The organism is Euryarchaeota archaeon (assembly GCA_016207515.1).
In the GTDB taxonomy this organism is placed as follows: Archaea; Thermoplasmatota; SW-10-69-26; order JACQPN01; family JACQPN01; genus JACQPN01.
In genome coordinates this window covers 1-57,528 of the sequence record JACQPN010000011.1, presented here as the reverse complement: position 1 = coordinate 57,528, position 57,528 = coordinate 1, and the positions used below count along the sequence as shown (strand labels likewise).

59 protein-coding genes and 1 tRNA gene (1 of these 60 only partly in view) are annotated in these 57,528 nt (G+C 60.7%); 25 read left to right on the top strand and 35 right to left on the bottom strand.

Features of this window, described 5'->3' with window-relative positions; all coding sequences use genetic code 11:
* On the bottom strand, positions 1–337 hold the start of the coding sequence (locus tag HY556_05140) for an IS6 family transposase (GenBank protein ID MBI4393171.1). 794 nt of this gene lie to the left of the window's left edge; the window shows 337 of its 1,131 coding nt (coding positions 1–337); it begins with the start codon at positions 335–337; the stop codon falls past the left edge of the window.
* Positions 338–434: 97 nt separating this feature from the next.
* Here HY556_05140 and HY556_05135 point away from each other — a divergent pair, with 97 nt between their 5' ends.
* The 3 genes from HY556_05135 (at position 435) to HY556_05125 (ending at position 2,625) form a co-directional block, all read left to right on the top strand.
* Positions 435–623 (top strand): hypothetical protein, encoded by a 189-nt coding sequence (locus HY556_05135; protein ID MBI4393170.1) that lies wholly within the window; start codon positions 435–437, stop codon positions 621–623.
* A gap of 245 nt (positions 624–868) precedes the next feature.
* A complete protein-coding gene (locus HY556_05130) occupies positions 869–1,408 on the top strand; it encodes a hypothetical protein (GenBank protein ID MBI4393169.1) in 540 nt (179 codons plus the stop codon).
* The gene (locus HY556_05125) at positions 1,408–2,625 is read left to right on the top strand and encodes a winged helix-turn-helix transcriptional regulator (protein MBI4393168.1); all 1,218 of its coding nucleotides are present in this window, start codon (positions 1,408–1,410) and stop codon (positions 2,623–2,625) included. The genes HY556_05130 and HY556_05125 overlap by 1 nt, the downstream gene beginning before the upstream one ends.
* A gap of 141 nt (positions 2,626–2,766) precedes the next feature.
* Here HY556_05125 and HY556_05120 read toward each other — a convergent pair whose 3' ends face one another.
* From HY556_05120 to HY556_05105, 4 genes are read right to left on the bottom strand one after another with little or no spacing between them, the layout of a single operon-like run.
* Positions 2,767–6,147 carry an FtsX-like permease family protein gene (locus tag HY556_05120; GenBank protein ID MBI4393167.1) on the bottom strand — a complete coding sequence of 1,127 codons (3,381 nt, stop codon included), beginning with the start codon at positions 6,145–6,147 and terminating at the stop codon, positions 2,767–2,769.
* 34 nt (positions 6,148–6,181) lie between these two features.
* Positions 6,182–6,907, bottom strand: coding sequence for an ABC transporter ATP-binding protein (locus HY556_05115; GenBank protein ID MBI4393166.1), 726 nt, complete (start codon positions 6,905–6,907; stop codon positions 6,182–6,184).
* Positions 6,876–7,655 carry a 7-cyano-7-deazaguanine synthase QueC gene (gene queC, locus HY556_05110; GenBank protein MBI4393165.1) on the bottom strand — a complete coding sequence of 260 codons (780 nt, stop codon included), beginning with the start codon at positions 7,653–7,655 and terminating at the stop codon, positions 6,876–6,878. The genes HY556_05115 and queC overlap by 32 nt, the downstream gene beginning before the upstream one ends.
* Positions 7,652–8,128: a 6-carboxytetrahydropterin synthase gene (locus tag HY556_05105; protein MBI4393164.1), complete on the bottom strand. Its 477-nt coding sequence runs from the start codon at positions 8,126–8,128 to the stop codon at positions 7,652–7,654. The genes queC and HY556_05105 overlap by 4 nt, the downstream gene beginning before the upstream one ends.
* 147 nt (positions 8,129–8,275) lie before the next feature.
* On the opposite strand from HY556_05105, the gene HY556_05100 reads away from it, so the two are divergent.
* Both HY556_05100 and HY556_05095 read left to right on the top strand, forming a co-directional pair.
* Complete coding sequence (locus HY556_05100) at positions 8,276–9,178, top strand: GTP cyclohydrolase I FolE2 (protein MBI4393163.1); 903 nt, start codon at positions 8,276–8,278, stop codon at positions 9,176–9,178.
* A gap of 1 nt (position 9,179) precedes the next feature.
* Positions 9,180–9,455 (top strand): hypothetical protein, encoded by a 276-nt coding sequence (locus HY556_05095; protein ID MBI4393162.1) that lies wholly within the window; start codon positions 9,180–9,182, stop codon positions 9,453–9,455.
* 36 nt (positions 9,456–9,491) lie between these two features.
* Here HY556_05095 and HY556_05090 read toward each other — a convergent pair whose 3' ends face one another.
* Positions 9,492–9,656: a hypothetical protein gene (locus tag HY556_05090; GenBank protein ID MBI4393161.1), complete on the bottom strand. Its 165-nt coding sequence runs from the start codon at positions 9,654–9,656 to the stop codon at positions 9,492–9,494.
* Positions 9,657–9,835: 179 nt separating this feature from the next.
* Here HY556_05090 and HY556_05085 point away from each other — a divergent pair, with 179 nt between their 5' ends.
* The gene (locus HY556_05085; GenBank protein MBI4393160.1) at positions 9,836–10,453 is read left to right on the top strand and encodes a nucleotidyltransferase domain-containing protein; all 618 of its coding nucleotides are present in this window, start codon (positions 9,836–9,838) and stop codon (positions 10,451–10,453) included.
* Positions 10,450–10,845 (top strand): hypothetical protein, encoded by a 396-nt coding sequence (locus HY556_05080; protein ID MBI4393159.1) that lies wholly within the window; start codon positions 10,450–10,452, stop codon positions 10,843–10,845. The genes HY556_05085 and HY556_05080 overlap by 4 nt, the downstream gene beginning before the upstream one ends.
* A gap of 104 nt (positions 10,846–10,949) precedes the next feature.
* Here the strand turns inward: HY556_05080 and tgtA are convergent, their stop codons facing one another.
* Positions 10,950–12,917, bottom strand: coding sequence for a tRNA guanosine(15) transglycosylase TgtA (tgtA, locus tag HY556_05075; GenBank protein MBI4393158.1), 1,968 nt, complete (start codon positions 12,915–12,917; stop codon positions 10,950–10,952).
* A gap of 126 nt (positions 12,918–13,043) precedes the next feature.
* Here tgtA and nadA point away from each other — a divergent pair, with 126 nt between their 5' ends.
* Positions 13,044–14,048, top strand: a complete 1,005-nt coding sequence (nadA, locus tag HY556_05070) for a quinolinate synthase NadA (protein ID MBI4393157.1) — start codon at positions 13,044–13,046, stop codon at positions 14,046–14,048.
* A 94-nt stretch (positions 14,049–14,142) separates the two neighbouring features.
* On the opposite strand, the gene nadX is transcribed toward nadA, so the two are convergent.
* Positions 14,143–14,916 (bottom strand): aspartate dehydrogenase, encoded by a 774-nt coding sequence (gene nadX, locus HY556_05065; protein MBI4393156.1) that lies wholly within the window; start codon positions 14,914–14,916, stop codon positions 14,143–14,145.
* A 227-nt stretch (positions 14,917–15,143) separates the two neighbouring features.
* Positions 15,144–16,169, bottom strand: coding sequence for a hypothetical protein (locus HY556_05060; GenBank protein MBI4393155.1), 1,026 nt, complete (start codon positions 16,167–16,169; stop codon positions 15,144–15,146).
* A 150-nt stretch (positions 16,170–16,319) separates the two neighbouring features.
* Here HY556_05060 and nadC point away from each other — a divergent pair, with 150 nt between their 5' ends.
* Positions 16,320–17,237 (top strand): carboxylating nicotinate-nucleotide diphosphorylase, encoded by a 918-nt coding sequence (nadC, locus tag HY556_05055; GenBank protein MBI4393154.1) that lies wholly within the window; start codon positions 16,320–16,322, stop codon positions 17,235–17,237.
* Positions 17,238–17,328: 91 nt separating this feature from the next.
* Here nadC and HY556_05050 read toward each other — a convergent pair whose 3' ends face one another.
* From HY556_05050 to HY556_05035, 4 genes are all read right to left on the bottom strand, one after another.
* Positions 17,329–17,793, bottom strand: a complete 465-nt coding sequence (locus tag HY556_05050; GenBank protein MBI4393153.1) for a hypothetical protein — start codon at positions 17,791–17,793, stop codon at positions 17,329–17,331.
* 210 nt (positions 17,794–18,003) lie between these two features.
* The gene (locus HY556_05045; protein ID MBI4393152.1) at positions 18,004–19,449 is read right to left on the bottom strand and encodes a hypothetical protein; all 1,446 of its coding nucleotides are present in this window, start codon (positions 19,447–19,449) and stop codon (positions 18,004–18,006) included.
* A 221-nt stretch (positions 19,450–19,670) separates the two neighbouring features.
* The gene (locus HY556_05040) at positions 19,671–20,288 is read right to left on the bottom strand and encodes a winged helix-turn-helix transcriptional regulator (protein ID MBI4393151.1); all 618 of its coding nucleotides are present in this window, start codon (positions 20,286–20,288) and stop codon (positions 19,671–19,673) included.
* A gap of 24 nt (positions 20,289–20,312) precedes the next feature.
* Complete coding sequence (locus HY556_05035; protein ID MBI4393150.1) at positions 20,313–20,585, bottom strand: hypothetical protein; 273 nt, start codon at positions 20,583–20,585, stop codon at positions 20,313–20,315.
* 110 nt (positions 20,586–20,695) lie between these two features.
* On the opposite strand from HY556_05035, the gene HY556_05030 reads away from it, so the two are divergent.
* Entirely contained in the window at positions 20,696–21,256 is a 561-nt protein-coding gene (locus tag HY556_05030; GenBank protein MBI4393149.1) for a phosphatase PAP2 family protein, read from the top strand.
* Here HY556_05030 and HY556_05025 read toward each other — a convergent pair.
* Both HY556_05025 and dcd read right to left on the bottom strand, forming a co-directional pair.
* Positions 21,216–21,605 (bottom strand): YkgJ family cysteine cluster protein, encoded by a 390-nt coding sequence (locus HY556_05025; GenBank protein MBI4393148.1) that lies wholly within the window; start codon positions 21,603–21,605, stop codon positions 21,216–21,218. The two genes, HY556_05030 and HY556_05025, sit on opposite strands and share 41 nt — an antisense overlap.
* A complete protein-coding gene (dcd, locus tag HY556_05020; GenBank protein MBI4393147.1) occupies positions 21,592–22,080 on the bottom strand; it encodes a dCTP deaminase in 489 nt (162 codons plus the stop codon). Before dcd ends, HY556_05025 begins: the two co-directional genes overlap by 14 nt.
* Before the next feature lie 295 nt (positions 22,081–22,375).
* Here dcd and HY556_05015 point away from each other — a divergent pair.
* A tRNA-Arg gene (locus HY556_05015) sits at positions 22,376–22,449 on the top strand.
* Positions 22,450–22,703: 254 nt separating this feature from the next.
* On the opposite strand, the gene HY556_05010 is transcribed toward HY556_05015, so the two are convergent.
* The 3 genes from HY556_05010 to HY556_05000 are packed head-to-tail and all read right to left on the bottom strand — an operon-like array spanning position 22,704 to position 24,132.
* Positions 22,704–23,276 (bottom strand): hypothetical protein, encoded by a 573-nt coding sequence (locus HY556_05010; protein ID MBI4393146.1) that lies wholly within the window; start codon positions 23,274–23,276, stop codon positions 22,704–22,706.
* Between the two features lie 32 nt (positions 23,277–23,308).
* The gene (locus HY556_05005) at positions 23,309–23,839 is read right to left on the bottom strand and encodes a hypothetical protein (GenBank protein ID MBI4393145.1); all 531 of its coding nucleotides are present in this window, start codon (positions 23,837–23,839) and stop codon (positions 23,309–23,311) included.
* Complete coding sequence (locus tag HY556_05000) at positions 23,836–24,132, bottom strand: hypothetical protein (GenBank protein ID MBI4393144.1); 297 nt, start codon at positions 24,130–24,132, stop codon at positions 23,836–23,838. The genes HY556_05005 and HY556_05000 overlap by 4 nt, the downstream gene beginning before the upstream one ends.
* A 301-nt stretch (positions 24,133–24,433) precedes the next feature.
* Here HY556_05000 and HY556_04995 point away from each other — a divergent pair, with 301 nt between their 5' ends.
* Positions 24,434–24,760 (top strand): hypothetical protein, encoded by a 327-nt coding sequence (locus HY556_04995; GenBank protein ID MBI4393143.1) that lies wholly within the window; start codon positions 24,434–24,436, stop codon positions 24,758–24,760.
* 108 nt (positions 24,761–24,868) lie between these two features.
* On the top strand, positions 24,869–25,270 hold the full coding sequence (locus HY556_04990; protein MBI4393142.1) for a hypothetical protein: 402 nt from the start codon (positions 24,869–24,871) through the stop codon (positions 25,268–25,270).
* 89 nt (positions 25,271–25,359) lie between these two features.
* Here HY556_04990 and HY556_04985 read toward each other — a convergent pair whose 3' ends face one another.
* Positions 25,360–25,704: a hypothetical protein gene (locus HY556_04985; GenBank protein ID MBI4393141.1), complete on the bottom strand. Its 345-nt coding sequence runs from the start codon at positions 25,702–25,704 to the stop codon at positions 25,360–25,362.
* On the bottom strand, positions 25,701–26,306 hold the full coding sequence (locus HY556_04980) for a hypothetical protein (GenBank protein MBI4393140.1): 606 nt from the start codon (positions 26,304–26,306) through the stop codon (positions 25,701–25,703). The genes HY556_04985 and HY556_04980 overlap by 4 nt, the downstream gene beginning before the upstream one ends.
* Before the next feature lie 256 nt (positions 26,307–26,562).
* Between HY556_04980 and HY556_04975 the strand changes: the two genes are divergently transcribed.
* Together HY556_04975 and HY556_04970 are read left to right on the top strand one after the other, a co-directional pair.
* A complete protein-coding gene (locus HY556_04975; protein ID MBI4393139.1) occupies positions 26,563–27,330 on the top strand; it encodes a hypothetical protein in 768 nt (255 codons plus the stop codon).
* A 132-nt stretch (positions 27,331–27,462) separates the two neighbouring features.
* Entirely contained in the window at positions 27,463–27,897 is a 435-nt protein-coding gene (locus tag HY556_04970) for a DUF2203 domain-containing protein (protein ID MBI4393138.1), read from the top strand.
* A gap of 133 nt (positions 27,898–28,030) precedes the next feature.
* Here the strand turns inward: HY556_04970 and metG are convergent, their stop codons facing one another.
* A complete protein-coding gene (metG, locus tag HY556_04965; GenBank protein MBI4393137.1) occupies positions 28,031–30,169 on the bottom strand; it encodes a methionine--tRNA ligase in 2,139 nt (712 codons plus the stop codon).
* Positions 30,170–30,314: 145 nt separating this feature from the next.
* Here metG and HY556_04960 point away from each other — a divergent pair, with 145 nt between their 5' ends.
* On the top strand, positions 30,315–30,875 hold the full coding sequence (locus tag HY556_04960; GenBank protein ID MBI4393136.1) for a CBS domain-containing protein: 561 nt from the start codon (positions 30,315–30,317) through the stop codon (positions 30,873–30,875).
* 79 nt (positions 30,876–30,954) lie between these two features.
* Here the strand turns inward: HY556_04960 and HY556_04955 are convergent, their stop codons facing one another.
* Positions 30,955–31,599: an endonuclease V gene (locus HY556_04955; protein ID MBI4393135.1), complete on the bottom strand. Its 645-nt coding sequence runs from the start codon at positions 31,597–31,599 to the stop codon at positions 30,955–30,957.
* Between the two features lie 117 nt (positions 31,600–31,716).
* Between HY556_04955 and HY556_04950 the strand changes: the two genes are divergently transcribed.
* Positions 31,717–33,774: a DUF4382 domain-containing protein gene (locus HY556_04950; GenBank protein ID MBI4393134.1), complete on the top strand. Its 2,058-nt coding sequence runs from the start codon at positions 31,717–31,719 to the stop codon at positions 33,772–33,774.
* On the opposite strand, the gene HY556_04945 is transcribed toward HY556_04950, so the two are convergent.
* On the bottom strand, positions 33,734–34,354 hold the full coding sequence (locus tag HY556_04945; protein ID MBI4393133.1) for a LysR family transcriptional regulator: 621 nt from the start codon (positions 34,352–34,354) through the stop codon (positions 33,734–33,736). The genes HY556_04950 and HY556_04945 overlap by 41 nt on opposite strands.
* A 137-nt stretch (positions 34,355–34,491) precedes the next feature.
* Between HY556_04945 and HY556_04940 the strand changes: the two genes are divergently transcribed.
* From HY556_04940 to HY556_04920, 5 genes are read left to right on the top strand one after another with little or no spacing between them, the layout of a single operon-like run.
* A complete protein-coding gene (locus HY556_04940) occupies positions 34,492–35,349 on the top strand; it encodes a substrate-binding domain-containing protein (GenBank protein ID MBI4393132.1) in 858 nt (285 codons plus the stop codon).
* The gene (locus tag HY556_04935; protein MBI4393131.1) at positions 35,342–35,986 is read left to right on the top strand and encodes an ABC transporter permease; all 645 of its coding nucleotides are present in this window, start codon (positions 35,342–35,344) and stop codon (positions 35,984–35,986) included. Before HY556_04940 ends, HY556_04935 begins: the two co-directional genes overlap by 8 nt.
* On the top strand, positions 35,983–36,687 hold the full coding sequence (locus HY556_04930) for an ATP-binding cassette domain-containing protein (protein MBI4393130.1): 705 nt from the start codon (positions 35,983–35,985) through the stop codon (positions 36,685–36,687). The genes HY556_04935 and HY556_04930 overlap by 4 nt, the downstream gene beginning before the upstream one ends.
* Positions 36,688–36,728: 41 nt before the next feature.
* A complete protein-coding gene (locus HY556_04925) occupies positions 36,729–37,019 on the top strand; it encodes a hypothetical protein (protein ID MBI4393129.1) in 291 nt (96 codons plus the stop codon).
* Positions 37,012–37,674 carry a DNA-3-methyladenine glycosylase 2 family protein gene (locus tag HY556_04920; protein ID MBI4393128.1) on the top strand — a complete coding sequence of 221 codons (663 nt, stop codon included), beginning with the start codon at positions 37,012–37,014 and terminating at the stop codon, positions 37,672–37,674. Before HY556_04925 ends, HY556_04920 begins: the two co-directional genes overlap by 8 nt.
* Positions 37,675–37,697: 23 nt before the next feature.
* Here the strand turns inward: HY556_04920 and HY556_04915 are convergent, their stop codons facing one another.
* Positions 37,698–38,696, bottom strand: coding sequence for a transporter substrate-binding domain-containing protein (locus tag HY556_04915; GenBank protein ID MBI4393127.1), 999 nt, complete (start codon positions 38,694–38,696; stop codon positions 37,698–37,700).
* Between the two features lie 184 nt (positions 38,697–38,880).
* Positions 38,881–39,894, bottom strand: a complete 1,014-nt coding sequence (locus HY556_04910; GenBank protein MBI4393126.1) for a hypothetical protein — start codon at positions 39,892–39,894, stop codon at positions 38,881–38,883.
* 375 nt (positions 39,895–40,269) lie between these two features.
* Here HY556_04910 and HY556_04905 point away from each other — a divergent pair, with 375 nt between their 5' ends.
* The 3 genes from HY556_04905 (at position 40,270) to HY556_04895 (ending at position 45,601) form a co-directional block, all read left to right on the top strand.
* Positions 40,270–42,336, top strand: coding sequence for a protein kinase (locus HY556_04905; protein ID MBI4393125.1), 2,067 nt, complete (start codon positions 40,270–40,272; stop codon positions 42,334–42,336).
* 614 nt (positions 42,337–42,950) lie between these two features.
* Positions 42,951–43,247, top strand: coding sequence for a hypothetical protein (locus HY556_04900; protein MBI4393124.1), 297 nt, complete (start codon positions 42,951–42,953; stop codon positions 43,245–43,247).
* A gap of 146 nt (positions 43,248–43,393) precedes the next feature.
* The gene (locus HY556_04895; GenBank protein ID MBI4393123.1) at positions 43,394–45,601 is read left to right on the top strand and encodes a hypothetical protein; all 2,208 of its coding nucleotides are present in this window, start codon (positions 43,394–43,396) and stop codon (positions 45,599–45,601) included.
* Here the strand turns inward: HY556_04895 and HY556_04890 are convergent.
* From HY556_04890 to HY556_04845, 10 genes are all read right to left on the bottom strand, one after another.
* Positions 45,598–47,217: a hypothetical protein gene (locus tag HY556_04890; GenBank protein ID MBI4393122.1), complete on the bottom strand. Its 1,620-nt coding sequence runs from the start codon at positions 47,215–47,217 to the stop codon at positions 45,598–45,600. The two genes, HY556_04895 and HY556_04890, sit on opposite strands and share 4 nt — an antisense overlap.
* A 205-nt stretch (positions 47,218–47,422) precedes the next feature.
* On the bottom strand, positions 47,423–48,619 hold the full coding sequence (locus HY556_04885) for a hypothetical protein (GenBank protein MBI4393121.1): 1,197 nt from the start codon (positions 48,617–48,619) through the stop codon (positions 47,423–47,425).
* 34 nt (positions 48,620–48,653) lie between these two features.
* Positions 48,654–50,051 carry a hypothetical protein gene (locus HY556_04880; protein MBI4393120.1) on the bottom strand — a complete coding sequence of 466 codons (1,398 nt, stop codon included), beginning with the start codon at positions 50,049–50,051 and terminating at the stop codon, positions 48,654–48,656.
* Positions 50,052–50,059: 8 nt separating this feature from the next.
* Positions 50,060–51,898 (bottom strand): hypothetical protein, encoded by a 1,839-nt coding sequence (locus HY556_04875; GenBank protein ID MBI4393119.1) that lies wholly within the window; start codon positions 51,896–51,898, stop codon positions 50,060–50,062.
* A gap of 123 nt (positions 51,899–52,021) precedes the next feature.
* A complete protein-coding gene (locus HY556_04870) occupies positions 52,022–53,203 on the bottom strand; it encodes a hypothetical protein (GenBank protein MBI4393118.1) in 1,182 nt (393 codons plus the stop codon).
* Between the two features lie 22 nt (positions 53,204–53,225).
* Positions 53,226–53,609 carry a hypothetical protein gene (locus HY556_04865; GenBank protein ID MBI4393117.1) on the bottom strand — a complete coding sequence of 128 codons (384 nt, stop codon included), beginning with the start codon at positions 53,607–53,609 and terminating at the stop codon, positions 53,226–53,228.
* Entirely contained in the window at positions 53,593–54,423 is an 831-nt protein-coding gene (locus HY556_04860; GenBank protein MBI4393116.1) for an ATP-binding protein, read from the bottom strand. The genes HY556_04865 and HY556_04860 overlap by 17 nt, the downstream gene beginning before the upstream one ends.
* A 396-nt stretch (positions 54,424–54,819) precedes the next feature.
* Complete coding sequence (locus HY556_04855) at positions 54,820–55,407, bottom strand: hypothetical protein (protein ID MBI4393115.1); 588 nt, start codon at positions 55,405–55,407, stop codon at positions 54,820–54,822.
* Between the two features lie 6 nt (positions 55,408–55,413).
* The gene (locus tag HY556_04850; protein ID MBI4393114.1) at positions 55,414–56,049 is read right to left on the bottom strand and encodes a hypothetical protein; all 636 of its coding nucleotides are present in this window, start codon (positions 56,047–56,049) and stop codon (positions 55,414–55,416) included.
* 12 nt (positions 56,050–56,061) lie between these two features.
* Positions 56,062–56,835, bottom strand: a complete 774-nt coding sequence (locus HY556_04845) for a hypothetical protein (GenBank protein MBI4393113.1) — start codon at positions 56,833–56,835, stop codon at positions 56,062–56,064.
* Positions 56,836–57,528 lie beyond the last annotated feature (693 nt).

The window sequence follows — 57,528 nt, the reverse complement described above, 5'->3', positions numbered from 1 at the left end:
TCTTGTTGTGCCGCCATCCATCAGCTACTACATTGATGACCACGCAACGGTCACAGGCTGGTCTCGTGGCGATGGGTTCCAAAGCTTCGCGGATATTCTGTTTGAATTGGACAGCGAGAATGTGGATGCAGTCTCGTCCGGTGTCCATGTGGTGGGCGCATTCACAGGCCCACTTGTCGGCTTGGAGTTGAACCACATAGGTCTTATCGGGCGTGCTCTGGCTCTTCACGAGGAACAAGTTTTGCCGGAGTTTGCGTACTTGGTCCCCTCGGGCCACAATCGCGAGTGCCGGGGTTCGCTGATCCAGCCATCGGTCAAGAGTCGCATTCTCAGTCATGCGCTACTTCCGTGCATGTCTGCATATACACCCACATACTTGAGTTTTGTGCATGTGTGTATAACTTTATATTCGGGGAGTTGCTTCTTACTGGTTGATGGGGAAAGAGAAACAGGAGCCGGGTACCGTGCGAATGAACATCGTGCTGCCTTCGGACTTGGAAACCGAGTTTCGAGAGGCAATCTACAAGCGGAAAGGCATGAAGAAAGGCAACATCAGCGAAGCCTTCACCGAAGCCGTCCAACTATGGCTCAAAACCAACATGGGGGCCCCCAGTCGCAAATAGACGCCCCCCGAATTGTGACAACCTTGAAAGACCGTCTGCCAACCCCCGAAAAGAGACAGAACCGGGGGTGGCGGGGCGCCTCTCCCGGCGGTGACGGGCCGTTTTCCCCGCGACCGGGCACCTTGCGCCCCCCATGGGCGCGCACGCCTTGTCATGGGCCAGAGGTGTTCTACAACACACCCCTGCCCGACGATTCGCCGTTCAAGAACGCTCAAATACCGTTCCCCGGAGAGGCATGGGCGTAGGTGCTGCCAATGACATCACACCGTTCCGTCGTGGCCCGCGGGGCCGGTTCGCGGCCTTGCATGCCGATCAACGTCTCGAAGATCCTGTTGCTGAACGTGCTGGTCGCAGCCGCGCTCGTCCCCTCGACTCCGGCGGTCGCAGCCGGCGATTACGTCTCGGTCCTCGTCTACGACGGGACGATCAATGGGACAAGCGGTTTCCCGCCCGCAAGCAACCCCTGCGGCGATCCGGAGACCGGCGAATACCAGCTGGCGCCCACGGAGACCTCATGCGAACGGTATTTCCAAGGGCCGGGCGAGGACCTAGAGGCGAGCGTTCGTGTGTGGGCCGTCTATCGAATGGGTTTTACCGGCAAACTTACGGTCACGATTGATGGAACGTCCTCGCAGACGTGTACAGTCCTCATCGGCGCCACTACGGCGCCCGTTCTCGGTTGTTCCGCGCGTGCCACTGGCGCTTTCACCGGATCGGTCCGCGTGACCGGTTCGGCGGCGACCCCTTCGGTCGGCGAATGGACCATCGACGGGAGAGTGAGCTGATGAAGGTCAGCACGAACTTCCTCGCCCTCTTCGGGGCTTTCGTCATCACGTTCATCGCGGCAGGAGCTACGGCAGGCGACCCGGAACTCGTTCTAGGGGCCGAGGTGGGAACACGTGACGGCACCACGATCGGCGACGACCGCCTCCTCGGATTCGTCATCATGCCCGAGATGGTCCCGGGCGAAGAAGTGGACACGATCGTCGAAGCGAACGACGAGGCGGTCGAAGATGCAGTCGTCTTCGAGCCGATGTACCATGCGGTGATCGTCGATTCCGGGCCCGCGACCGGGTTCGACCCCGAGACTCCGAGGGCAATAGCGTCGATCTACATGCAACCGAGGGACTTCTCCATGGCGGGCGCCGAGGACTGGAACCTCATCACGTTCGACGACACGTCCGGCGCGGGCATGGATCGCCTGATGAGCCTCGCGAACGTCGACGACACCGCGGGGTACACCTCCCAAGCCCCGACCTCCGTCTCGTCGGAGTCGACTCCCACCAAACCAAAGAGCAGGTTCGAGGCCGGCGAGGTCGATCGACCGATCGCCTCCAATTCCATCCGGCGCACCCAATCGAACGTAGCGCCGACGATCCGTTCGACCGAGCAGCGCGCCGACCTCGCGATGGTCGCCGCCGTAGGCGTACTCGTCTTCGCGCCCGTTTTCGTCCTATACCATCGGATGCGGGGGGCTGCGAGCCTCGAGAACAAGACGCGCAAGGCCGTCTTCGACATCGTGACCGGACGCACGGGCATCACCGCGAACGGGATAAGCGCCCTAGCCGGCATCGGTTACACGACCGTGATGTACCACCTGCGCCGCCTGATGACCGAGGGCATGGTCGTCGAATCGGGCGACGGCCACAACCGTCTCTATTACCAGAACGGCGGCGAGGTGTCGCGCGACGAACGCGACCTGGTGGCGATCGGACGCGACCCGCAGGCGATGCGTCTACTGAACTTCATCAGCGAGCACCCGTGGTCGTACCGGGCCGAGATCGCGAACGCCATGGGCGTCTCGACGACGACCATCAACTGGCATCTGAAGAAACTCGTGAAGTCCGGGCTCATCGTCGAAGAGCGCGACGGGAAGAACGCGTTCCTCTGCCCGTGCCGCGAGAAGATGGGCGTTCTCCTCCAGATGATGCACAAGGACGAAGGCGCGATGTCCCCCACGGCGACCGTCGTGGCCGTCAAATCAACGATAGTAACGGCTTGAGCGGGTCTCAAGGCACCTACAACCAAAGGACCCATCCGGGCCGGGCACTCGTGTCCGGCCCTCTGCCTCTCTTCTTTGGACACGCCGTCCGTTGACGCAGTTCGTCTGCCGCGCCGTCGCGTCGCGGAAAGCGGGCGTGCCCTATTCGATGTACCTGATGGCCTCTGCGGGGCTTATCCTCGATGCTCCACGCGCCGGCCAGTACGTGGTGATGAACGTCGCGACGTATGCGACGACGAGGATGAACGCCATGTCTACGACTGGTAGTGAGAACGCGATACCCAATTGCTTCAGGCTCTGCTCGTAGACGCCGTAAGCGACCACGATCCCGATGAGAAGGCCGGCGAATATCCCGAGCGACGTCGAGAGGACGGCCTCCATCACGAACGCCTTCTGGATCATCTTGCGGGTGAAGCCGATCGCGCGCAGCATCCCCATCTCCTGCCGTCGTTCGATGACGGCGCGGGCCGTGACGACTCCGAGGCTTGCGACCCCGACGACGAGGCCGAGCCCCAAGTAGACCTGGAAGAGCGTGTAGAGTTGGCGCGTCTCTGCGATGTAGTTTGCCACGTCCTCGTCGATCGAGACGGCGTCGAGGCCGATGTCCTTGAAGGCGGCTTCGAGGTCCTTTGCCTTCGCCTTCGCGTCCACTCCGGAGGCCACCTTCATCAGGTACTGGCCGTGGAGTTGGTTGAAATCACGTTTCAACGCGTCCTTGCCGACGAAGACGCCTTGGTAGTAGACCTGGGACTGTATGCCGATGACGGTGAAATTGCGGGCCCCGCCGGGAAGGTCCATCGTCAAGATCTCCCCGACGTGGTGGCCGCCCGGTTGGTTGTTCTCATCGAACGTGTAGATGCGGGAGATGACGATGACATCCATTCGCGATACCAAGGCGTCGTGCACTTCACGCTGCGAGGCGTAGCCGGGGAGGATCTCCTCGTACGAGAAATCGGCGGTGTCGCGAAACGCTGCGTCCACACCGTAGACGCGGTCCTCGGGGGGGCCGCGATAACGGACCGGCTTTCCGGAAATGGTGATGAGGGTGCCACCGGGGACGTCCGCGTAGAGAGTGTTCGTCACACTCGACACGCCTTGAAACACCGTCGCGTCGCCGCCCGCGCCCCGTAGATGCGCCGCCAGGTCGTCGGTGGGGACGGTGGAGGTCGCTAGGACGTCGTACCCCCCTGACTGCTCCTTGAGATCCGGCGTCAGGACCGAGAAGAGGATCGAGAAGAGCATGACGACGAGGATGACGAGCGCGAACATCGCGACCGTGAGCCCCGTCCGGAAGCGTTTCTGGAGGGGGTAGGATGAAGCGACCCTGACCACGGGAAGATCGCGGCGGCTTCGAAGAAGCGGCCTTGCAAGAGCCTCCAAAGGCGTACGTCCCGAGACTATGAGGGCCGTCGCGGAGAGAACGAGAACCAGCCCGCGGGCCGGCCCCATGGCGATGCCCTCGACGCCGCCGGCCGGCGGAACGGAAAAGACGGTCCAAAGGGTGTAGGCGAAGATGGCGGCCGCCATCAAAGGGACGGCGCGCTTGTCCGCAGTGAAACGCCCCGCCGAAAGAAGGAGACCGAATAACGCCACCGGCGGACCGATGACCTTGGACGAGAACGCGTTCGCTACGACGCCGTACACGGTCACGCCCGCGCCGCACGCCGCAAGCGTGACTCCGAGGAGGAACGTGTTCGGGCCGCTTTTCCCGGGCGGATCGTCGAGTTGGCGGATCGCCCTGACGACGTTCAACCGCGAAACCCTGGTCGCGGTGAAGAGTATTGCTGCGATGCTCATCAGGATGCCCGCGGCGAACGCAAGGACCATGCTTTCGAGACGGGGGTGGAAGGGGATAGTAAGCGAGATGTTCGACGCCCATATGCCATTGAACGCCTGGAGAAGCGCGTAAGAGAGGCCGAGGCCTACGATGGTGCCGACCGCGGCCGCCGCGACCGCGTAGACGAGCCCTTCGGTAAGGAGCATGAGGACGAGGTCGCCTTGTTTGAGGCCGATAGCGCGCGAGATGCCGAGCTCGGTCTTCCTCTCCTCGGACAGCATCACGAAGATGTTCACTATGAGCATGAGGCCGGCGAGGATGGTGAAGGAGCCGAGCAGCGTGAGCAGCTGTGAGAAGAGTTCTCCGGCACGATCGGCCGCGGCCAGGTAATTGGCCTTGAGGGTCACGACACGCAGGCTCTTCACGGCGGGCGACGCGTCGGCGGCCTTCATGGTTTCGAGACTCGCGTTCAGCGCCGAAGCGGCCGCAGTCGAGGTGGTCGCGCCTTCCTCGACGCCTCCGGGGTTGGTCACCTTGATGAGGTTGATCCTCCCCGCCTGCAAAAGCATCGTCTGCGCGTCGTCGAGGCGCATGAAGACGCTCGGCGAGATGAACTGGTTCCCCTTGCCCTTGTCCTCCACGATCCGTGTGATGGTTACGTTCCTCTTCTCGCTCGTCGGTCCCTGTCTAAGCGCCTCCTCGACGCGCTCCGCCTCCCCTCCGGCTTCGCGGCGAAGGTCGTCGACCATGCGTTTGGCCGTCTCGAAATCGTAGACCTCGTAGAAGACGAGGACGCGCAGGACGAAGGGTTGGTTACGCGCCGACTTCGCGTGGACGTTCGCAGACCAGTCCCCCTGCCTCACGGGCCCGGAGACGTTGAGGACCACGGGAAGGTCTGGCGCCGTGGCCGTCCCGTTTCCATTGATGACCCTTGACCCGCCCGGGGCGAGGAGTTCGAGGTCGAGGTCGGTGGCCGCTTGCGGGGGCCAAGCGAGGATGACGGAGATCGCGGCTGCGTCGCGTCCAACGTCGAAACCGAAGGTGTACTCGTCGTTCGGGGCGTGCGTGTACGACGGATTCCCGTCGGGGCCCGTGGTCCCTGTCGCCAACACGAGGTTTCCGCTGAAGTTGAAAAGCACGGGGATGAGCGGCGAGGAGGCCCGCCCGTACGAGACGGACAGCGTGTCGCCCTCTTGGGCGTCGAGCGCGTTTGCGAGGCGCTCGTTGATGTAGACTCCGCCGGTTGCCAACTCGTCCCCGTATCTCGTAGTGCCTTGCGCCTCGAAGCCTCCGAAGGGCCGGTCGAGGACGGGGTCGAACGCCTGCAGGTCGACCACGGATTCGGATTGGCCCGTCCGGTCCAACGTGACGGCGACGGATTGCAGTATCATCGGCGATGCGGCATCGATCTTCCCTTGGAGGGCCGGGTCCGCTGCCAGCGCCGAGAACGCCGATTGAGGGAAGTAGAAATTCCCGCTGATGGCCACGACCTCGTCGATCTCGCCGAGGCCGTCGTAGACGTTCTTCCGTATCCCGTGACTAGTCGAGTCGCCCGTCACAAGCGAACTGCTGATGATGGCCGTCCCTATCATGAGCCCGAGGATCACGATTACCGTCTCGCCGCGACGCCGACCGAAGTTCCTCAAGCCGAGGCGGGTAAGGACGGGGCGCCTCAACGCCATGAGAAGTGTCGCGCCGACGCCTGCGAGGGCCGCGATGAGAAGCACGGTGTCTTCGCCTGCCACGCTCACCCCTCTTCGAAGGCGGGCGGCGCCACCCCTATCTACCGTTCCTTTCCTCGCCGACGACACGGCCCGAGTCCATCTGGACGACGCGATCCGCCATCCGTGCGATCCCTGGATCGTGCGTCACCACGACGAACGTCTCCCCGTTCTCCCGGTGGAAACGCCTGAGTATATCGAGGACCTCGGCCCCCGTCTTCCCGTCGAGGTTTCCTGTGGGTTCGTCGGCAAAGACCATGGCGGGCCTGTTCACGATGCTCCTTGCGATCGCCACCCGCTGCTGCTCACCGCCGGAAAGCTCCTTGGGGCGGTTGTTGACACGCGCGGCGAGGCCGACGAGCGCCAACGCCTCCTCTGCACGACGGCGCGAATCGCGCGCGGCCGTGCCGGTGACGAGAAGCGGCAGCTCCACGTTCTCGACGGCCGTAAGGACGGGGAGAAGGTTGAACGCCTGGAAGACGAAGCCGATGCGCCTCGCGCGATAACCCGTGCGCTCGTCGTCGCTCATCTTGGACAGGTCCCGTCCTTCAAGCTCGACTCTGCCGCTTGTTGGGTCATCGAGGCCGGCAAGGCAGTTCAGTAACGTGGTCTTGCCACAGCCGGACGGCCCCATGATAGCGACCATCTCGCCCTTCTCGACCTTGAGATTCACTTCGTCGAGGGCGCTTACCGAAAGTTCGCCGGACCTGTAGCGCTTACCGAGGCCTTGGGCCGCGATGATGGTGTCCACGTCAGCGCCCTCCTGGCCTTCGCGCTCCGCCAAGCCTACGTCCGGGCAGGCGCCCCCTTTCCTTATTGCTTGAGCCGGCTCGTCCGCCTTTTTTTCCCCGCGCTGTGCTCTTCAACGCCGGGTCCGCGAGTTCCGCCTCCTCGAACCCTTTCGCGCGGAGAATGCAGGAATCGCAGGTCCCGCACGGCCGTTTCCCCCCCAGGTAACAACTCCACGTCAGGTCGAGCGGCGCCCCGAGTTTTGTCCCCAACTCCACGATCGCGGCCTTAGTCAAGTGTATGAGCGGCGCGCGGATCTTCGTCGCTTCTCCGCCCACCCCGCGTTTGGTCGCGAGGCCGGCCATCCGTTCGAAACTTTCCATGTACTCGGGGCGGCAATCCGGGTACCCAGAGTAATCTATCGCGTTGGCGCCGATGAAAATGGCCTCCGCCTCGATCACCTCGGCATACGCAAGCGCGATCGAGAGCATCACCGTGTTCCTCGCCGGGACGTACGTGACGGGGATGTCGGAGGACATTTCGCGGGCCGAGCGCCCTCTTGGGACCTTCATCTTCCGGTCAGTGAGCGCCGAGCCGCCGAATGCCGAAAGGTCGACCCTTACCGTGATGTGTCCGAGGAAACCCAGCTTCTTCGCGACTTGCCGCGCCGCCTCGATCTCCCTTCGATGGCGCTGACCATAATCGATCGTGAGCCCGTGGAGTGTGAAGCCTTCGGCCTTGGCGATCGCCGCAGCCACCGTGGAATCGAGGCCGCCGGAAACGAGACAGACCGCAACACTCAATGGAGCGACCGACCCGAGAAAGCCCCTTTTCCGTAACCCTCGTCGACACCCACCTCGACGCGCTTCACATTCGAGGGGAAGTCGACTTCCTTGAGCAGCGACTCAAGCACGAAGCCGGAGAGGTTCTCGGCCGACGAGCGCGGGATCGGAAGCAGTTCCACGTCGGCGGCCGGGACCATGTACTTCTTCTCCCCTATCTCGAAACTTAGGGATCCGCCCGCCTTCGTCACCGGCATCGTCCTGTCGAGGGCCGGTAGGAGGAGTTTGTGGTCGAGGGAATCGGCGACGCGCCGTAGCGCCGCCTTCACGATGTTGAAGTCCATGATGAAGCCGTCGGGCCCCGGCTCGCCTTCGAGCATCACGTGGAGCGCGTATGTGTGCCCGTGGAGTCGCCCGCACGTCTCGTGCCGGGGGATGATGTGGGACGCAGCGAAGCGCACGCCGCTACGCCAACCGTCGATCCGAAGTTGCACGAGTCGCCAACAAGGGACGCGGTTTATAGGGTTTGTGCCCGGTCCGTCGGGGTCGGCCACCCGTCGGGGCACGGGTCGTCGCGGTTGTTTCGGGGTGACTTCCCCCCGAAAGTCTAAAGGAGACGTCGCTAATAGAGGCCTGTCCCCATGGTCCTCCTTCCGGACGTCCAAGCGCTACGAGCGAACCACGAGTTGAAACTGACCCGTGTCGGCGTCACAGGGGTCAAGAAACTCGTGCGGGTGCTTCGGCCGGGAAAACGCGACTACACGGTCTTCACGCCGACCATCGACGCCTTCGTGGACCTTCCGGGGACCCAACGCGGCATACACATGTCGCGTAACCTCGAGGCGGTGAACGAGACCCTCGAAAAACTCGTTCGCGACCCCTCGCAGAGCCTCGAAGGCCTCGCGGGTGCGATCGCCGAAGACCTTCTCCAGAAACACGGCTACGCGACGGTCGCCGAAGTACGGATGCTCACGGATTATTTCATGAAACGCCGCAACCCCTCCGGCCTCTCGCTCTACGAACCCTACGCCCTTGGCGCCCGGGCGGTGGCTATCCGCGGAAAAAAGACGTGGAGAACCATCGGCGTGGAGGTCGTGGGGATGAACGCGTGCCCATGCGCCATGCAGACGGTGCGTGAGCTCATGGGCGAGGCGTGGCCCGAGACGCGCAAGATGCCGAAGGAAGCGCCGGGTCCGACGCATAATCAGCGCAACCGCACGACACTCGAAGTGGAGACGCATCAGTTGGACGCGATTGATGCGGACGAACTCATCGAACTTGTGGAAAGCTGCCAATCGGCGCCCACGTTCGAAGTGTTGAAGCGCGGGGACGAAGCTAAGCTTGTCCTTCAGGCCCACGGGAGACCCCTGTTCGTCGAGGACATCGTCCGTGAGGTGCTCACGGAGTTCGCGAAGAAACACGGTCACCTTCCCGACGACACGATCCTTGTGGCACGCTGCGAGAGCGAGGAATCGATCCACAAGCACAATGCGTTTGCCGAGAGAAGCGTGACACTCGGCGACTTGAAGAACGGGGCCGCCTAGTATGGGAGACGCCGCACCCGCCGGCAAGAAGGAGGGAGTCGAGGCGACCGGTCGGCGCGAGGTCCTCAAGGGGGCCGAAGTGTCGATCCACTACCCTGACACGGATGGCAAAAGCGCCGAGATGCACCTCGACATCGCGCACCCGGTGCTTGGCAAGATAATTCTCAAAGGAGAACACTCGTTCGCAGGTTCGGCCGAAGGCGGGATCTTCGTAAGCCTCCGGCCGAAGATGGCGGAGCGGGTCGAGAAGGCGTTGAAAGAAGGCGGAAACCCCTAGGGCGTGGCGTTGTAGCCTGTCTGGTGGCGAAACGCCCTAATTCCCGGCCTCAGACAACCAACCTTCGTCCCGCTTCGCCCTTTCGAGCCCTGCGAGGACGCGCTTTACCCGCTCGGGATCCCCGTGCTTGGGGATGGTCCCCATCTCAAGGAAACCGCTGCGTATCTTTCCAAGGTGGTCGTTCGAGACTGTTTCTTCCACTAGGAGATCATCCCCGGTCAGGACGTGTCGAGACGTGCTCCGGACGATCCCGGTGCCGCCTAGCGTGATCTACCTCGACCGTGGATTGCGGGCGTAGGCGAGGGGGTCGACATGTCGAGCCTGTGAGCGCCCGCTACGCGCCGGGGCGGAGAAAAGCTTATGTTCCGATTCCTTCCTATATGTTTCGATTTCGAAACATGCGTTTCCATTCCTCGCTTGACGGCATACTCGTGAACCGCACGGCGCTACGCGTCGCGCGCCTCCTCGTCGGCAACGTGGGAAGCGAATTCACGGGCCGGGAGGTCGCCATTAGATCCAAGACGTCGCCCGCGAACGCGATCCGGGAGTTGCGCCGCTTCGAGGACAATGGACTCGTGGAGAGGCGCGTCGTGGGCCGGGCCCAGGTCTGGAAGTGGAAGGGCGCGCATTATCTCACGAAGCCGCTGCGGGCCGCCTTCTTGGCAGAGGAAGGCACCTTGAAGGCGCTCTGCACCGAGATCGTAAGGGAGCTGGGGCCCGACGAGCGCGTCATCAAGGCCGTGCTTTTTGGGTCCGTGGCACGAGGGGACGAGCGGGCCGGAAGCGACATCGATCTCCTCGTCATCGCCCGGGACGAGCGATCGGTCGAGGCCGTTCGCCAAAGGCTTGATCGCCTGCTCGAGCGCGTGTCGCGTTCTTTCGGGAACAGCCTCGCGCCCATCGTCTATTCCGCCGAGGAGGCGCGCCGAAAGAATCGGCCAACCCTATTGGTCAATGTCGAAAGGGAAGGAGTGGTGTTACTTGACCGGACGAAATGAGGACAGAGACCGTCTCTCCGGCCGTTGCCGGCGGGTATCTAAAGAAGGCCCATGAATTCGCCCGGCTCATGGACTTCGCTTGGGAAGCGGGCGACTGGGACGGCGTTGGGCTCGGGGCCGAGCATTGCGTCATCTCGGCCTTCGACGCGGTCACGACCGCACGGCTCGGATTGCGGTCGCGCGGCGAGGATCATCGCGACGTCTTGGACCTTGTGCGACAGACGAAGGTAGACGGCCTTACCGCGACCATCAAGGCGGCCGCTCGCGTCCTTGAGATGAAGAACATCGTCGCGTACGATGCGAGGCTCATCGACCGCCCGGACGCAGAGATCGCGCGGAAGCGTGCGAGGCGGATACTTGATTGGGCTGACGCGATCGTGCGCTCGGCCTGAAACACGGTCCCGAGATTGTCTGCAAAAGGCCTTGTGGATCCGGGTGTCGACCTGTCGGCTGGGAAACCCAATGACGCTGCAATCGTCGGCGGGTCCCGTCGCGATCACACGTCTTCCTCGGCGCCGGGGTTCGATTGGGCAGCGCCCTCTCGCACCTTCACCGCCATGCCTTTCTTGAAAAACCTTAATTCGCGCGGGCTCAACGTCAACTCGCCCACCGCGACAAGCCGATCCCCGGGTCCGACGACGATGACCTCATCGCCCGGCGCAAGGCCCGGGTCTATGCCCGTCACGAAATGCGCGAAGACGCTCTTCCCCTTCTCGTTGAACTCCACGCTGTCCGCGTTCACCATGATCCGATTCGCGGACGGGGGAAAACGCTTGATGAGGCGTTGCGCTCCCGCGAGGTGGAGGTTCAGGAACCCGTCGGCCGCGCGTACCGATGCGATGAATTCCGCCCCGTCGTAGACGTTCCTGATCTTCCCTGTGTTCTTGGAGCGCACGATCCGAAGGGCCCCCGCGAACATCGCCTCGCCCGCGCCTCGCCCCAACTGCATGTCGGCGACGGCTTTGAGCCTCAACGTGTCGAAGGCGTCGCTTTCCGCGTATGTGCCTGATAGGAGATGACCATCGCGTTCCTCATCGTAGCGTCCCACGGCCACGCCGCGCTTCGGCGAGAATTCCGTGAGGACGTTCCATGCGCCTTCCGCCGCCTCGTATTCGAGCTCGTCTGGCTCGGCGCATTGGGCGAGGGGGAAGGTCTCGTCGAGTTCGAGCGGGACGGGGCCGAACATCGTCTGTACGGCGGGGATGGTCTTGGTCCAATCGAGATTGGCGACAAGACCTCCGAAATGCTTTGTGTACGGGGTCGTGCGCCGGGGAAGGAGAAGCATCTCGGTCCGGCCTCGGGTATCGAATTCCTCCATGAGGCGTCGACGGTAGAGTCTCGCTTCCGGCCGGTGGAGCGAATCGGGGCCCACGTAAAGGAACGACCCCTTCCAGCGGCGCGGCGATTCGTCGGCAAGCCAATCGGCGTGCTTGCGTATCTCGCGAAATCCTGACAGAAGCGACGGGTGGACACGGGCGCGTTCCTCCGCGAGCTCCCAGAGGCGCCCCTCCCGTATCGCTTGGCGGACACCGCGCACCTCACTCATCGTGACGTGCAGGTTGTGCTCCGCGAGGAGACGAGTGCGCTCGTCTTTGGGCATGCGCTTCAACGCTGCCGGCGTCGTCGAGGCACAAGTAGTGCAACTGCAAGCCAACTCCTCGAGATCCTCCAGATGATGGGTCCCGTCGGAGAATATGAGGCGGTCGTCCTCCGCGTATTTCGCGTAAGCCGCGGAATCGAAGAGGTCGCACCCAAGAAGCACGGCCATGGGAAGCATCATCGGGTGGCCCGCGCCGAATAGATGCACCGGGCGGGACGGGTCGAGTTCGCGCTTTGACGCGATTATCGCCTGGACGAGTTCCCGATAGCGTTGGGCCTCCATCATGGGCACGACGCCGCCGATCGGGTGTACGTCCGCCACGATCGTTTGAAGCCGCCGCGCGCATTCGGCGCGTAGCTCCGGGTGGGTGCCGCCTTGGACGGTCGCCGCGAGAAGCATCTCGCCCTTGAGGGAAGCGCCCTCCTCCGCCCTCTTCAACGTCTCCTCCATCTGCCGCCGCGCCTCGTCGAGCGGCGTATCTGGCAGCGTGAAGATGTCGAGCGTCGTGCCGATGTCGCTTCGGATGTCGCGCTGGAAACCCACGATGGTCCTGTTGTCCACCTCGACGTCGCCGTAGATGTAGCTTTGGAACGTGCCGCTATCAGTCATCACCGGGCCGTCGAAACCGATCGCTGCCGCGACTCCGCGTTTCAACGCGGCCTCCGTGAGAGGGTGCGATTTCCTGATGATGTATGAATTCGTGATCACCATCTCGACGCCGAAGCGGCGCTTCATCTCCGAAACGGGGATCGTGGGCTTGTTCGGATTGATGACCGGGAGAAGCGTCGGTGTGGTGACCGTCCCGCGCGCCGTCTTCATGCGGCCGAGGCGGCCCAAGACGTCTCGCTTCATGATGTCGAACATGGGTGGCGTGGGAAAGCGAGGCTGCCTAATAAACCGGAAGGTGGAAACGGACGATGGCAAGGCGCTGAATCGGTACTTCCACAGATGAACGGTTAAATACGCGACGGCATTGAATATTCAGTGGAGATGACCGCAGCCACAAGCGAACAGGTCGCCGCCGAGGCGGGCCGCCTATACGCGAAGATGGGCAACGTCGGCTGGGGCGAGCCGGAGTGCCGGATGATCGCGCCGCTCACGCTAAGGATCAATGCCTTGAAGCGCGAGAAGAACGCCGTGATAGTCGCGCACTCATATCAGACCCCGGACATCATCTATGGTGTGGCGGACTACACCGACGATTCGCTCGGCCTTTCGAAGTACGCCGCGAAGACGGACGCGGACATCATCGTCTTCTGCGGCGTGCGGTTCATGGCTGAGACAGCGAAGATACTCAACCCCACGAAGACGGTGCTCCTTCCTGCGCCTGGCGCCGGCTGCTCGCTCGCCGATTCGATCACGGGGGCCGACGTGCGGGCGCTGCGCCAGCAATACCCCGACGCGGCCTTCGTCTGCTACATCAACACCACGGCCGAAGTCAAGGCGGAGTGCGACGCGTGCGTCACGTCGGCGAACGCCGTCAAGGTGATCACACGCCTGCCGCAGAGAAGAATCGTTTTCCTCCCCGACAAGTACATGGCCGCGAACCTCGCGCCAGACACCGGCAAGGAGATAATCCCCTGGAACGGCACGTGCATCGTCCACGAACGCTTCACCGGCGAGGCGATGAAGGCGCACCGTGAGGCCCACCCCGACGTGAAAATCCTCGTCCACACCGAGTCGCCGCCCGATGTCGTCGCCAACGCCGACATGACCGGCGGCACGGGCGACATGATACGCTACGTGAAAGAGAGTGCGGCACAGGAGTTTCTCTTGGTCACCGAATGCGGCCTCTCGGACCGCATGCGAGTCGAGGTCCCGGAGAAGGAGTTCATCGGAGGGTGCGGACTCTGCCCGTACATGAAGATGACGGATCTCCGGGCTGTGGCGAAGGCGCTCGAAGCGCCGGAACCGGAGCAGACGATCGAGGTCGCAGACGACGTGCGCGTAAGGGCAAAGCGGTGCATCGACAGGATGTTGGAATTGAGCGCCTGAACGGAGGCCAGCGGCGGACCCGTCCCCCCCGCGCCCATCTTGCCTTTGAAGCGCTCTTGCGACGCTCGTCCCTACGCGATGAAAATTGCGCGCCTCACGTCCCGACGCGCTTTCCCCCGGCAAGCTGCCTCAACAGGGCGATGGCGCTGTACGCGGCCAACTTGCTCGTCCTGGGGTTGCCGGGGTGCGGCTCGTTCTCTATTGTGAGTTCCATCCTCCCAAAATCGCCCTCGACGGTAATCACGTGCGTGTTTCGCCGCACCGCTGGGTCGGCGATGATGGAGACCTGTGTCCGGTCGAAGCCGATGCCGGCGAGGGATAGCGCCGCTGCGACGTTCACGTTCTTCGGGTACTTCTTGACGGCCTCCCGCGCGGTCCCTGTATAGATCACTTTGGCGGCTTCGACGCCGGTCAGGCCTAACGAAGCGGGCGGTTTGCGCGTCCGAAGATGCACCTCCCGCAGCTCGCCGACACTTGCGGATTTCAGAGCATCGAGCCCAGCGAGGGCCCCGGACGGGATGTAAAGGCGACCACCGCATGTCGCGGACAGGGCGTTGAGGGTCGATTCCAGTTTCGCGTCGGCAAGGGCGCCGACGGAAAGGATCATCATGTCCTTGCCGGAACCGATGACCGTCGGCCCGTAGGCGGCGACGGCCTCCTGCGAGGCAGCTTCCACGACGAGGTCGACCTCGCGCAGGGCCTCCTTGAATATCTTCGCCTCTCGCGTCTTGGGAAGCGTCTCGGCAAGTCCGCCGGCCCGCTTCGGTTCTTGATCGAACAGCCAAATGGCCTGGATGGCGGGAAGCTTCGATGCTTCCCGGGCGAGCATCGCCCCTATGGCACCGCATCCGAGCACGAGTATGCGCACGGGCCTTGTGAGGTGGAAGGTTCTCCTTAACCGTTTGCCCGTGGATTGGCGAGGCGCCCTTGAAGGCGCAAGACGCAAGCGGGCCTATCCCACTTCCTTCGCTTTGCGCCCCGTCCTACGGCGCGACCATCTCGGATGGGAGGACAAAGAGGCGCCGGCGGCAGAAGGAGAGGAGGCTCCAACGAGGCCGCTGCCGCCGGCGCGCGCTTGTTTCGTGACGTCAGGGCCTATGGTCTCCTTTGCCGATGGCGCACGGCTATGGCGGCCAAGGCCCCGACGGTCACGAGTGGGATGAGGCCCGGGCCTGGCGTCCCCAATGGGGGAAGCGAGCCCGCGACCGATTCTGGGACGACGCCTATGGAGGGGTCGTGCGTGAGGTTGTCGAATCCGGGCGCTTCGTACACGAGCCAGTACTTGGAGCCGCTTTGGGCGCCGCCCTGCATTCCGCCCGGCTTCACGGCCCTTACGGTGACGTTCGTGACGTTGCCGCCGGTGGAGGCGCTTGCGGTGTCCGCCCAGCGGAGCCACCCGATCGTTGTGGCGTTGCCTGTGGCGTTCGATTCCGTGACGTTCACGTGGGAATCGCCGAGGCTCGCATTCGTTCCGCTTGAGGCATTTCCACCGCCGCGTTGGGCGACGATGAATTCGAGCCCCAAAACGTCCGTCCTGACGCTCCACGGCCATTTCTCCACTAGGAGGTCGAACTTGACTTCGTGGGTCTGCACCTCGAACGTCTCGTTGCCGAGCACAACGGTCTTCGGGACCGTGTAGATGTGGAACACGATGGATACCGACGCGTTCTCGCCGGATTGGACGGAAACGTTCCCCGTGAGGTTTCCCGTCAGGTTGTCGGCCTCCGGCGGCATCGGGATCTGGTCCCGACCGGCGGCCTTCGTCTCCACAGGTGCAACGATCTTGAAGGTCACGTGCACCCCGTCGGCGTCCTCCGTGTCCGTGATTGTCCAGTTACGGGCAGCGACAAGGTTCAAGGAAGCGACGTCCTGGCCGCCTTGCGTGTCGCCCGGTGCGAGTTCCACCAATCGTTGGAGGAAGATCTTGAACCCGCGCGACTCGTTTCCCGTCGCATACACGTCCATCATGGGCTTCTTGCCCTGGAAGTGGACCGTGATGGATTCGTTGGAGAGGACCAACTTGTCGGTCGCCTCGCTCGCCGATGGCTTGGGGGCGCCCAACGGGGCAAAGGCCGCCAGCGCCATCAAAAGCGTCATTAGCATCGCGCTCAGTATTTTCATCCGTATCCCGCCGCTACAGCCCCTCTCGCCGGTTATGAGGCTTCTCGGACGTACCTCGAAATGTGGCCGAAGGGATGACGGAAAACCCCTCCTCACGCACCGCGGGCGCGGCTTGGGATACTTGATATCGGCGCCCCGCTTTGGCCAATCGTGACGAAACGCGACGGGAGCCGCGTCTTACGGGACCTCCGACGTTTCCTTGAGGAAGACGCCCCCCGCGGGGACGTCACGACCAAGGCCGTCTTGGGGCGTACAGCCGCGCAGGCCGCCCTACGGGCGAACGAAGCGTGTGTCGTGGCCGGCCTGGAAGAGGCCGCGGCGCTTTTCCGGCTGCGCCGATGCCGCGTCAAAAGGACGGTCCGTGACGGTAGCCGCGTGTCCCCAGGCACGAAGGTGCTCGAAGCGACGGGAGACGCGGCAGCACTCCTCCTATGCGAACGACTGGCCCTCAACATCGTGATGCGGATGAGCGGGATAGCAACTGCGACGAGGAAAGCGGTCGCGAAGGTGCGCGCCGCGAACCCGCATGTGGAGGTCGCGGCCACACGTAAGACCACGCCGGGCTTTCGGTGGTTCGAGAAAAGGGCCGTCGAACTGGGCGGCGGAAAAAGCCATCGCTTCGACCTTTCCGCCGCGATACTCGTCAAGGAGAACCACGCGGACATCGCTGGCGGCATAGGGGTGGCCGTGCGACGCGCCAAAAGGCGCCACCCTGGATCGAACGTTGAAGCGGAGGCGCGTGACCTCGACGAGGCGATGGAGGCGGCCGGCGCGGGCGCGGAGTGGATCCTGCTCGACAACATGGGACCGGCCATGGGCGCCTCCGTTGCCCGACGACTGAAGAAAGCATTCCCGAAGGTGAGAATCGAGGTCTCGGGCGGGATCACCCTTCAAAATGTCGCAACGAGGGCACGGTACGCGGATCGCGTCTCGCTTGGCGCCTTGACGCATAGTGTCCGCGCGTGCGACTTCTCCATGGACGTCCGACCGGTAGAGGGGAGCGCCCGCGACCGGGGGGGCCGGACACATCGCGGCGAAAGACGCAAACGGGCTGCAAAACCTGGGTAAGGAAAAGCAAGGGGAGCTGGCTGGGGACTCCCATCGGGAGTGAGGCTTCTGGCTGGGGCCGGGTCGGGCAGGGGCCAGCTCCCCGATCATCCTAAGCGGTGAAGCGAAGCGCCGCCGCCATCTGCGACGGGCTGTCAACGACGACGGCGACGGAGTCCGCGAGGGCCACGAACGGCGCGAGAAGCGCCGCCTCCACCTTTTCGACGATCAACGCTATCACCGAAGGCACGCGCACCAATTGGCGCCCGATGTCCTTCGACGGCTTGGCCTGCGATGCGGTCGAAACGTCGTCGATCGGCCGGGTGTCCGTGTCAGGCGGCGACACCGGCGTGGTCGACGCGGGATGGGTGTCCGCAGCGGGCCCCTCGGGAAGGACCGCCTCTTCGATGGCCGACGGCAGGCCGTCGTTACGCGGCAGCAGGCCCGGGTCTTCTGCCGGTTCCACGCGGGGCGTAAGGTCGCTAGTCGGAACTCCGACGCCCGCGGGCGCCGCGGCGGCCCCGGCCGCGAAGACCACGATCACCATGCCAACGACGATTCCCCTCTTTGCCGACATGTCATCACCGCACGAGACGACGCCCGGAGACTATTCGTGCGTTGTGTGGCAAACGTCGAAGGATGCCCGAGGGGTCGATCCGCGCGCTACAAGTGGATATGAGGGGCAAAACACCAAAACCCGTCATCTTGAGAGACACGTCGTCCCGAAGCTGATAACCCCGGGAAGGGCCGAAGGGGCCGCTTCCTTGTACGTCGCCCAAAACGGTCTTTACGGGCGCCGCGGCCTGAAGAGGTTGAACGCTGCCGCGGCCGACACCAAGACGCCGGCGGCAAGCCCCACGACGATGCTCGGGTTCGTCGCGACGACCTCGACCACGGACTGGACGGACATGGATTCGATGGTGAACGCGTGGACGCTCCAATGGTTGACGCTCACGAGGACTTGCCAACCGTCGTCGCCCTTGACGATCCAATACTCGGGCGTGCTGTCGTCCGTCGCGTCGAGGACGTCCACGAGGCCCCCCTGCGCTTCTATTATGGGAACCTCGCTCCACGTCCCCCCGACCTCGTCGTAGAAGCGGAGGACGAGTTCGTCTGCGCGTAGAAGCGCCCGGTCGACGTTTATGACGAAGACCTTTCCCGAGATGCCTTGCGCAGCGGTCACGAACCTCAACGTGTCGTTGGCGCTTGAGAAATTGATGGTCACGTCGTCGAGGACGACGGAATCCACCACGATGCCACGCGCCTTGAGGATGGTGATCTCGGCGCCGACCCTGCCCTTGGTCTTCGCGTCCTCGATATCGGGACGGTTCGCCTCGCCTGCGCCCTTGAGAAGCTGCTGGTCGGAGTGTGCGACGAGCTTGGCGCCGTCGTCGAAATACACTGCGCCGTCCGCCGAGACGTTCCCGGCGGCGCGTAACGTCGCGGTCAGGTTCTCGCCGTCCGTCGCCCGGAAGGCACCCTCGTCTCTCGTCACGTTGAGATAGTCCGCGAAGTCGATAATGCCTTGCGCGTCGTCCTCGAGGTCCACTCTCAAAGCGATCGCCGGGTTGTCGTGGACCCTTATCGCGGCGTTTTCCCATTCAAGCCTGAAATCCGCGCCTTCGACCTTGATACCCTCGAACTCGCCGGCGCGGCTCACCGCGACCCCATCGAGCAGGAGTTGACTCGAGACCGTGAGTGTCGAGATGGTCGCATTCTGCAGATCCATGGAGAAAGTGATGTATCGCCCCGTGACCTCGTTGCCGGAGAAATTGAAATGACCGACGCGTTCATGAGGCTGGTCGGCGACGCGTTCGAGAATCTCCTTGAACTCTTCCCGAAGTTGTTCTTCGAACGCGCGGCGCTCGTCCCGCTGTGCCCGCAGAAACGTCTCCCTGGCCTCGCGATTGAGCTCTTCGCACGTCCGAATCTCCTCGTCGGAAGCCCCCTCGTCCTTACATGCGTCGCGGCTCGCGTTCAACTCTGCCGATACGTTCTGGCGCTCGAGACGCTGCTCCTCGGTGAAGTTCTTCCGTTCCTCGGCGTGATCGCGGGCGGCCTCGGCGATCTCGCGATCCGTCTCCTCGTCCTCCTCGGAGCGGCCGTCGGCGCGCCCTTCGGACGACCTGGATTCCCCTTCATCCCGGCCGGAAGAACCCGAACCGGAAGAATCGTCGTCCCCGGATTTTTCACCATCCGCAAGGACGGGCTGCAGGAAAGGAACGGTCAACATCGCGAAAATCAGACTAACCAAGAACCATCGCTTAACGGGGGACAGGGGCATACTCTCGGGACTCCTGTTCGCATACCTGCACTTAAATACAATGCGGTACACGCATCGAAACCTTGTTAAGCTTTGACCGTTCGCCACCGGGTCGCCCGGGGTGCGGCGAATAGGAGACGGTGGCTCCGTCGTCGCCCCCTGGCGTCGACGCCGATCTTCGAAACCACGGATCAGTGAACCTCCCTACCGGTGGGCGATTCCCTGGTGTCCGAGACGTCCCTTGGCTCCGGGACCCCGTCCGTCTCCGGCGCTTCGGCAACCGCGACCGGTGGATTCGGTTCAAGGGACAGCCAGGCTTCGGCGAAGCGATCCACGACGTCGTCGACAAAACTCTCTCGATAGACGATCAGTGTCTTTGCCACGAGGTCGGCTTCAGCGACGGTGTAGCGGTTCTCGCGCCCATCCTCCCGCCGCGAGATGATGCCCGCGGTCATCATTTTCTTCAGATGAAAAGACAGCGTCGAGGGGCTCACGCCAACCACTTTCAAAATGCTCCCATGGGTCGAATCGGGGTTGAGCAGAAGATGCGTTGCGACCTGCCGCGGGATCTTCTGGCGAAGCACCGACAGGATGTCCTTCTCGCGCCTCCCTTGGGCACCCGCGACGAAATAACGCGTGTACCTCTCGTCCGCCCGGGCCACCAGTATTTCGAGCTTCGTCATGTAATGCAAATGGTATTCGAGGGTGCCGACGGGCAAAGCGAGCGCCCGTTGGATCTCCCGCATATGGGTGCCCGGGAACTTAGTGACGTGCTCGTATATGCGACGGCGCGTCTCGAGTTCCAGCACCTCTGCCGGTGGTTCGGGCAGACTTCACCTCTTTGCGACTGATAGGTAGAGAAGCGCGATGACCGCAAGGTCAAGGACACTTCCCGGCACGTCCGCCACTTGCAGGACGGCCACCTGGTACAGGGCGTAGCCTCCCTTCACCACGAGCACCAGGAACGCGGCGGTCACATAGAGCAGTCTCGGGGATGCGAGTCGCCGGTACGAGATGGCCGAGACGACGCATAGAAGCCCGGCCAAGGCCAACGTCAGGACCGCCAGGAAAACTGAAACGTTTGCCGTGACCTCGTCCATCGACACGTCCCCATCCTTCCTAGGAGCCCATGTTATTAAAAGGGAAGGCTTCGTGCAGCGAGAACGCCTAGAATCTTGCGGCAAATATAACTCCGATGAGCGAGTAGCGCGGCATCGTGGGCATCGAGGAAGACATCATCGTCCTTTTCAACCAAGGGCTGGCGAATCCCGTGCTCGACGGCCTCGCGGTCTTCCTCAACTACGCCGGGTTCCCTTTCACGTACTACGCCGCCGCCGGGATACTCTATTGGCGCGGCCACAAGCGGCTCGCGCTGCTCCTCGCCCTGTCTCTCGTCCTTGCGGACCTCTCGACCGTCGCAATGAAATTCATGGTGAACCGGCCCCGACCGCCCGACATCATGGACGTCCGTCTCGTCGCTCCGACGGATGGTCTCCCGTCTTTCCCCTCGGGCCATGCTGTCCGTGCGTTCGCGTTTGCGACCATCCTCGCCCTCGAGAAAGTAGACCGGAAATGGGTCATCGGTGCGGCAGCCTTTGCCACGGTGATATCGCTTTCCCGCATCTACGCGGGAGCCCACTACCCGACCGACGTGATTGGAGGCGCCATCTGGGGCGTCGTCTGCGCCTGGGTGAGCCTGAAGTATGCGAAGACAGACGCCGGAGCGCGGTTGATCGCTAGGTTTTCCCGTTCGAGCGCCGCGACGCCTCAAGGTTGAGAGTCTCTACCACTCGCATCAATTCCGGGGCCCGGCGAAGGAAATCCCCGAACTCGTTCCAGTATGGGCAGCAATCGTCAAGGCCAGGCTCCCCGTCGATCATCACGAGCGGATAGAGCCGGCACCCCTCAGGCCTGATCTCGTAGACCGAACAACGGCCGCCTACGAGGAAGACGCAATGGCCGTCGGTGTTCCGGAGTTGGATCGCGTTTCCTACGCGTTCGACGAAGGTCTCAGGCGCATGCCCCGCCGCATGGAGACGCGCGACGTCCAATTCAAGGAGCGGCATCTCCGTGTCGTAACAACACTTCGAACAACCGTGCGAGAGGCAGGGGTTACTCTTTGGCAAGCGTTATCCCGCGCTGTCCCTGGTAGTTCCCGGAGCGCTCCTTGTACATCTTCAACGGCGGACTCGTGAGCCGTTCGAACGCGATCTGGCAGAAACGGTCGCCGATGGGGATGCGAAGTGACTCGGAGGCCGAATTGAAGGCCCCGATCGTGAGCGTGCCCTCGAACCCTGCCTCCACCTTGCCAAACGACGCGAGGACCCCTTTACGAGCGTAACTCGACCGGATCCAAAGTTGCGAACACACGGTTGGACCGTGCTTCAGGTACTCGCGCGTGCCCACGAGGAAACGCTTCATGGCGGGGACGACGGCGTCGCCGGTTTTCACGGGAAGCCCGCCATTGTGGCCAGGGACTAATACCTCAGCGATCGTGAGGTCGATCCCATTCGGAGTAAGGTGCTTGTCGTTCCAAGGATCGATCGCCAACTCGCCGGACTTTAGCGCCTCAAGGATATCGGCATCGGAAAGGACGGACACGAAGGCGCCCAACTGCCCGGGCGCTGATAATCCTTCGGCTCCCAATTGGAAAGGACTTATAACGGCAGGTGGGTTGACCGGCGGTATCAGCGCCGCTGTTCGCCGTCGCGATCACGAAGGCTACGGTACTGGATGAGACAAACTTCGTCCCAACCTCGGCCACGCGACGGCGTGGCCTCGGGCGCTAGGTGACTCGCCCTTCGGGCTCGTCACCTGCGCAGGCGGAAAACACGTTTCCGCCGCGCGGCGGCCACCACGGTGGCCGCCTGCGCCATCGACGGCTTGCGCCGTCGCTGGGCTCGTGGGGTAGCCAGGATATCCTGCTGGGCTTCGAACCCGGAGACCCGCGTTCGAATCGCGGCGAGCCCGTCCCTCTCCAACAGTCCCAATAGGGACGGGCGAGGCGCGATGAGATAGGATGACGAGCGCAGCGAGTCATCCGTGTCGAATCCGGGCGGGTCCCCATAATCTCTTCCGACCGGATTCAAGGGGACGAGCGCCAGCGAGTCCCCGAAGAAGCGCGGCGAGCCCGTATGTTCCCTACGGCGCGTTTGCATGTATGCGGACGCGCCCGAACCACGCTCGGGAGCACATCCCCCGGGAAATCCAAAGGCCGTCATCCTTCACGGCTGCGAGCTCGTAGAAGTGTAATTGCAGCACTCTTGTAGGACGGGCTGCCAACGCTCGTCGCTCGGGTGCCAATATTTGTGACTTCCCCCCACGGAGTAGACTTCGCTGCAGTTGATCTGGACCGGCTGCGGGGTCTGGTCGACGACGTTCCCATGCTCGTCAAAACACGTGCTCTCGAACAGAGTGCCTCCACTCGTTATGTGGCCATCCCAACCATAGTCAAATTGGATTTCGTACTTCACAAGGAACCCATTGTCCCCGTGTTCACGGGGTACCATGCCGGTATAGTTCATGGCCTTCCAAGTGTGCGCTGGTAGCACCTCGAAGATCGAGATCACCTTGGGGGCGTACTGCAATGAGCGGGGTATGCTTGGGTAGAAAGACCAATAAGTAATGGTTAGACTCGTCACGCGCACATCGATGTTTTCGATGGTCGCGAAGATCCACCTAAGCGTCAACTCCTTGTCCGGCCCGAATTCGTGAACCACATCACCTAGGTGAAGCACGTATCTGGGACCAGTGTCAGAAGTGCACCCTCCGACCAAGAGGAGACTGCTCGCAACCATGACCTGGAAAACCGCAAAGTGCGTTCCACGCATCACGTTCCCGCCTTTACCTTCCTCTTGGGTTTTCCCTCGTTTCCCGGCTCCCCGAATCTCACAAGCGCCGTCCTCTTGTCGAGCACCTGTATGAACGCCTTCAGCGACGGGTCGAGTTCGAGCAGTCGAACTACGTCGCGCGGCCAGTAGGTGCCCAACGTTCCGCTGCCGATCCTTGATACCTTAGCTTCGTAGTCGGCGAGCATGGGTAGTCCCGCTTCGCCTTCTATCGCGACCCATTCCTTGGGTTCGAGACATTCAGTCCCGCATGCCGTGCATCGGGCCCCCTGAAGGTGGCGAAAGACAAGGACGCGACCCGGTCGAGATACGAGGTACGACAGATCCTCGCGACCGACGAACGATTTCCGGTCGCACTTCGGGCACGCGGTGACGCTTCCTATGGGCCAGAGGCGCGTCGCTTCGAGCTTCTCGCGGATGTCCCTCGATACGCGGTCGAAATCCGCCTGGCGCGGGGGCGCTGGCAATTCGATTTCGCCGTAGTCGGCGTCCTTTACCGTCTCCTTTTTCACTTTGTCACTTCCATGGCGGTCACCACGAGGATGGTCTCGCCTTTCGCGTCGGTTCCGATGTTGAAGTCCACTCGGTAGGTGGCCCCCGACGCGAGGCGCCCCCACGAGACGAACCCGTTTGCGTGTTCGGGGCGTTTGTCTTTCTCGACCCGAAAGCACCACGCGAGCACGTCCAAGATGGTCTCGAACTTGACGAAATGCTGATGGGCATGGTAGTTCGGGTCCCTGGTGACGCGGGCACTTCGGGCAAGGCCTCGGACCTTCTCAACGGTGACAGTTGGGCCTTGCGGCATGATAATACTTCACCATTGTAAAGTAGTGGTGGAATATTATGGTTTCGGAACGGGGATCGGGTGCCGGGCGCTGCAATTACCAGGTTCCACGGCCCGGGCAGGCAACTTCCATGGCCCAGAAAAAACGCGTCCGCCCTTCAGATCGGAGTTCGAATCTCGGCGGGCGCGTACGAATCCGTGTCAGTCCACCTTCGCTTTCCACGACGGTGCCTACTTCCCGATTGCCCTCGGTTCGAACTCGTCCTTGCCCACCGACGCACCGGCCGAAACCTTTATGCCTCACTATGCCTCATAGTGAATCATGGCCACGATCCACCTCACGCCCCCCCAGGAGAGTCTCACTCGCGCGCTGGTCGCGTGCGGTTACTACGGCAACCAGAGCGAGGTCGGCCGCGCGGCCTTCGACGCCTTCCTTCAGGGCCTTTCGTCGGCGAGGAAGCGCGAGGTCGCGCTCTACCTCTACAAGCACGGGGAAGCCACGGTGAGTAGATTCGCCGAAGTGGCCAACATTCCTCTGCACGAAGCACGCGCGCTCCTACGTGAGGAAGGGCTTTTGACGAGCGGGCGCGATGCCCCCGCCGCGGAACGCCGAGAGCGTGCCAAGAAAGGTGCCTCCAAGTTCCGTTAGGCTGGTAACCCGATCCCTCTCTTCGACAACAATGTCCTCCAATGCTTCGGCGCGGCCCGCGCGCTGCCGCTTCTCAAACGCTTCAAACCGGTCCTGATCACCGACCGCGTGAGCCGTGAACAGGGGCGCACGGCACCTGCCCACGCCCGGCACCAATTCGCCGAAGGAATTCGGTCCGGGTGGATCACGCTGCACCGTCCGGCTCTAGCGCCCCCCGTCGCGCGCGTCATGGACGAGATTGTCGGACTAAGTCCAACCGACGCGGAACTCTTGGTCATCTGCACCGAGGAGAGGCTGGATCTTTTCACGGACGAGAACCTCCTCTCTAGGGCGGCCGAGAAGCGCGGCATCGAAGTATACGACGTGGTAGACGCAATAATGATGCTGGTGGAATTGGGGGACCTCGACACGAACGGAGCGAAGAAGCTGATTCTCGACATCCACCTCGAGGACGGACGAAGGTTTACGCAATCCGAGCTGGCGGGGCTTGGCCTCCAAGGCCTATTGTAGCTCGAACGCGAGCGGAATGTGTGGGACGGATTCGCGGGCAAATCCATGCGATAATCTCGGCGGGCACTCCCCCGATTCGGCCGTGACCCTCAGAACTCAATCCCAAACGCGCTTGAGAACTCCTCGATCCTCCGAAACTCCGCCAGGAATGCGTGCCCCTCCTTCGTCAGCGAGTAGCGCGTCCCCCCATCGCCGTCTCTCCTGTCCAACAGCTTCTTCGCAACCAACTCGTCGAGGTATCTCCCCAGCCTGTCCGAGGAGAGGTTCGCGCCGTAGAGGATTCTGGTCGGTCTCGCTTCGCCATCCTGGGCGACCGCCCGCATGATGTCGACGAGGATTCGGACCTTCGAGCGCTGCTGACCCGCGACAGGACGTTTCGGGCCACCGGACGGTGGCTCGGCGGGCGAGGACGCCTCCGGTGATGTCGCACTCATCCCGGTGCCTTCACCCTCCGCAGCACGAGGGCGATCACGACATAACCCGAGAGGCGAGCTGCATCGGCGACCAAATCTGGAGGTCCGAGGCTCAGGCCGTCGATGAGGAAGATCAATTGTGCCGCGAGCATCAGGCCGAACCCGACGCCCATCAGGAGGGCATTCCGCGATTTCTTCTCCACGTAGTTCACGAACGCGAACGACGCCACGATGAAGGCGAGGACGAAGTTCAAAAAGCCCGAGATGACGATCGCGGCACCGGGCACGATCGTAGCCGTGACGGGTTCTCGGCGGGCCGGGAGGTGGGCGATCACCAAAGCGAGAAAGCCAATGGTGGTCGCGACGTAGAACGTCCCGAGCGAGAGTTCGAAAAGAGCGGCGCGCTCGGGAGTCGGGTCGCCGCTGAACAGCACGTACAGGGCGCCTACGGCGGCCGTCGCTTCGGCAAGGGCAAAGAGGCCGAACCCAAGGGACGTGTAGAAGAGGTTCCGTCCACCGGTCATCGAGAAAGCGCGGCGCGCGAAGGCGGCGACCAGGAGAGCGACGGCGGCCGACGCCAGGTTCAACAACGCGTTTGCAAGCGGGAGGGTGGCGATCGGCATTGGTTCACGACGTTGCGGGCGAACTGCTCACCAAGCTTTCTCGACCGAGGATCATCATCGAGTACCGCCTCAAGTGGCTTCCTCCACCAAGGGACGGGCTCGCGTACTTAAGGGTTGTGAACGATGGGTCCGGACGCTTCATTCCGCGCGGCAATGATACCAGGCGTCAAACAGGGTGCTCGGTGAAAAACATGACGAACTTGCGTCCACTAATGCATGACCCGCGAACGCCCCAAGGCCCATGGAGGCCGGGAAGTTGAACCGACTCCTTGTGTTGGCCCTAGCCACCGGGGTCGCGGTGCCCGTAGGCCTTGTCGCCGCCGACACGGCGGACATCGACCTCGAGGGTGCTACCGGCATCGAGCTGCCGATCGCCAACGGGCGGTCGAAGCTCCGTGGCATGGACTTCGATGTCGAACGCGCTCACCCTGACGCTGCAAGGGACGCGCCGAAGGGAAGTTTCGCCTATGTGAACGGCGACGTATCAGGAAAGTTCGTCGCGTTCGGGTTCGACGAAGCTACGGGCACGGTCTCGGACTACACGGTCTACTTCAGCCGCGCAAACCGCACGGGCGGAGTGGTGGTTCTCGACTCCATGGAAGTGAACGTTTCCGGCCCGTATTCGCCGGCCATCAAGAACGCCACGTTCAAGGCGGAGGACGATGGGGTCACGATCGGCTCGATTGACGGTCCACTGCACCTTCTCGGGTACAGGACCAACGGGACGACTGCCACCGTGACGCTCGACCTCGCGGACGGCGTGTACGCGCGCGTCACGGGCGAGGGAGTGTACCTCCGCGGCCACGGCGTCGTAGGCCTCATCAAGCTGTCGAGGGACGCGAAGGCCACCATCAACGGCGACAAGCTGGTCTTGGAACTACCCGACCAAGGCGGCGCCGTCATGGGCTTCCACCTCCCGAACTCGAACCAAGGCCATATGGAGTACCATGAGCAGATGGGCGAACGGTTCCCGCCGCGCCACGACGATGAGCACCGTGGCGAGGCGAGGGTCGCCCACAACTGATCGCCTTGAGGGGGGCATTTTCTCCGCCCCTCCCTTTTTCCTTTGGGCTCGCCCTTCATTTTTTTGCCGCGCCCGTCCTTGTTCAGCCTCAGTCGCACAAAGCTTATGAGAGAGCTGCGCCAACATCCCCCCATGCGGGTCTTCACTCTTGACGAGGCGAACCAAGTGGTGGCTCGGGTCAAGCCGCTACTTGAATCTGCGCGCGACAAGGTGGACGAGCTCAAAGAATGCAATGAGCTTGCGAAGATGCTTCTCCATCGCCACGGTGCCGACGAGTTGGAGGTGCCGGCGAACCCTGACCACGACAGGTACTGGAGGGCACTGTCGCGCTCCAAGGAACTGGAGACGGAGATCGAGGACATGATCGAACAGGTCACGTTCACGGGAGCCGAACTCAAGGACATCCGTCAGGGCCTCATCGATTTCTACACGCTCGTCGACGGTGAGGGCGCATACCTCTGCTGGAAGGCCGGCGAAGACGAGATAACGACGTGGCATAGCCTCACCGGGGGATTTGCCGGACGGCGGCCTCTCCCCAATATCGAGGACGTGTCGACGTCCCCCTGAATCCTCACAGTGTCCTGTGGAAGCGCGCCTGAAAAATGGGACCCCTGTGGCGCGGGATGTGACGAACGGCACGTCGGCGAATCGTGAGCTACGTTAGTGAATCGCCCGCGACGTTAGCGAATAGTCGGTCACGTTATCGGATCTTTGCTCCTTGTTTCACGGGCTTGGCCGGCATCAACGGGGCCACGAGCCCGGTCTCGTCTTCGGCCGCGAGAATCATCCCTTGTGATTCCTCGCCGCGGATCTTCGAATGCTCCAAATTCGCTATGATCACGACTTGCTTGCCGAGCAGTTCCTCCGGTTTCACGTGCCCGCGTAGTCCGGCGACGAGTTGGCGGACCTCGCCACCGCCGATCTCCACTTTGATTAGGTAGAGCTTGTCCGCTTTCGGGTGGTCTCGCACGTCCTTGACGATCGCGACGCGTAGGTCCATCCTCTGGAATTCCTCAAGCTTCACCTTCGGAAAAGCGGGCGCGGCCGCGGTGTGTTCTTGCATCTTGTTCTCCACCTTCTCCACGTTCTCGAATTCTTCGAGGACCGACTTCAACTCCAGTTTTTTCACGAGCGGCTTCAAGGGGCCGAACCTTTGGCTGGCCTTCACGTGTAGACGCTCTCCGGGCCAGCGACGCGATCTTGCGTCTTCTGCCAATCCCGCCGCAGAATCCCCCCGGGGCGCTGGTACAGCTTCCCCGAGTTGGAGCCAAATGGCTTCGCTAAGCTGCGGCAAGAACGGCGCGACCGCGCGGGAGATGGTCTTGATCAGTCCCAAGTGCCACATCAGGGTGCGGCCCGCCTCCTCCTTCCCGACATCGCCGCGTTTCATGGCGGCCCACGGTGCCTGCTCGTTCATGCGCTGGTTGCCGAAGCGGGCGATTGCGAGGACCTCGCGCAGGCCGTCCTTGAACTCGCAGCGCTCCACGCGCGCCGCGGCCGCCTCAAGGCGCAGCTTCACGAATGCCTCGTCTTCGGACTTGGGGTCAAACTCGTCTTCGATGTTCGGCGCGCCGCCGAAGTTCGCCTGGCTCATTGTGAGCACACGATTCACGTAATTGCCCAGCACGTCGGCGAGTTCGTCATTCACCTTCGCTACGAAGTCGGGCCATGTCCAATCCGTGTCGCCTTTTTCCGGCATGTTTGCGATGAGGTAGTAGCGCACGGCATCGGCGTCGAAGTGCCCGAGGAGGTCGAGGACGTAGAAGGCGTTCCCCCTGCTTTTTGAGAACTTTGCGCCCGCGAACTGGAGGAATTCGTTGGCTGGCACGTCCCACGGCAGGTCCAGCCTTCCGAACTTCCCGGGCTTACGGTTGTATCCTAGGAGCATCCCGGGCCAGATTATCGTGTGGAACGGGATGTTGTCCTTCCCGAGGAAATAGTACGCTTTCGAATCGTTCGCCGCCCAGAAGTCCTTCCACGCGTCCGGTCTGCCGCTAGACCGTGCCCACTCGATCGCAGCGCTCAGGTATCCTATCACGGCCTCGAACCAGACGTAGATCCGTTTTTCTGGATACGCCCCGGCCTCAAGTGGGATGGGTACGCCGTACGTGAGGTCACGCGTGATGGCACGGGGCTTCAACCCTTCCTTCAACCACTGCTCCGTGAAATTGATCACCGAAGGTCGCCAACCCGCCTCGTTCTCCCTTGAGCCTACCCATTTCTTGAGCTCGTCTTGCAGGAGGTCGAGCCTTAGGAAGAAATGTTCCGTGTCGCGATACTCCGGTTGGGCCTTCGATATCTTGGAGCGCGGCTCGATGAGTTCCTGGGGGTCGAGTGTGCGGCCGCAGCTGTCGCATTGGTCGCCCCGGGCGTCCTTGAAATGGCAATGGGGGCACTCGCCCTCGACGTAGCGGTCAGGGAGGAAACGCTTCGCGACGGGGTCGTAGGCCGCCCGCATTGGCTTGAGCTCGATGAGGCCATTGGAGCGCAGCGTGTTGAAGAGCTCGTGCACGACGGCACGATGGTTTTCGGTCGCAGTGCTCGTGAAGAGGTCGAAATGGATGTCGAGCGCCGTCAACGCCGCCACATGCTTCTTGTGGTTCTCCTCCGCGAGCGCCTCCGGCGCGACGCCCGCTTTCTCGGCGGCGACCGTGATGGGGGTCCCATGCATGTCGGAGCCGCTCACCATCAGGACGTCGTTACCCCTCAATCGTTGGTAGCGCGCGAATATGTCGGGCGGCAGGAGGCTTCCGGCGATGTGGCCAAGGTGCAACGGCCCGTTGGCGTACGGCCATGCCACTCCGACGAAAAATTTCTGGCGTGGTCCGGAGGAGCTCAACGGCGGTCAAACGTCCAACTCGCATTTAAGAGTTGATGGCTTTCCGGCGGGCATGCGCGACTCTCCCGTTTTCAAGAATGCGCTCGCGGATCGGGCCCGCTGCGTCCGGCATAGCTTTTTATCCGAATAACCCCTGGTAATTTCGTTGGCTCTTGAGATTCCGGACCTGGAAGAGTTGAAAAGGTGGCGCTTGCGCCTCGGCCTCACGCAAGCACAGGTGGCGCGCGCCGCGGGCGTGAGCCAACCCCTGATAGCCAGGATAGAGCGCGGGAGCGTCGACCCTCGCCTTTCGACGATGAGGTCCATCATCAAGGCGCTGCGGGACGCGGAACGGCGTGAAGTGAAACTGAAGGACGTGATGACGCATCCGGTGCATAGCGTCCGCTCCACGGACACCGTGCACGGCGCCATCCAACTCATGCGCGAGAAGGGATTCTCGCAGCTTCCCGTCGTCTCGAAGGGCTTCCCCGTGGGATCCTTGAGCGAGAGGACCATCGTGCACCTTCTTTCGGAGCGCAAAAGCGCGGAGGAGCTCTCGAAAGCGCTCGTCGGCGACATCATGGGCGCTCCGTTTCCCATGGTGGGCCCGGACGCGTCCGCCGACGAGGTCTACGGGATGCTCGAGGATTCGTCGGCGGTGCTCGTGGTGGAGCGCGGACGGCTCATCGGCCTCGTCTCCAAGTCGGATCTCCTGAATCTTCTTTGACCAAGGTGAAAACACCTGTCATCATCGCCTTGGCAAAGACCAGGACCACAGCGCATCTTATCTGGACCGGGCACAAGACTCACGCCGTGAGGCGCGCTTTTTCCTCGGCCGCGAGCATGTCGGCGAGTCGCGTCGGCTCGGGCACCCTATAGACCGACGACCGTCGCACGAAGCGGATCGCGGTTTGGAGCGAGACCCTGTGCCCCGTCGAAACATAGACCGGTCGCTTGGCCCGACGCATCGACCGTACCGCCGCTCCCAGTGTCTCGCCACCGACGCGCACCGGCGTCCATTCGCCCGGTTCAAGATCCTTCTTATCGGGCGTTCCGACGAGAAGCGACTTCGCCACGCCGACGGAGGGGCGCCGGAGCACTACGCCTGCGCAACTTGCAAGTCCGGCACGGGCCGGATGGAGGACGCCGTGTCCATCCAGCATCAGAAGATCCGGTTTCCGTTTGAGCGAGCGGTAGAGCCGCTTCACCACGGGCAATTCGCGAAGGTAGAGGTGACCGGGGATGTACGGCGCGGCGACTCGGTCCACACAAGTCGCGGTGTCGACGACGTCCAGCAATCCGGCGTCGACGACCACGCACGCGCCGATCGCTTGTTCGCCAGCGAAGGCAAGGTCGAAACCGGCCACTCTACGTATCCGCGGGAACCGGTCCTCGTAAACGACGCGCTCCGCTACCTTGGCGAGGAAACGTGTGCTTTCGTCAAGACCCATGCAATCCGTAAACCCCGTCAAGTGCGCTCGAAGCCCCATAGTTAAGCGTTCCCATAAGGGTTTAAACCAACCTGCCGCAGAGGTTAGTGGCGCTGGAGAACTCGGGCTGGTGTAACCGTGGATACTGACGTCGCGGACGCTCCGGATGCAGGCGGGGCCGCGAAGAGCAAAGATCCATTCGCCCTTGCGAGGGGCACGTCGACGTGGACGCCTCCGCCGCAGGGAGAGGCCCCCGTGGACCAAGGCGCTACCGGAGGCGGGTCGGCTTCCTCGAATCCCCCACCGCGAAGCCCTGCGACGCCCCCGTCTCCACGGCGCTCTCGGGAGAACGTGGCGGTCTTCGCGGTGATCGGCGTCGTTTCCCTCCTCGGCGTGGCCGCCCTCGGAGTAATGGTCCTTCAGAAAGTGGGTCCTGGTAAAGGCGACGCGTCATCCTCAGGCGGCGCGGGCGCTACAGACGATTCCGGTAAGATGCAGCTCCACATGCTTCCATCGGATACGGTGGACTTCGAGTCCGTGACGATGCGCCTTTCCGGAGCGTGGCTCTCGGACGGCGTGACAAAGGTGAAGCTCGATGGGACACCGAACGAGATAACCTTCGTGAAAGGCGGCCTCTCCAAGATCCTCGTCGGCGAATTCGAGGCTAAGAAAGCCGAATATTCTTCGATGATCCTCGGTATCGCTTCCGTCGAGGGCACGCGCGCGGGAAGCGTCATCGACTTCCTCCTTCCTTACCGGGCGGTGGAATTCGCGATCGCCGTGACCCTCGCCGAATACAGGGCCGACATCCTCGTCGGCTTCGACCTTCCGGCCTCCATCAAGATACGCGATGGCCTGTACGCGTTCGAACCCGTGATCGCCAAGGCCTTGAGCTCATCGGCCGACAGCGACGCCGACGGCATCGTCGACACGGTCGACGCGACGCCGAACGGGGACGGACCCGATGCGGACGGCGCCCATCCGGCCCAGAGCGCGCTCGATTCGGATCCAAGCGACACATCCGGCTCGCAGGACCCAGGAACCGGTCCGAGCGAGGGCGAAAGGCAAGTGGTCCAGTTCTACATCGCCGACGACATCACGGACCAGTTCGACGGCGTGATTGTGACGATCGGCAGGTTGGATCTCCAACCGGTAGACGGCGGGGAGGCTATCACCATCTTCAAGGGGGCAAGAAGCGCCGACCTCCTTGCGCTCCATAAGAAGAATGCGGCCGCCCTCATCGCGAGCGCCCAGGTCCCGGCGGAGGCATACTCGAGCCTCTCGATAACTTTCACAGGCGTCGCTGGCGTCAAGGCCGGCATCACCACGAAGATCACCGTTGATGGCGCCCCCGCGCAGGTAGCCGTTGATATCGCCTCCTCACCCGGAAAGGCCCAATCCAAGGTCGTCGTCCTGGACCTCGCGAGATCCCTCACAGGGTCTGCCGGCGGCTATGTCTTCGTCCCCGTATTCCTCAAGACCATGGACGTCACCGCAAAGACCGCTCAAAGCGCGGGCACCACAAGCGGGACCGGTCCGACGAACGGGACGGGCGGCGCCACCACCAACAAGACGGGCCCACAAGACTCGACCGGCGGACAGGGAAACCAGTCAAAGGCGACAAACAACCAGACGGGCGGGAACACGACGACCGGTGGGAACACCACGAACCAGACGGACCAACCAGTCGTGCCCGTCAACGCGACCGGCGCGATCGACAACGCGACATCGACCGTTGGGAACGGGACCGCCGCCGTGAACGGCACGTCCGGCGCGGCCGACGACGCCGCGGATACCGTCGAAGACACCTCGGGCGCGATCAACGAAACGGACGTAGGCAACGAGACCGGGTCCCCACCTCTTGACCCCGTGAAAGACACTACGTCGAATGTGACGGATACAACGGGACCGGGAAACTCCACGCCCTCACCGATCGACCAGATACTGGAGACGACACTCGCCCTCGTGGATACGGCCGAGGAGATAGCGCTTGACGGTGTCGACTCTGTGGAAAACGCCGCGGGGAACGTCACAGGCGACCAAACAGGAAACGCGACTGGGAACGCGACGGGAACCGTCAAATCTGCGGCGACGACGGGCACGGCATCGACGGTTACGACGTCGACTGCAACAAGCACTCAGAGCGGGGTCCCGACTAGTTCCTCGACGCCTTTGCTCGCGCGGCCGATCCGGTAGTCGAGCGCCGTCGTGCCTTTCGCGCTCGCGACTTTTCGACACCGATGAGCACTTCGGTCGACTTGACGATCGCCTTCACGCGGCTTCCTTTCTTGAGACCAAGTTCCTCCGCCGCTTCACGCGTGATGAGACTCGTCAACCGCGTAGGTCTAGAGACCGAAAGCGTGATCTTCGCAGTGTTACCGTCGAGGACCATCGTCTCGACGCGGGCGGCGAGCGAATTCCTCGCCGAAAGCTTCAACGCGACGTCCTCCCAATACGAATCGTCGTTCGCGACCTGCCTCAAGGCCTCCGTCTTCATCACGTAGTTCTTGAGAAGGCGCTTCCCGAACGGGGTCAGGGCGGTGCGGCCGCCTCGCGTGCCACCGGTCAATGATTGTATGAGCGGCGACGAAAGGCTGTCCTCGAGCGCTTTGAGCATGCCCCACGCGTGCCGGTAGGACATCTTCAACTTCTTCACGGCCTTGGCAAGCGATCCCGTCTCTTCGATCGCGAGGAGAAGCCGCGCTCGCTTGTCGCCCAGACTGAACTCGGTGTCCTGCGAGAGCCAGTACTTCCCGCCAAGGTCGTGCATCGTCATATGGCGTCGGGAGAGCGGGCCGCGAGATAAGGGTTTTCCCGTGCTCGCGTGGATGACGGGGCCGCAAAGAGGTCCTCCCTCGGACTGCGTTCCCCCGGGCCGGAAACCGTTATGCTCAGGGCAGCATATCGTCGTGCATGGATCGCGCCCCCCTGGCCATCCTCCTCGGAAGCGTCATCGTCTTCCCGGGCTGCCTTGGCGCTCTGCCCGGCGACGCGACCGCGCCCGAGCAACTCAGGATGTCCACGACTACGAGCGTCGACAACACCGGCCTCTTGGACTACCTGTCCCCGTTCGTCGTGGACGAGACCGGCCTTCTCATGCGTTGGCACGCAGTGGGCTCGGGCCAGGCGGTGGCAGATGGGAGACTCGGAAACGCAGACGTCCTCCTCGTGCACGACCCTGCGGCCGAGGCGAGGTTCGTGGCGGATGGCCATGGTTCTACGAGGCTCGCCGTGATGCGTAACGAATTCCTCGTCCTAGGCCCCGAGGCCGATCCGGCCGGCCTCGCCCACGCAACGAACGCCTCCGATGCCTTCGCGCGCATCCACGCTGCGAAAGCGCCCTTTGCCTCGCGCGGCGACGACTCGGGAACTCACGCTCGTGAGAAACTTCTCTGGAGCCTCGCGGGTTTCAACTACACGACCGATGTGGACGTCGATGAGAACACTTGGTACCGGTCGACGGGGCAAGGGATGGGGGCAACGCTTAGGATCGCCGCCGAGGTTGGTGCCTACGTCCTCTCGGACGACGCGACGTTCTACGCGTACCAAGGCGACCTGGCGCTTGAGATCCTTGTGAGAAACGACCCGCCGCTCGACAACCACTACTCGGTGATGCCCGTGAACGAAACGAAGCACCCTGGCGTCAACGAGAAGGCGGCGTGGGCGTTCGCCGAATGGCTCACCTCTTCACGCGGGCAATCGCTCATCGGGGCGTACAAGGTAGCGGGGCGAATGCTTTTCACGCCCGAGGCGGGCGCAGTCCTTGCTTGACGCAGAGACGCTCGATATCGTCCTCCTCTCGCTTGGCGTCTCGGGGACCGCGACCCTTCTCGCGGGCCTTGCCGGGGTACCGCTCGGCCTTTGGATCGGCCTCAACCGGTCGGTCTCGGCGCGCGTCCTCAAAGCGTTCACGAACGCGCTCTATGCGCTTCCCCCCGTCGCGATCGGCCTAATCGTGTACCTTGCGCTCTCGCGCAATGGCCCGGTCGGAGCGTTTGGCCTGCTTTTCACTCCGGCGGCGATGGTCATCGCCCAATTCATCCTTGCAATGCCACTCGTCGTCGGGATAACCGCGTCCGCCGTCCGCTCCGTCGACGCTGAGCTTCTTGAGACGGCGAAGAGTCTCGGCGCGCGTGGCAACGCCTACCTTATGACGGTCGTCAGGGAAGCCCGCTATGGGATACTCGCGTCCATCATGGTGGCTTTCGGTCAATCCATCTCCGAGGTCGGTGCCGTCATAATGGTCGGCGGCAACATCCGCCACCAGACACGTAACCTCACGACGACCATCGTCCTCGAAACGCAACGCGGTAACTTCGACCTCGCGCTTCTTTTGGGCGGCATCCTCATGGGGCTGGCGCTCGTCATCGCGGCAATCGTCACGTTCGCCTCGGAGGCGGAAGGGTGAAGGTCGAGACCAACGGCTTCACGCGCACGTTCAAAGGAGCGGGCGGCGTGAACGACGTCGACTTGGCGATCCCGTCCGGCGAGGTCGTTTCCGTCATCGGCCCATCGGGCGCGGGAAAGACCACGCTTCTCAAAGGCATCCTTGGGCTTCTTTCCGCCGAACGCGGAAGCGTCCGGCTCGACGGCCGCATGGACGACGAGATCCGCCTTCAAGCGGCGGCCGTCTTCCAGCGGCCCGCGCTCTTTTCGGGGACCGTGGCCGACAACGTGGGATATGGCCTGGCGCTTCGAGGCATCGACCGTTATGAAAGACGCCAAAGGGTCGCGCGGGCGCTTGAGCTCGTCGGGCTCGCGGGATTCGAGGACCGCAAGGCACGGACGCTTTCCGGCGGCGAGGGGCAGCGCGTCGCCTTTGCGCGAGCAATCGTCTACGACCCGCGCCTTCTAGTGCTTGACGAGTTCACGGCGAACCTCGACCCTCCGAACGCGGCGATCCTTGAGAAAGCTGCGCTTGGGTTCGCCAAGACGCACCGGGCGACTATCATCGCCTCGTCCCATGACCATCATCAGGTGCGCCGGATGGCCGAGCGCGTCATCGTCCTCACCATGGGCCAGGTCGCCGATGATGGGCCACCGGAACGCATCTTCTCGGCCCCTTCCATGATGGCCGCGCCCTTCATCCTCGGCAAGCTCCCAGGCTAAGAGTTAAGTGGAGGAAGAGTGTCCCGCCTGCTGGTAATTGCATGGCCTTCGCGGTCTTCGAAATAGGAAAACCCGACATCGACAAACTCAAAGCCGTCCTCGCGGACGACACCGTCTCCCGTCAATCGATCGTGGAGCGCGAGGCGAAAGCGATGGGCTTCACGGAAGACACGACGCTCGTCCTTATCGAGGGAAGCGACGCCGGCATCAAGCACGCGGAGGAACTCATCCTCAAGTTCGGCCGAAAGCACCCGAAGGCCGACGAGATCAGGCAGAAGATCAAGGACGAGGAAGACGACGCGGCGACCGGCGTGGGTTTCATTTTTGGCTAGCCGCGTCCCAAAGTCCCCTGAGGACCCGCTGGCGCCGCTCTATCCGAAGGCGCGCCGTCACTTTGGAAAGACCGACAAGACCCTCGCCGCGATCTCGAAAAGGCATCCACTGCCGGCCAGGGCCATCGAACTTGACGACCCGTTCGGCGTCCTCGCCTCCTCAATCATACATCAACAGGTGAGTGTCGCGGCCGGTAGGACCATCAGGGCCCGAGTCGCCGATGCGTGCGGCGGCAAGATCACGCCAGAAGGCATTTTGCGCGCGGGCCCTACACGGTTGAAGGCGGCCGGGACCTCGCCGCAGAAGCTCAAGTACCTCACGGATCTTGCGACGAAGGCGGCGACGGGGGAGATCCAGCTCGACGGACTTTCCAGAAAATCCGACGACGATGTCATCGAGGAACTGACGCGCGTCAAGGGCATCGGCGTCTGGACCGCGAAGATGTACCTCATCTTCCATCTAGGCAGGCAGGACATCGTCGCCCATGAGGACCTTGGCCTTCAAATAGCCGTCTCGAAGGCCTACAAGGTCTCGCGCACAAGGGCAGCGAAACGGATCGTGAAACTGGGGGCGGCGTGGTCACCTTACTCGAGCATCGCCGCGTTGACGCTTTGGAACTGGCTACATCTCCGAGGTAAGAAACGTGGTTCCTAGAATGCGCCCGGGCGCCTTTGCGTTCATATACCCCACTTGATCCGAAACGCGGTTAGCGTGCCGTCCGCCTCCATCTCCTTCAGCGCCATGTTGATTCGTACCTGAATAGCGAAATCGTCCGCTTTCATTGCGATCCCGTAGAGATCGCCAACGGAGAAGTCGAATATCTTGGTCAACCCGGAGTCCTGACCAACTTCAGTCTGGTAGAGCGGGGCATCAATCACCACGGCGTCGATTTTTCCCCGCCTTAGTGCATCAATGGCGAGAGCATAACTATCGTAACGTGCAGTCCCTTCCTCAGTGAAGTTCGCGACCGCGGCGCTGACGCCAGCACTGCCCGCCTGCACTCCGACTCTGAGGGTCTTCCCAGTCATGTCTGAAATGGAATCATATTTGTCCTTGTCCGATTCACGAACCACCATCGCCTGCTTCGCGTCGTGGTACGAGGTTGAGAATACAACCCCGTCCGGCAAAGTCTCAGGAATCGAAATGGCACTTACAGCAAGCCGGATCTTATCGCCACGAAGGGCAGGAATCAAGGGGTCAAATCCGATGTTCTCCAATTTTGGCGTGAAGGACGAACGGTTTCCAATCTCCGTGATCATGTCGATGTCGAAACCAACGAATGCGCCCGATTCCGAGTCGATATGCTCGAACGGCGGAAACGCCGCATCCGTACCCACTACGACCTCACCCATGGCCGTCCATCCATGTGAACGTACCGTCGACTCATTGGTCCAAATCGGGTCTTTGTCCGCGGGCCCCTGGAAGTAGCCCCGGAAGTACCAAGTTCCAGGTTCGTCAATTGTGCACGTGAAAGAGAACGTTTGATTGGAATCGTTACCGGCCTCCTCGCACGACATTTCGTACGCGGCATGTGTTGGATCATTAGTCGAGTTACTGGAAAAATGCAGGCCGATATCGGCTGCCACGACTTTTGCAACCCCGGTCACCGTCACATTCGCGTCAAATGGAGCGCCCGTGGTGACGTCGGGCGGCAAAGGTGCCATCAGAATGCCCAATTGGACGGCTTCCGCGGGCGCTTGGGACGGGCCACTGGTGCATCCCGCGGTCATGACCAACCATGTCGCAATCAGTGTAGGGAACGCAGCGGTCGGGAATCGTTTCATATTGATCAGCTGCGCTTCAGCGCAGTACGGGGATAATAAATCCTCCTTTGGCGACCGTAGGCATCTTCATCGACCCTTACTGGCTGATGCCGGGCGTTTGTGTTGACAACCTGCCTGGTGCAATGGACCAGACCTCGTTCAGGGCCGCCTGAAGCTTGGAGTACGCCACGAACGGGCCGACGATGACCAAGGCGCCCAAAACGTACCAGAGTATGAAACTCCCAAAGGTAAACGTCACTGGAAGACCAAGGGTCCTCCTAGCTCCATTCACGTCGTCGATAAAACCAGACATGTATACGACTTGCAAGATAAGACTGGGGATGATGCAGAACACGTAGGCGACAATCCCCAACAACGGCACCGCCACCAGGAAGAAGACGCCCAGCAGATAGAACGCCAAAGCGCCCCAATAAACCAATGCTGGAAACGCCCGCATCTTGAACTGATCAGTTATTTCTTTTCGTGCGGCAAAGTGCCAATACCAGACGTAGATTCCAAGGGTGACGACGATTAGCGCAAGCCCACGCCAGAACGACCGGACCTTCCCCCGCAGATGTATTGCCGGCGGCGCAAGAGGCGCGGTCGCCGAGGCCTTGGTCGAAGGGGTTGCCGGCGGCGTCGCTGATTCGGGCAGGACCGGCCGCGCAGGGGGTGGCAGCGTCAGACCGCATTGACGGCACACCGGAGTTGAAGACGGGTTCGTTCCCGCGCAAAAAGGGCAAAAAGACTCGTTTGTGCCAATGTCACGGACCCCGAGGGTGGACGGCGCACGTTCTTTGGCTATCGTGTCCGACAAAGGTCGTGGGTTTTCGCTTGGCGGCGTGGTATAGCGCCCGGAAGAATCGGACGGGCCCGAATACGAAGTCTGCTCGCGGGATCCTGGACCGGCGCTGGTGCCAACTGTTTCTGCGGCGAACGACGGGCGAAACTCGGCCGCGAGGGCAGTTTTCTCGACTGCTTTTTCCTCTAAAGCGGGACGTTTTGCTTCCTTTGGTCTGCCCGGCTTACGTCGTTCGGTGGTTCGGGCTGTGGCGACCTCTGGACTATTGTTTTTGAACAACGGTGCGGCAGAAGCCGCGATCTTTTTCAACCGGCGAGCGCAGACAACACAGAAGGAAAATGACGCCTGGTTGGGCGCGTTGCAAATTTGGCAACTAACTAGTGTCGCCGTGCCGAGGTGTGAGATACTCTCGATGTCAGGAAGGGCCCGACCGCAAGCTTTGCAGTTTGACGCGGACTTGGGATTGCTTGACGCGCAATAGGGACAGAACGTGACCACAGTCGTAACCTGCATTCGGCGCGGGCTACTTAGCGGTGATGGCTCGTGCGGATTGAATCCCGGAGTCGCGGTCCAAGAACAGAGTCTGCGGAAATCCCTAGATCTTGCCGATGAGTAGGACGCCCTTTTGACCGTAGGATTAATGTACGAGGTGCCCATCCAGCTAGGCACGGGGTCAGTGGAGGCTTGAAACCAAACACGGGACTCCTTCTGTCCGGCTTCGGTGCGGTTGGAGGGGCCCTTATCGGGAGTTTGCTCGCCGGAATTCTTTTTTCGGCGTACGGAACGGACGCGATCCCCGCGATTCCGCTCTTGCTTTTTGGCGGAAGCGGATTCGGTGCAGGCCTTGTCGCAAAATACGCGGGGCGCAAGGGGTGGAAGTGGGGACCAATCGCGGGGATCTTGGGCGTCGCAATTCTTCTCGTCGGTTTGTCCATTGCCGCGACACTACCGGGCAAGGTAGTCGACCGGGACGTCCGGCAAGCAGTGCAAGACGCGTTCGGCGCAATCACGGCATTGGCTGCGGTCGCCGGGTGGAGCGCAGTCGCGTTGGGCACGTCGAACCCCGGTGAAATCCTTCAACCCAAACGAAACCCAACGAGTCCGTTGCAAGCGACCACCGTGTTCAAAGACCCCATTGAAACCATGAAGAAGGCGTACGCCCTGATTGACAATCCGACACGCGATATGGATACGCTAGTGGCCGAAGTGGGCGAAATACTCAAGACCTTGGAGGCTGCGTCGCGTTCCACCCATCCACAGGCCGTCGAAGCAAGGAATATTCTGTTGACGTTTCGGGCAAGAATCGGGGGAGAGTTTCTGACGCGCGCCGCGAAAAGCCTATCGGCGGCTGAGTTCGCAATGAAGGCTCAACGCGGCGCCGCCCGCCAGGCCGCCACGCGGGCCGAGGAGTACGCGAGGCACGCGCTGTCTATCATCGACGCCGAGCGCGACCCAGATATGCACCGTCGTGGAAATCAATACATCCAGGCCGCGCGGCTCATTCAAACACGCAAGGAGGGGCCAGATATGCTTTCGTTGGAACTTACGCAGCTGGAGCGGGATGTTCAAAGACTCGCGTTCCAAAACCCGGAATCATCTCTGGTGGTCCCGGGACAGGACCATAAGATCCTGACGAGGATTGTGGCCCTTAGAACCCTTTGCGAAGTGACAAAGAGGTTTGAATTAGTGCAGCGCATTGAAGATTTGACCAAGCGCTTCACCGAGATTTCCTCCACGTCTACTTCAACAAGAACACCGACCTCGGCCCTCAGTTTGGGCGACGACGTGCTGGAAGTCTTTGACATCAAGAAAGTCGAAAAGGAGTTGAAGGCCGGCGGATTCGGCCGGACGTTTCTGGCAATCGACAACCTGGATCGACGTGTTGTGATAAAGACACTTCACGACAAATGGCTGGGATCGGCTTCGGTTCGACAGGCGTTCAAACGGGAAGGAGTTGCCGAGGCTCGGTTCCAGCATGAGGGGGTGCCGGCAATCTTGCGATTCAAGGAAGTCGGGGGAAGACCGTTCAAAGTCATGGATTATGTGAGTGGTGGATCGTTACGTGACAAGATCAGAGAGTGGACCGTCGGGACTCCGAAGGGACCCGACCCCGTCAAAGCCGTAAGGATCGTCTCTAAGGTTGTAGACGTCCTCGTCGCGTTTCAGAAACATTTCCCAGGTGGTGTTCACCGAGATCTAAAACCAGAAAACATCCTCTTGGACGCCGACGGAAACGTCAAAGTCACCGATTTCGGCCTGGCCCACGTGCCACAATTGATCGAGGAATCAACCGCCGTGCGGGGCGGCTCTCCGCTTGGGACATTGCTCTACATGTCCCCCGAACAAGCACGCGGCGAAACGGACATCACTCCGAAAAGTGACGTCTACAGTGTCGGAGTTATGCTTCATGAACTTCTGACCGGGCAATACCCCTACGATGGAAAGCCCGGCGGAATGCGGCCAAGCGCCCTTCGGGATCTCATTCGACGGGGCGAATTGTCGCCCAAGATAGAACTCTTGCCTGAACCGGCGCGCGCTGTCATCCAGTCGTGCCTTCACGCCGATCCGTCGAAACGTCCAACGGTCGACGAGCTACGGGCTGCGCTTTCTCAGCTTGAAACCAAGCTCATGGCCCTGAATATCACGGAAAGCGTCTGGACCGAAAGCGACGCCTACTCAAACGAAATCCACATCTCTCTTGAGTCGATGCAAGCCGAAGAACAACGCGATGACAGGGGAATCGGGGCATGACCACGCGTCGAAGATCGGGTCGCAGGGTCTGGATCGCTGCGGCGTTTCTGATCATCCTTTTCGGGGTTTCTCCCAGCCGCGCGCAGGCGCCGGAACCGGATTGCGCGGACTCCACGCAGGCGCTCGAGTGGTGGGTGGGACAGAGGGACCGCGTCCGATCCTATCCTGAACGATCGCTTGAAACCTTCTGGGCGAACGTAATTCCACGATTGCAACTTGAGGCGGTGCCAGACTTACGCGAGACCTGTAATTTTCTGGAATTGGTCATCTCGTCAGACACGTCAGATCCTCACCAAGCCGCAGACCGACTTTCGCTGGCAATGAACCAATCCGTCCGGCTGGAGGGCGGCGCAGGGAGGCTGGCCCAACCCACGATTTTCGCGTCCGCAGGCACGGTGGGGAAGGCTCTCGAAGCCAAAGCCCTGGACACCCAAGCAACGCTTCCAAGAATCGCGATCTTGCGGGAAGTCAGAGACTTATATCATGTCGTTGGGCGGGCCGGCGGGGAGGCGCGTATCACATTGTGGCTCGACGCCGAAGAAAGTGCGTGGTCAACAGACGCGGGTAGGGTCGCGAGAGATCTCGAACGTTCAAGGGAAACCAGCGACGGGCTTTTGGACCCAGTCGCCATGATCTTCTACCTTGGCGAAACGCAAGAAATCGCTCAGGCCCTGAATATCGATCGAAACCTGATGGAATCACACGGGGACCAGGCGCGTGTCAGCCTCATCGATGACGCAAGCGCGAGCCTGCGAGTATCTCAATCAAGGGCAACCCTGGCCGTACTCGAAGCCGCGGGCGTCATGGCAAGTGCGGCGGCGTCGCTTGCTTGGCTTATTAGGTTGCCGCTGCGTGCGTTAGAGCGCGACGTGCGGGAAGTGGAGATCGCAAACGGAGGCGTCTATCTTTGAGAATCGTCTCTTGGTTAGCAGGTGTCATCATAATCTATCTCGTGATCAAAGGCGTATCCGCTCAATCAACGGCCGTGTCGTTTTCCGGCAGCGGCCCTTTTGACATGCCGAGATCATCTAACTACGACTCCACCCTCCAATTCTCGGTGCGCAACGATTACGCTTTCAATATCACCGTGAACGGCAACCTAACAACGAGCGACGTCTACGTGAACTCTTTGGGTCCGTCGCGATTTGACCAAATCCTGACGCCTGGGGCCACGGCCCAGGTCTCCCCTAGAATCATCATATCGAATTCCGCGCCGGAGAACAGGGTGATCACCGTCTTCGCCACCTACAGCATCGCCAACGCAACCGGCGTCCGATTCTTTTCTGGAGCGGCTGCGAGCACAACGCTCACTGTAATACATCCTACGGAGCTTGTCACGGTGGTGGTTGACTCGACCGGACGTTCATCGGCCGGAATCAATATCAAAGACGCGGAATTGGGAACAACCTATTCATACACCTTGAGGGCGACGGAGACCAAAAGCTGGAAGGGCGTGAATGTGACCGGGGGAAGTTCGAGCAATTGCGGCGGCCGAGCCACGGGAATCAGCTGGAAGCCAACCATTGAGATCACTCGGACCACCGTTGGCGCTGGAACTACTCAAAACATTGGCGCGATTTCTGTTTTCGTGCCACCGGAGATTGACCCAAAACAATTTCGCGGCGTGTTGATTGAATGCACAGCCACGTTCGACCAATCGGCGCGCGGTTTCAGCCTGGTTTCAATCACTTTTGATCCCATCATCCCGCCGCGCGTAGAGCTCGAAATAAATGCCTCAGAGACGGGTTTTCTGTTCGACAAGAAGAAAACTGAAGACCTAATGTACGAAACCCCCGTGGAGATTTCCATGACCAACTGGGGCGAGCAGGATTGGAGCGGCCTTGTTAGCCTCACGAATCCATCAGACACGGGCGTTAGAATCAATGGGGACGCCGGCGGCGTGACGCTGAACGCGAACACGGGGCCCCATGTGGTTGCCGGCAGACTATTGATCCCCGCGAGTCACGGCGAGGGCGCGTTCAACTTCGTTCCCACGCCTGCGACTTCGGCGGGCCCCCCGCTCTTGAGGGCCACAACCCTTTCGTACGCCGTATCATTCGCGGCATCCCTACAAATGGACGACCAACCCTCGTTCGGTGAGCTCGTAATCGGAGAGTCCGCCGTCCGGTCGATCCAAATCTCAGAGAGTTTGGGATACGCCGACGTTCCAGTGACCGTTCAAGTTGCCCCCAAGTTCAGCTCAACCCGTATCGCCATGGCGGCGGTCCCCACGACGGTAACCGTCCCCGCAGGAGGTTCAACATCCGTCAGCCTAAATCTCGATACATCGCCGGGCGCAACGCCAGGCTGTGATTTTGCGTGGGAAATCCAAATGATTCCAGGCGGAAAGCAACGGTCCGGCCTGTCCGCGCAGACGACCATCGTGCACGCCTCCATGAAACTGTCGAACGTGGAGAACATCATTGGACAACTGGTGGAGCTCAAGCTTCCAGCCAGCGGAGAGGCCGGTTCCCTGCTTGAGAGACTATCAAGCGACGGTTGTTCTTTGAGCCGTCAGGATTTGGAAGCAGCACGAAAGTTGATTCAAGCAGTTCCAACTCTGATTGACGTCGAATCGAGGTCTGTTGTCGGCGGTACTGATACGCTATTGACCGCCGCCATCGAGTTTAGGGCCGCACGGGACTTCACCGAGGGGAATCACTCTGCCTTGCTTGAGGTCCGAAACGCGAGCCTGACAATCCGGGCCCGGTTGCTTGACGCGCTCTCCAAGGAAGCAAACGCCACCCTTGCGTTGGGGGCAACGCCTGACACCCTTGACCGTCTTTCAAGCTTAGGCTCTGGCGCACAAATCTTGGGCGACGCCGATCTGTCAGCCTCAATTGCAAACAAGACCGAAGAGTTGGACGCGACGATTTCGCGAAAATACAGCGACGGTCTGGCCTCCCTCTCAAACCTTTTTTCGACACCGACACGCACGGAAATCGGGTTCAAACTAGGTCCACGGGTTGGACTGGATCCGAATCCCTTCCACTGGGTGACATTGGAGCGCCTTGCAGCGGAAACCAAACATGACGCCGCGCGTTCTAAGGAAACGTTTGCTTCTCTTGGACCCCTTGCCAAGCGAGTCGAGGCAGGTTCAACCGAGGCAGACCTCTCTCTTGCAAGCGCGAGAAACGCTCTCGTTGCGGGCGCGGCCGTGGATGCTCTCGTCGGCCTTGGACTCGTGGGACTCGCGACACGGACCCTCCGGTCGTACGCGCGGGATCTTGCGGACGTCGACCTTGGGTCCGATGTACTTGGCTAACCTTTAGACCATTCCTTTGCCAGGGTCGGGTCCGTCAAGAATAAGTCCGTGATTCGCAGGACGAGATCCGCCGCAAGAACAAAAGGTAATCCCTTCTGTTCCTCCCTGACGCGGCGAATCAAATGATCGCTTAGGCTCAAGAGACGAATCCCGGGACGAATCACAAGCGACTTGGCTTGTTGTGTCAAGCGAGCATCTACGGAAGCGCGCAACGCTTCGACTTCGGCTAATGCGACGTCTTCGCGCATTTCATTGGGAAGTGGATTCCGGGCCCAGGCGAAGGGCCGCGCCCACGCCGCATTCATCGGGCCGGCGAGATGTGCTTGCACCTGCTTTTCCCGGAAGAGTTCGTCAATCGCGTCGCACATATCCTCAATTGCGTCATTTACATCCTTCGGCAGGGTCGATGTAGACGCCGGCGATTTCCCCGTATGGAAATCAGGTCGGTTCCAAAGATCGTGCCACGCCCCTGCATAAGTCTGGAGCGCAATTGTGCTTACTTGTGCCAAAAGCGGTTTGCCGCCTAGGCTCGCCGGCGGCCGAATCTCGATCGCTGCGGGCGCCCTGATGCCGCTGGCCTTGATGCCGATTTCCACTACAATGATTTGGTTCTTGGGCGATTCGAGCTCCATCTCAACCGGGGCCATGTGCAGCGCGCCAGTCTCAACCAACGAGATGGAGACGTGTCCTTCGGTAGCCTGGAACCCAGCCGTTCCGTCGCGACCGGTCGATTTGGTAACGCTCTGTCCATAGGCAGGCTGGATCCGGAAATTGAGATCCGCAAGGGGCCGGGACGTCCCCTGTTCGTGGGCCAAAAGAACGAATGCGTGCTTCTGTGGAACCAGGGTGAGAAAGAAGGCCCCGTCCTCTACCCTCGCTCTACCAATCTCAAACGCTTGGCTGTCCGTCTGGAAGCGCTCGTCGAGCGATTCATCTCGAGCAAGCCTTGCAAACGTGCCGTCGCCGGGCACCGTCAATTGGAATATGCCTTCTGGGCTTCTAGACAGTTTGCGATCATCAAAGAAAATGTTCAATCCGCGCAGGGCTTCTGCGTGCCTCTGATTGTTCGTAGGCGGGTCCAACTCAACGTGCACTTGGTGCCATTCTGGGGAATCGGAAAGTCCGGTCGGAACCACTGGTGCCCGGTCCTGCTCGGCGATGGTTGCAACTTTCGGGGCGGTTCGTTCGGAGGCAGGAGCCGCTCCATGTGAAGCGTTTCCGGAGCCAAGTCGTTCCACCGGGTCATTGTGTGATTTTTTAGACAAAAGTACGCCTAATGCAACCGCAATTGCGGCGGCAACCAGGATTACGACGACCCAATTCTGACCGAATTGTTTTTCAAACCAAGCGACTGCTTGGCCTAACGGGTCGAGAGCAACATTTGGAGCAAGGACCCAGTCGGTTCGCAAGTGTAGGAATCCAACGATTTCGGGCGTGGTCGTCTCTACGCGGATTCTGACGTCAAACCTGGACGCATTTGCGCTGCGTGCCTTCTCCGCCTCAAGGTGGAATTTCTCGTTGACGGCTTCCCAAGAAATTGACGCAACTGTGAGATTAGGTTCTACCCGTTGGGTAAGCTGAACTTGACCGTCCAAAGAGACGAGGGTGATCCTCATTGGAACGAATCCATCCACCCACTCGACTTTCAATCGCCCGCCCGGGCCCGATTCGTGATTGCATTCCTGCCACGTTCCAGTTTTTTGCGGCTGCGTTGCTGGGGCTGAGGTCGTCTTCAACTCATGGCATGTTTCCTCCGCACTTATTGGCGTGGCAATCCAGAGGGGCGAAACTATCAGAACGACAATAACGAACGAAATGTGCCTATTTCTTCGCATTGCTCGCCTCCGAATACTCGAGAAGGTTTTTCCAAATCTTTTCGTAGCGGGTAGATGTGTCGTCGTCCGACCTAAAGGCCTTCTTAAGGCGGCGGATCTCTTTCTTCATCAGCGGCTCGACCGGTTTGATGAGGGGCTCGAGGTTGAACCCTCCAAGAACCAGGATCACATGGTATGTTCCGCGTAGCGAGGGATTCGGAACCACGCTGTTGTACCGTACGGGGATGTCGAATCCATTTGTCGATAGCCACGCCTCGAAGGTGCTACCAACCTCGGCAGAACTGAATTCCGGCGCATCATATTCGTCAGGGGGCACCTGCACGATCAAGTAGGCGGCGAGGCTCGTCTTCGGATCGATTGGGAGAAGCATCGATTCGAGCGCTTCGTTGATCCCCTGATCCAGGTTTATGATTGACGGGACTTCCCAAGCAACGCCGGCAGTAAAATGAAGAATCTCATGGAAGACGGACTCGCGGGCGTAATCACTCGCGTCGATGATCTCGGAAGATTTCTGCCCTGGACTGATTAGCGCGTTCAACGTTTCAACGGCAATCTTGTTCATTTCACGGAAATTCCCACCGCGTTGGATGTCCTTCTTCCGGGCCAGGGCCTCAAGTTCGTGGTTTCCGAGAAGCAAAACAAAATTGGCGTTAAGTTCGTCCCGAGGTCCAAACCGCAACAACCTTGACAGCCCAAGAGCCGCATTGGTGAGCCGCTGCTCGCCTTCGTACTTCGCGGGCCACATCGCCATCGCGAATTGGTAAACGTCCTTCGAGACGGCCTTTGCTTGGCCGTGGCGAAGTTTGTAGATCATAGGTGGTACGCTTCCACATCCTGTGCCACCGCCGACCCCAAGGACGTGTACCATGACATCCGCACTCCCTCCCAAACTTCCTTCGATGAAACGCGAAACCTCATCCCAGCCCTCGTCCAAGTACTGTTCGCCTTTTAGCGGATTGTTTCCTGTCCCCGAGGCGTCACCAAAGGGGTGTGATTGACGCATTACAATGTCCAAGCGTTCCTTGCCTTGCTCACCTCGCAAGTCGGCTTCGAGAACTTCGTGAAGTGTACTTATGTCGGATTCTGCACTGTTCAACAACAGTACGCGATCGCCGACGGCCGGATTAGGATGTGTTGCAAAATATTGACTGGCGACGCGACAACCGGCCTCGCCGGCTCCCACGATGCTCCAGAGGGTTTTCTTCTTTCGGCCGGCTTCAGGCAGGGACGTCGCCCCCCGTTTTCTTCAGTTTTATTAGATTGCCCATTTCATCAATGACCACGGACTTCGGGTGCTGTTGCGCGTAGAAACCAAGAATCTCCGCGCCCTTTTCCCTGTCGCGCACCGGAACGTCCGCGGCCGTCACCGCTCCATTTGTTTTTAGCTTTGCTTCAATGACCTTAAACAGGCTTGGCAACGCCTTTGCCAAGGCGGCCCGGTCGGTATAGTATTGTATCGCAGGAAGGGCTTGACGTGCCGCCTCGACCCAGCCAGGAAACGATTCCTGGTACGGATGCGTAACCTTTGGGGCGGTCTCCAGAATCTGGATCTTTCCGTCTAGGTCTTCAATCTCGCCAAGTGCACGGGACTCTATGATGGTGTCCCGCGCACGACGCGCCTTGTTTAGAGACTCCTCCATTAATTCCTGCAAGACTTCCGCGAGCCTTCGTTCAGATTTTTCCAGCGAGGCATAACCTCCCCTCTCCAGCGTGACCGCGTCCACATCACGGACAAGGCGTTCCAGGCCAAGGTTTACGGTTCCCGTTGCAACACCCTTCAAATCAATGCTTCCCACTTGCCTCAGGGCGGAGGCAAGCTGGAGACGTCGGGTCTCGAACTCTGGACCTACTTTGTCAGTCACGTGTTTCCTGGCTTCGTCAAGGGATCTGAGCGCGAGCACTGGTTGCGCTTCGTCCCACAGTTTCTTCGCGGTCCTGAATGAACTCCATGCATCCGCGACATCATGTCCCTCGGCTTCGGCGTCGGCAATGTCTTTTTCAACGCCTTGCATCAATCCTCGAACGTGGATCGCCGACTTTTCGAACTCTGTCAGATATGCCTGGCAGACGGTGGTCAAGTCTCCCCGGGGCAGGGACCCAAAACGCGGAATCTCCGGCGGCATGCGGTTTCCAAGGTCGCGAAGTCGCTCGTTCAACGCCGCAGCGGCGACCTCTCCGGCCTCCTCCAACAAAATATCCAATGCCGCGTCCGTCCGATGGATCCAGGGTCCGCGTGGAAGCGCTGAAGTCTTTGACAGACTGGCGCCGTTCTCATCCACGCCAAGAATAGCGTGGGGCGCAAACGTGGCTTTTCCCCTCTCCACCAGAAACTCCAGGTCAGCGGATGGCACGCCCGCCCTCTTGGCCAGCGCCATGGCCTTATCCAAACGGTGAGACCAGTCCTTGCACTTCGCGGAAAAGTGGCGCTCTTGAGCCTGGCCAAGGCCCCCGGCCCGCTGGGAGGCATTCAAATAATGGATTGCGGCGGCCCCCACCAGCAACACCGGCACCCCCACGACGCCGCCCAGAACGAGGAGCGTGCTTCCGATGGCCGCGCCCGCCCCTACTAACCCAACTGACGCCAAGACGGAGCCGACAAGGACGGCGTTGTTCAATGCCTTGCTCAAGGTAACCCACTCCAAACGAATACCAGGCCTCGGACGGCGTAACCAAGTGCGAACGCCACGCCCGCGAGCCCAAGTCCAACGAGCCCCAACAACCCGGCAAGAGGGTTCGCTGCGCTGGTGCCCCTGCTGGTGAACAGCCCCTTCTTTGACCCATGCTCGGCTTGACCGCGGACGACAACGAAACTCAGGACCGCGCCTGCCGCGAGACCGCCGAGTACCGCAAGACCGCTGAGCAGGCGCGGCATCGTAAGGGACGGCCCCGCCGCGGCTAGCGCGGCGGTTTTGGCTTCGGATTCAACCGTTTCAAAGAACGCTTCCCGCGCCGGCAGATTCTCAAGGGCCGCGTCGCCCAATTTTCTTGCCTCGATACGCTTCGATTCAAACTCGCGGTACGTCACAACCACGGTGGGAATCTCCTGCCCTTGGCGGGTTTGGCGAATCTGATTCCATGATTGGTGCAGATCCTTCATGGCGGTCATGAGTTGGATTGTCTGGGCGTGGCTCACCCGTTGTCCAACGGGCAGCGGTTGGGAAATATTGGCGAAAGGCGACATGTCGAGGAGAGGTGTCCCCAGGAGAATCTTAGTGCCTTGAACGATTTCTCCGTGTGGCCACCCATCCCATGCCGACACGGTGCTCCACGCGCCCGGTTCGCCGACCAAGAGATCACTTCTTTTTTCAAGGAGCGGAACCGAATACGAGATTTCTGCAATTGTTACACAAAGATCAACGCCAGCGTCAATTCTTAGGGGCCCCGGGGCGCACCCACTGCTTGGGGTTAGGACGGCACCTCCGCGAACAAGGATGGAACCGTTTTCCAACATTCGGTTCTTAACGTCCAGCAAATAATCGAATAGCGGAGCCTCGATCACACTCAACGTGTGGTTCAAATCGTCGAACGCTAGCGATGCCCTGCCATACGTTTCATTTATCTCAGCCCAGGTCGCGCCGGGCCCGTGATCGCCGACGTCTCGAGCGAGAGCGTCCAACTCCTGAAGCCGGGCTCGAAGATTCTTCAATTCAACGAGAAGACCTTGTATTTGTTTTACGTCGTGGGAGTTGGATATGCTGAATTCAAGGCTTGGCGCGCCCAACAGATCACCCGTCGCGACGTTTGGGTTCCCAAGGTTCGAGTATGAAAGAGTGGCGGTCGCGGGGTAAATTGCACTGTTAAGGAGCGCCTTCAAAGTTGCGTCTTCAATCCACGATTGGTTTAGTGGGCTTCCAACGAGAAGGGCCTCAATCGCGGTTCCCGCGCCAATCCTACCGTCGCCATCCAAAACGGGCCGGACGCAAAGCTCTGTTTCATTTCCCGAATCCAGCGGCCGGTCCGAACACGACGGCGTTCCCATGGGAGCTAAGAAATACTTAGGAAAAATTATTCTCACGGAAAGCGCGGGGGTTGTCTCGCCGCTCACGAGCCCCGCTGCGCAATCAATCGTGCGATTGAGCAAAAACGTTTGGTGAGCCAAGTCATCGGTGGCTTCGAAATAGACTTTTCTTGGTGCACCCTGCGAGTCTCGCGCGGCCGCCGTGGTAATTGTAATGTTGGTGGGCGCTTCGACAGAAATATTCGAAGTTAGCTTGGAACCATTCGGCAAAGAAACATTTGCATACAATGTGCCTCGAAGTGGGCCTGAATCGTTCATTACCACGGTCCACTCGAAGAACACGTGCAAATCCGGTCGGTCATCGCCCGAGAAAACAATAATGGAGGGGTTGCCACACGAGGTTGGCGCCGAATCCAATTGGCGGGCGCCGACTCCTGGCAGGGTTTGCACGAACAGCCCAATTAGGATCGCTGCAACTACTGGGCCGATTCCTGGAAACCTCATTCGGAACCACCAAGAAGAAGGCCTCCGATGGCCCCCAGGACGAGTCCCAATCCGAGCCCTAACGCAAGTAGGAAAACCCATTGCATCGGCGATGCGACAGCCACCATCCAATCAGCGAATGGCTCAGTCAGGTGCCTTTCCTCCTGATCGCCTCTCGTACTCTGAAGCGGCCGTTTCCAGCTCCTTAAGGCGAGGGATCTCGGACGGTAGGAACGTGAGACCCAAAGTCACGGAAGCCAAGGGCCTTCGGGTCAAGGCGGTTCCATAAATCACGTCGCCTCTCGCAGAACTCTTGGCCGCGAGACTGAGTACCTCGGACACATCCTGACCAGTACCAGCCCGACCCAGAATCGATAATGGGGCCCGGACTAGGACATACGCCTTTTCACAATCGATTGTTTCCGCATCTTCAAACGTCATTCGTTCCTTCGCCAAGAAGCTCAGGCTCACGAGGTCAGGTTGCTTGGGTGGAAGGATTGGAGCGATGTAACCCATTGGACCTCGCAATAATTGCACGGCCCGACCAATTGCGGCGACCCCTGGCTTTCGTTCACCGCGATCGCCTACAGAGAGAGCCGTTGCCAAATCCTGAACATCGGATTGTTGGATGATAAGTTCGTCCTCGCCCGGTAGCACGAGTTCAGTGAGATTCCCCAGGATCATGTCGGTGAGGCAATGCGCCACATATTTGTTGAATCGCGGAAACCCTCGCTCGACGTCGCCCATGTGGCTGAGGCGATTATTGTCGACGAGAATGATTCCATCAAAAATGTCGAGGCTGCGCTCGAACGAGTACCACGCGTTCCATGCTTCCCCAAGGGAGCCGTCGTCAGAAACGTCGCCGCGGGTCATGGCAGGAAGGATCAGAACACCAATGACACGGCATTTTCCTTCCGTCACCTCGCGAATTGCACGAGCGAGGACGGGCGCGACGCCGGCTCCGGTTCCGCCGCCGCCCGAGAAAGTAATTACCGCAAAGCGTTCATCCTTGATGCCGAGTGTTTCAACATAGTTGACCACTTTGTCAAAGACGGAGGTTAGCGTCGTGAAGCCACGTCGAGGGTCCTTTCCGAGACCTTTGATCAACTTGCTTTCAACCGCGTCCTCGCCCTTGGCGAGTGACACCAACCCTTCAGTGTCGCTGACCCCGATCCAACGCGATCGAGGAACGTCACGGACCGTTACCAGATCCCTTGTTGTGCTGTTCACGAGATAGACACTAAGGAAATCCTTGGCGTTGGTGACGCGCGTCATTTCCGCCGCGAGGTTTGATCCTGCTTGGCCCACTCCAATGACCAGAGTCACTGAACGACAACCTCCCCATGCATCAGACGCCCGTGTCCCCTAACTCGTTTCTTGACAACTGTCCTTTTATTTTAAGTTGCTTCAACGCCGATTTTGCTTTCTCAACCACCAAGGCGTCGATTTCGTCGGGCGTGCTTCTCACGGAATGCAGCCAGGAAACCTTTGCTTCCACATCAGTCAACTCCCTATTCACGATTTCGAGATTTCGCTGCCATGCGTCCATCTCGGGCCCCGCGCCTTCGGTTTTCCGCATCAGTGCCGCGCGGCGCACCTGGAGTTTCCGGCGCCTGAATTCCTGCTGAATGTAGGCGTCCATGATCAAGTCCCTGTCGGGGAGTTTCTTACCCTTGCGCCACGCGGCCAAGCTCTCCACGACCTCGCGATAACAATCACGAAATTCCGCCACGGGCCCACTCCTCCAACCGAACAATCGCCTCGTGGCTCGTGACCGCACGCACATCGTGCAGCGCTCTCTCAACATGCGCATGTGTTATCGGGCCGACCTTGTAGGACGACTCGGCGAGGTTTTCCTTTCCGACACGTTCGTAAAGGTCGGTGTTGCACTCTTCCACCATTAACCGGATCATTTCTTGCGCAAGGTTTCGGAGTTCACGGCCTGAGTAGCCTTCCGTCCTGGCCACAATCGACTCCAACGGAACCTCCAACGACAACCCGCGCGCCGTTATTTGTTTTGCAAGGATCGCCGATCTGGCGTTCTCGTCGGGAAGAGGAATCATGACGCGACGATTGAACCGCGTGAGAAACGCCGGATCAAGGTTCATCGGTTGGTTGGTGCCGGCGAGAACCAGCACCATTGGTGGATTTTTGCCCTTGCTCGTTGTCGCGCCCTCCATCTCCGTAAGAAGGGTGCCAAGGATGGACTTGGAAGGGTCTCGCTCCGACCCCGCGTCCCGCTTGCCGACAAGAGTGTCAATCTCATCGAGGAAGACTATGCTTGGACTCTTGACCCGAGCCTCTTCGAAGACCCGTTTAACGATCTTTGACGATTCTCCGTACCACTTGTTCTCGATTTCGCCGCCAGGGAGATTGAAGAATGAGGCCCCTAACATGTTTGACGCGGCCTTGGCGAGCATCGTTTTTCCGGTGCCGGGGGGGCCATAAAGGAGAATTCCCGCAGGCGGGTCCAGTTTGACGCCCACCGGTGGCTTTGCCACGGCAAGGAGCACCGCCCCCTTGAGGAGTTTCTTTGCATCAGTCAAGCCAACGATGTCGTCCCAGGTAGTGTCGGCCCTCTCCAGAAATTTGGATGGAGCAGCTGGATCGTCGTCACTTTCTTGTTGTTCCGACCTGGCGCCTTGGTGCTTGGGCGCCTCACCAGATGTTTTTTTTGGTTTTGGAGGGGAGGCCACGCGCCCTTCCCGAAGGTCCGCGGCATGAGTGCGCATTTTGGTTGCCTGCTCCATAGCTCGAACCCTTGAGTCCCCCTTCGCGATTCCCGCAATCTTATCCGCCCATCGCGCTGCCTCCTCGAAATGGGGAGCCGCCGCTTTCGGGTCTCGTGCCTCCGTCTCCTTCCCCTTGTTAACGGCGGTCCTAAGGCGATCGTCCAGCATGGAAATCGCGATGTCGTCACCTACTGTCAATGGCGACCTCGCTCAAGCGCGTTCTCCGGGGAATTTTATCTTTTCTTGTATAGTCTTTTCCCGCTGGTCCTCCGGGAGGCCTTCCATAGATTCCATGATGGACATGAAACTGTTCTCCCCCCATTCAGGCGAGGCATACTCTTCCTGCATTTCCTCGATTTTCTGTTGCATGGCCTGGAGGCTCACGTCAATCTTCTGCTCCTCCTTGGCCAATTGCGCGACTACTTTTTGAAGCTCGGGAAATGTTGCGACCTTCATGATTTTTTGAAGGTTTTTCAAGGGCCCTTCGTCCTTCATTTCCATTGCCTCGTACGATCCCTTGGCCTGGATGACGAACGTATATACCGCAAGATCGCGGAAAAGTTTACTTTGGAGTATTCGAATCTTCTGCGCCTTCCCCTTGGCTTGCGCCGCTAGAATTCGCTGCTGTTGTTTGCTGGCGCCAATTCCCTTCCGGACGAGTTTTCGGATGTCATCTTCAGCACGTTCGATTTGCTTTCCACTGATATTGGTCGCTACCCTGAGATCGACCTCCAAATCATCGAGAGCTTCAATCTTCTTGCCAAGCGACCGCTTTCCAATGAACGGGATATTTACCATTGTGAATCACTCCTCCAAAGACACTTCGCGCTTTTTCTTAGGCCCTTCTTCAAGTTCGACGTTGTCGGCAGTATCCGTCTCGGTGCGCTCCTCGTCCTGTCGGATGTCGCCGACCTCCGGAGTTGCCACCGTTTGGTCTGCCGGCGACGCGTAATCGTCGATACTTTGACCGATGTTGCTTACCTTGTCGAGCGCCATGCCGCTCTGCACTGAAAGCTTGTCCAACGCCGTTTGAATCTGATCCGGCTTCATGTTCATGATCGAGGCCAATTTCTTGTCCAGATCGGTGATTTGCGTGCCCCGACCTTTCCGCACCTTTAGGAGGAATCTCGTTACCTCGCGGGTTTTTACCCGGGCATCTTGGTCGCGTCCGAGTAGTTCGATGTCCTGCTTGGCCTCCTTCAAATCACTCTCTATGATGGCGTGGTCGTTACGGTCCGTGGTCGCTTTGAGTTTGATTTCCAATTCGTCTCGGCGTCTCTTTTTTGACTTGATCTCGACCGAAAACTCAGGAATCTCGGTGTCAAGTTGGGCCTGCAGAGCTTTCAGGTCGCCCTCGTTCAATCTGGTCAATTTCGCGACCGGATCATCGCGTCCCCGAGATGCCCCGAAGGCCCGCCCCAAATCCTCAAATATTCCCATGTTAACCGTCCCTCAATCCATGACCAGGACCAAACCGACGCCGGGAACCTGCCTGGTTCGTCCCTTCCCCGACGCCGCAACCCGCTCAAACCCGCGGTTGATGATTCCGCGGGGCCAGTCGGCCTCATATTCTTGTCCTATTATGAAGGGTTCGGTCACCAGCGGCGGCAAATCGCCGTCGGTTAGGGCCTTCTCTAGGTCAGTCGCAACCGCCGCATCTGGTCGAGGGTCGAGCAATCGTAAGAGCCAAAGCGGCATGTGACCAAAAGCAAAGACACTTGGGCTGACGGAATTCAAGCGAATCAGCACAGGGCTTATTGTCTCAGCCATGGCGCCGACAAAACCAGGGAAAACGTTCCTCGTAACTATGCCCGTATAACCGCCTTTGGGTCCCGGGTCCGGGTTGCCGTCGCGTTCCAGTGTGATTCTCGAATCACGAGCCGTCACGATCGCCGAGTCGCCCTGTGCTTCCAATGATCCACCTTCCACAATCGCTCGGTCGCGGACAATGCAAATGTAATCGTCCCACGCCGTGTCTGTTACGCGGCCCGGACCGTCGCGGCCCACAAACGCAAAAAGGTTGTCTGGATCGGCTCTCAGCGCCTCGGTAAACGCCCGCATCGAGTGATCAAGAATCGGTTCAAGGGTTGAAGCATCGGCCGCCGAGGCCGAAATCAAATCTCGAACATCGCGAAGGAGAAACGACACTTTTGCTAGCCACATGGCCGAAGGGTTTTCCGGGTACCGAAGTAATGTCCGGAATTCATAGAGCTTATCGGCAAGCAAGCGGCCCCGCGGGTCGTTTCGTTCCGCAAGGCTTCGAACATGGAATTCTGCGCAATGCCGCCGAATGCGCGAATCACCGCGCCACAGGTCGCAATGGGTGCAACACGACGGCACCAAGCGGTCCGAGCGAATCCCGGTCCCGATACTTCCGGGAATAGGCTCGCCCCGTTTGACCAACTGGTACAGGTCTGTCTCAATTGGGCATTCAGTCAGACCGCAGGGGTTGGTCATGAGAGCTCCGATGGCGCCGCCCGACCGCGAGTGGAGGGACCGCCAAGCGCGTCGTCACAAGACGCGGTCCATGTGAAATATGCTTCCACGGGCTTTAAATACGGGGCGTTTTGGTTACATTGCCGGCCGCGCGCTATGCCTTCAATTGGAGTTGCACCCCAAGCACGACCCGACTCTGGCGTGTAACGCAATGAAGACCTTTCGTCCCTAGGCCTCTTAAGGACACCGACGTGGTCCTGCACGTTCAAATGGAAACTCTGACACATGCGGCAAGCGGCTTTTATCATGTGGCCGCCTTACGCACCATGTGAGATCTTAAGTTGTCGTGTAACTCGCTAATCCGACCCGCCTTGTAACTCTAAAACCGACCCCCCTGGCCGGCGGCGACCGTATCGCCGCCGGACCTTGAAAACCTTCTCCCGATTCCCGGGAAGATACACTCGGACTTCCGCACCCTTGCGC

Bases quoted from the DNA above. Each gene is read 5' to 3' on its own strand.
- HY556_05135 (MBI4393170.1), top strand. From the start codon at position 435: ATGGGGAAAGAGAAACAGGAGCCGGGTACCGTGCGAATGAACATCGTG.
- HY556_05125 (MBI4393168.1), top strand. From the start codon at position 1,408: ATGAAGGTCAGCACGAACTTCCTCGCCCTCTTCGGGGCTTTCGTCATC.
- HY556_05100 (MBI4393163.1), top strand. From the start codon at position 8,276: ATGGTCCTCCTTCCGGACGTCCAAGCGCTACGAGCGAACCACGAGTTG.
- HY556_05095 (MBI4393162.1), top strand. From the start codon at position 9,180: ATGGGAGACGCCGCACCCGCCGGCAAGAAGGAGGGAGTCGAGGCGACC.
- HY556_05085 (MBI4393160.1), top strand. From the start codon at position 9,836: ATGTTTCGATTTCGAAACATGCGTTTCCATTCCTCGCTTGACGGCATA.
- HY556_05080 (MBI4393159.1), top strand. From the start codon at position 10,450: ATGAGGACAGAGACCGTCTCTCCGGCCGTTGCCGGCGGGTATCTAAAG.
- tgtA (MBI4393158.1), bottom strand. From the start codon at position 12,917: ATGTTCGACATCATGAAGCGAGACGTCTTGGGCCGCCTCGGCCGCATG.
- nadA (MBI4393157.1), top strand. From the start codon at position 13,044: ATGACCGCAGCCACAAGCGAACAGGTCGCCGCCGAGGCGGGCCGCCTA.
- HY556_05060 (MBI4393155.1), bottom strand. From the start codon at position 16,169: ATGAAAATACTGAGCGCGATGCTAATGACGCTTTTGATGGCGCTGGCG.
- HY556_05050 (MBI4393153.1), bottom strand. From the start codon at position 17,793: ATGTCGGCAAAGAGGGGAATCGTCGTTGGCATGGTGATCGTGGTCTTC.
- HY556_05045 (MBI4393152.1), bottom strand. From the start codon at position 19,449: ATGTTGACCGTTCCTTTCCTGCAGCCCGTCCTTGCGGATGGTGAAAAA.
- HY556_05010 (MBI4393146.1), bottom strand. From the start codon at position 23,276: ATGGTTGCGAGCAGTCTCCTCTTGGTCGGAGGGTGCACTTCTGACACT.
- HY556_05000 (MBI4393144.1), bottom strand. From the start codon at position 24,132: ATGCCGCAAGGCCCAACTGTCACCGTTGAGAAGGTCCGAGGCCTTGCC.
- HY556_04995 (MBI4393143.1), top strand. From the start codon at position 24,434: ATGGCCACGATCCACCTCACGCCCCCCCAGGAGAGTCTCACTCGCGCG.
- HY556_04985 (MBI4393141.1), bottom strand. From the start codon at position 25,704: ATGAGTGCGACATCACCGGAGGCGTCCTCGCCCGCCGAGCCACCGTCC.
- HY556_04980 (MBI4393140.1), bottom strand. From the start codon at position 26,306: ATGCCGATCGCCACCCTCCCGCTTGCAAACGCGTTGTTGAACCTGGCG.
- HY556_04970 (MBI4393138.1), top strand. From the start codon at position 27,463: ATGCGGGTCTTCACTCTTGACGAGGCGAACCAAGTGGTGGCTCGGGTC.
- HY556_04955 (MBI4393135.1), bottom strand. From the start codon at position 31,599: ATGGGTCTTGACGAAAGCACACGTTTCCTCGCCAAGGTAGCGGAGCGC.
- HY556_04945 (MBI4393133.1), bottom strand. From the start codon at position 34,354: ATGACGATGCACGACCTTGGCGGGAAGTACTGGCTCTCGCAGGACACC.
- HY556_04940 (MBI4393132.1), top strand. From the start codon at position 34,492: ATGGATCGCGCCCCCCTGGCCATCCTCCTCGGAAGCGTCATCGTCTTC.
- HY556_04925 (MBI4393129.1), top strand. From the start codon at position 36,729: ATGGCCTTCGCGGTCTTCGAAATAGGAAAACCCGACATCGACAAACTC.
- HY556_04890 (MBI4393122.1), bottom strand. From the start codon at position 47,217: ATGAGGATCACCCTCGTCTCTTTGGACGGTCAAGTTCAGCTTACCCAA.
- HY556_04875 (MBI4393119.1), bottom strand. From the start codon at position 51,898: ATGAGGTTTCCAGGAATCGGCCCAGTAGTTGCAGCGATCCTAATTGGG.
- HY556_04855 (MBI4393115.1), bottom strand. From the start codon at position 55,407: ATGGTAAATATCCCGTTCATTGGAAAGCGGTCGCTTGGCAAGAAGATT.
- HY556_04850 (MBI4393114.1), bottom strand. From the start codon at position 56,049: ATGGGAATATTTGAGGATTTGGGGCGGGCCTTCGGGGCATCTCGGGGA.